General features: G+C 60.3%; 43 protein-coding genes, 1 tRNA gene and 2 rRNA genes (2 of these 46 cut by a window edge). 18 read left to right on the forward strand and 28 right to left on the reverse strand.

The features are described from left to right. On the forward strand, window positions 1-164 hold the 3' portion of the coding sequence (locus tag NMD14_18935) for a gamma carbonic anhydrase family protein (GenBank protein ID XEI32737.1). Its footprint begins 376 nt before the window's first position; only the last 164 of its 540 coding nucleotides appear in the window; its start codon lies off the left edge, out of view; it ends in the stop codon at window positions 162-164. 88 nt (window positions 165-252) lie between these two features. Here NMD14_18935 and polA read toward each other — a convergent pair whose 3' ends face one another. Continuing rightward, window positions 253-3,018, reverse strand: coding sequence for a DNA polymerase I (gene polA, locus NMD14_18940; GenBank protein ID XEI32738.1), 2,766 nt, complete (start codon window positions 3,016-3,018; stop codon window positions 253-255). A 400-nt stretch (window positions 3,019-3,418) separates the two neighbouring features. Here polA and elbB point away from each other — a divergent pair, with 400 nt between their 5' ends. Beyond that, complete coding sequence (gene elbB, locus NMD14_18945; GenBank protein XEI32739.1) at window positions 3,419-4,069, forward strand: isoprenoid biosynthesis glyoxalase ElbB; 651 nt, start codon at window positions 3,419-3,421, stop codon at window positions 4,067-4,069. A 72-nt stretch (window positions 4,070-4,141) separates the two neighbouring features. Here the strand turns inward: elbB and NMD14_18950 are convergent, their stop codons facing one another. The 4 genes from NMD14_18950 to NMD14_18965 form a co-directional block, all read right to left on the reverse strand. After that, window positions 4,142-4,351 (reverse strand): cell division protein ZapB, encoded by a 210-nt coding sequence (locus tag NMD14_18950; protein ID XEI32740.1) that lies wholly within the window; start codon window positions 4,349-4,351, stop codon window positions 4,142-4,144. Between the two features lie 246 nt (window positions 4,352-4,597). Then, a complete protein-coding gene (locus NMD14_18955; GenBank protein XEI32741.1) occupies window positions 4,598-5,878 on the reverse strand; it encodes a hypothetical protein in 1,281 nt (426 codons plus the stop codon). A 20-nt stretch (window positions 5,879-5,898) separates the two neighbouring features. Further along, a complete protein-coding gene (gene cysE, locus NMD14_18960) occupies window positions 5,899-6,678 on the reverse strand; it encodes a serine O-acetyltransferase (protein ID XEI32742.1) in 780 nt (259 codons plus the stop codon). Window positions 6,679-6,686: 8 nt separating this feature from the next. Further along, complete coding sequence (locus NMD14_18965; protein XEI32743.1) at window positions 6,687-7,598, reverse strand: cation diffusion facilitator family transporter; 912 nt, start codon at window positions 7,596-7,598, stop codon at window positions 6,687-6,689. An 86-nt stretch (window positions 7,599-7,684) separates the two neighbouring features. Between NMD14_18965 and NMD14_18970 the strand changes: the two genes are divergently transcribed. From NMD14_18970 to trmL, 3 genes are all read left to right on the forward strand, one after another. Further along, complete coding sequence (locus NMD14_18970; protein XEI32744.1) at window positions 7,685-8,380, forward strand: response regulator; 696 nt, start codon at window positions 7,685-7,687, stop codon at window positions 8,378-8,380. Beyond that, window positions 8,362-9,732: an ATP-binding protein gene (locus NMD14_18975; protein XEI32745.1), complete on the forward strand. Its 1,371-nt coding sequence runs from the start codon at window positions 8,362-8,364 to the stop codon at window positions 9,730-9,732. Before NMD14_18970 ends, NMD14_18975 begins: the two co-directional genes overlap by 19 nt. A 74-nt stretch (window positions 9,733-9,806) precedes the next feature. After that, window positions 9,807-10,271, forward strand: a complete 465-nt coding sequence (gene trmL / locus NMD14_18980) for a tRNA (uridine(34)/cytosine(34)/5-carboxymethylaminomethyluridine(34)-2'-O)-methyltransferase TrmL (protein XEI32746.1) — start codon at window positions 9,807-9,809, stop codon at window positions 10,269-10,271. Between the two features lie 13 nt (window positions 10,272-10,284). Here the strand turns inward: trmL and NMD14_18985 are convergent, their stop codons facing one another. The 4 genes from NMD14_18985 to lexA form a co-directional block, all read right to left on the reverse strand. After that, window positions 10,285-11,574 (reverse strand): MATE family efflux transporter, encoded by a 1,290-nt coding sequence (locus NMD14_18985; GenBank protein ID XEI34801.1) that lies wholly within the window; start codon window positions 11,572-11,574, stop codon window positions 10,285-10,287. A 74-nt stretch (window positions 11,575-11,648) separates the two neighbouring features. Then, window positions 11,649-12,275: an SCO family protein gene (locus NMD14_18990; protein ID XEI34802.1), complete on the reverse strand. Its 627-nt coding sequence runs from the start codon at window positions 12,273-12,275 to the stop codon at window positions 11,649-11,651. A 218-nt stretch (window positions 12,276-12,493) separates the two neighbouring features. Continuing rightward, window positions 12,494-12,709: a hypothetical protein gene (locus tag NMD14_18995; protein ID XEI32747.1), complete on the reverse strand. Its 216-nt coding sequence runs from the start codon at window positions 12,707-12,709 to the stop codon at window positions 12,494-12,496. A 483-nt stretch (window positions 12,710-13,192) separates the two neighbouring features. Then, window positions 13,193-13,816, reverse strand: coding sequence for a transcriptional repressor LexA (gene lexA / locus NMD14_19000; GenBank protein ID XEI32748.1), 624 nt, complete (start codon window positions 13,814-13,816; stop codon window positions 13,193-13,195). 204 nt (window positions 13,817-14,020) lie between these two features. Between lexA and plsB the strand changes: the two genes are divergently transcribed. Further along, window positions 14,021-16,444: a glycerol-3-phosphate 1-O-acyltransferase PlsB gene (plsB, locus tag NMD14_19005; GenBank protein XEI32749.1), complete on the forward strand. Its 2,424-nt coding sequence runs from the start codon at window positions 14,021-14,023 to the stop codon at window positions 16,442-16,444. A gap of 69 nt (window positions 16,445-16,513) precedes the next feature. On the opposite strand, the gene ubiA is transcribed toward plsB, so the two are convergent. Then, window positions 16,514-17,383 (reverse strand): 4-hydroxybenzoate octaprenyltransferase, encoded by an 870-nt coding sequence (gene ubiA / locus NMD14_19010; GenBank protein ID XEI32750.1) that lies wholly within the window; start codon window positions 17,381-17,383, stop codon window positions 16,514-16,516. Next, window positions 17,380-17,916: a chorismate lyase gene (locus NMD14_19015; GenBank protein ID XEI32751.1), complete on the reverse strand. Its 537-nt coding sequence runs from the start codon at window positions 17,914-17,916 to the stop codon at window positions 17,380-17,382. Before NMD14_19015 ends, ubiA begins: the two co-directional genes overlap by 4 nt. A 145-nt stretch (window positions 17,917-18,061) precedes the next feature. On the opposite strand from NMD14_19015, the gene fliL reads away from it, so the two are divergent. Both fliL and NMD14_19025 read left to right on the forward strand, forming a co-directional pair. Continuing rightward, entirely contained in the window at window positions 18,062-18,487 is a 426-nt protein-coding gene (gene fliL, locus NMD14_19020; protein ID XEI32752.1) for a flagellar basal body-associated protein FliL, read from the forward strand. Between the two features lie 112 nt (window positions 18,488-18,599). Next, window positions 18,600-18,764, forward strand: a complete 165-nt coding sequence (locus tag NMD14_19025) for a hypothetical protein (GenBank protein XEI32753.1) — start codon at window positions 18,600-18,602, stop codon at window positions 18,762-18,764. Between the two features lie 35 nt (window positions 18,765-18,799). Here NMD14_19025 and NMD14_19030 read toward each other — a convergent pair whose 3' ends face one another. From NMD14_19030 to waaF, 5 genes are all read right to left on the reverse strand, one after another. Continuing rightward, window positions 18,800-19,138: a hypothetical protein gene (locus NMD14_19030; protein XEI32754.1), complete on the reverse strand. Its 339-nt coding sequence runs from the start codon at window positions 19,136-19,138 to the stop codon at window positions 18,800-18,802. Continuing rightward, window positions 19,135-19,467, reverse strand: coding sequence for a DUF2799 domain-containing protein (locus tag NMD14_19035; GenBank protein XEI32755.1), 333 nt, complete (start codon window positions 19,465-19,467; stop codon window positions 19,135-19,137). Before NMD14_19035 ends, NMD14_19030 begins: the two co-directional genes overlap by 4 nt. A gap of 337 nt (window positions 19,468-19,804) precedes the next feature. Beyond that, entirely contained in the window at window positions 19,805-20,785 is a 981-nt protein-coding gene (locus NMD14_19040; GenBank protein XEI32756.1) for an oxidoreductase, read from the reverse strand. Between the two features lie 93 nt (window positions 20,786-20,878). Beyond that, complete coding sequence (waaA, locus tag NMD14_19045) at window positions 20,879-22,144, reverse strand: lipid IV(A) 3-deoxy-D-manno-octulosonic acid transferase (protein XEI32757.1); 1,266 nt, start codon at window positions 22,142-22,144, stop codon at window positions 20,879-20,881. Window position 22,145: 1 nt separating this feature from the next. Continuing rightward, window positions 22,146-23,180: a lipopolysaccharide heptosyltransferase II gene (waaF, locus tag NMD14_19050; GenBank protein XEI32758.1), complete on the reverse strand. Its 1,035-nt coding sequence runs from the start codon at window positions 23,178-23,180 to the stop codon at window positions 22,146-22,148. 287 nt (window positions 23,181-23,467) lie between these two features. On the opposite strand from waaF, the gene NMD14_19055 reads away from it, so the two are divergent. Then, window positions 23,468-24,244, forward strand: coding sequence for a glycosyltransferase family 2 protein (locus NMD14_19055; protein XEI32759.1), 777 nt, complete (start codon window positions 23,468-23,470; stop codon window positions 24,242-24,244). A 51-nt stretch (window positions 24,245-24,295) separates the two neighbouring features. Here NMD14_19055 and NMD14_19060 read toward each other — a convergent pair whose 3' ends face one another. Then, window positions 24,296-25,333: a glycosyltransferase family 9 protein gene (locus NMD14_19060; protein XEI32760.1), complete on the reverse strand. Its 1,038-nt coding sequence runs from the start codon at window positions 25,331-25,333 to the stop codon at window positions 24,296-24,298. 134 nt (window positions 25,334-25,467) lie between these two features. On the opposite strand from NMD14_19060, the gene coaD reads away from it, so the two are divergent. Next, complete coding sequence (gene coaD / locus NMD14_19065; protein XEI32761.1) at window positions 25,468-25,950, forward strand: pantetheine-phosphate adenylyltransferase; 483 nt, start codon at window positions 25,468-25,470, stop codon at window positions 25,948-25,950. A 93-nt stretch (window positions 25,951-26,043) separates the two neighbouring features. Here the strand turns inward: coaD and mutM are convergent, their stop codons facing one another. From mutM to radC, 5 genes are all read right to left on the reverse strand, one after another. Next, window positions 26,044-26,856 (reverse strand): bifunctional DNA-formamidopyrimidine glycosylase/DNA-(apurinic or apyrimidinic site) lyase, encoded by an 813-nt coding sequence (mutM, locus tag NMD14_19070; protein XEI32762.1) that lies wholly within the window; start codon window positions 26,854-26,856, stop codon window positions 26,044-26,046. Between the two features lie 24 nt (window positions 26,857-26,880). Further along, window positions 26,881-27,336 (reverse strand): hypothetical protein, encoded by a 456-nt coding sequence (locus NMD14_19075; GenBank protein XEI32763.1) that lies wholly within the window; start codon window positions 27,334-27,336, stop codon window positions 26,881-26,883. 93 nt (window positions 27,337-27,429) lie between these two features. Next, entirely contained in the window at window positions 27,430-27,597 is a 168-nt protein-coding gene (rpmG, locus tag NMD14_19080) for a 50S ribosomal protein L33 (GenBank protein ID XEI32764.1), read from the reverse strand. Window positions 27,598-27,608: 11 nt separating this feature from the next. Next, window positions 27,609-27,845, reverse strand: a complete 237-nt coding sequence (gene rpmB, locus NMD14_19085) for a 50S ribosomal protein L28 (GenBank protein ID XEI32765.1) — start codon at window positions 27,843-27,845, stop codon at window positions 27,609-27,611. Between the two features lie 136 nt (window positions 27,846-27,981). Further along, window positions 27,982-28,656: a DNA repair protein RadC gene (gene radC / locus NMD14_19090; protein ID XEI32766.1), complete on the reverse strand. Its 675-nt coding sequence runs from the start codon at window positions 28,654-28,656 to the stop codon at window positions 27,982-27,984. 147 nt (window positions 28,657-28,803) lie between these two features. Between radC and coaBC the strand changes: the two genes are divergently transcribed. From coaBC to pgi, 5 genes are all read left to right on the forward strand, one after another. Next, the gene (gene coaBC, locus NMD14_19095) at window positions 28,804-30,006 is read left to right on the forward strand and encodes a bifunctional phosphopantothenoylcysteine decarboxylase/phosphopantothenate--cysteine ligase CoaBC (GenBank protein XEI32767.1); all 1,203 of its coding nucleotides are present in this window, start codon (window positions 28,804-28,806) and stop codon (window positions 30,004-30,006) included. A gap of 80 nt (window positions 30,007-30,086) precedes the next feature. After that, on the forward strand, window positions 30,087-30,545 hold the full coding sequence (dut, locus tag NMD14_19100; GenBank protein XEI32768.1) for a dUTP diphosphatase: 459 nt from the start codon (window positions 30,087-30,089) through the stop codon (window positions 30,543-30,545). A gap of 68 nt (window positions 30,546-30,613) precedes the next feature. After that, on the forward strand, window positions 30,614-31,210 hold the full coding sequence (gene slmA, locus NMD14_19105; protein ID XEI32769.1) for a nucleoid occlusion factor SlmA: 597 nt from the start codon (window positions 30,614-30,616) through the stop codon (window positions 31,208-31,210). 165 nt (window positions 31,211-31,375) lie between these two features. Beyond that, window positions 31,376-32,212: a mechanosensitive ion channel gene (locus NMD14_19110; protein ID XEI32770.1), complete on the forward strand. Its 837-nt coding sequence runs from the start codon at window positions 31,376-31,378 to the stop codon at window positions 32,210-32,212. A gap of 348 nt (window positions 32,213-32,560) precedes the next feature. Beyond that, window positions 32,561-34,210 (forward strand): glucose-6-phosphate isomerase, encoded by a 1,650-nt coding sequence (gene pgi / locus NMD14_19115; GenBank protein ID XEI32771.1) that lies wholly within the window; start codon window positions 32,561-32,563, stop codon window positions 34,208-34,210. A gap of 52 nt (window positions 34,211-34,262) precedes the next feature. Here pgi and NMD14_19120 read toward each other — a convergent pair whose 3' ends face one another. Further along, entirely contained in the window at window positions 34,263-35,600 is a 1,338-nt protein-coding gene (locus NMD14_19120) for an IS4 family transposase (GenBank protein ID XEI32772.1), read from the reverse strand. Between the two features lie 153 nt (window positions 35,601-35,753). After that, window positions 35,754-37,235, reverse strand: a complete 1,482-nt coding sequence (gene ilvC, locus NMD14_19125; protein ID XEI32773.1) for a ketol-acid reductoisomerase — start codon at window positions 37,233-37,235, stop codon at window positions 35,754-35,756. Window positions 37,236-37,488: 253 nt separating this feature from the next. Here ilvC and ilvY point away from each other — a divergent pair, with 253 nt between their 5' ends. Continuing rightward, window positions 37,489-38,382: an HTH-type transcriptional activator IlvY gene (gene ilvY, locus NMD14_19130; GenBank protein XEI32774.1), complete on the forward strand. Its 894-nt coding sequence runs from the start codon at window positions 37,489-37,491 to the stop codon at window positions 38,380-38,382. Here the strand turns inward: ilvY and NMD14_19135 are convergent. After that, window positions 38,371-39,237 carry a hypothetical protein gene (locus NMD14_19135; protein XEI32775.1) on the reverse strand — a complete coding sequence of 289 codons (867 nt, stop codon included), beginning with the start codon at window positions 39,235-39,237 and terminating at the stop codon, window positions 38,371-38,373. The genes ilvY and NMD14_19135 overlap by 12 nt on opposite strands. A gap of 154 nt (window positions 39,238-39,391) precedes the next feature. Here NMD14_19135 and NMD14_19140 point away from each other — a divergent pair, with 154 nt between their 5' ends. Both NMD14_19140 and NMD14_19145 read left to right on the forward strand, forming a co-directional pair. After that, window positions 39,392-39,619: a hypothetical protein gene (locus NMD14_19140; GenBank protein ID XEI34803.1), complete on the forward strand. Its 228-nt coding sequence runs from the start codon at window positions 39,392-39,394 to the stop codon at window positions 39,617-39,619. Window positions 39,620-39,692: 73 nt separating this feature from the next. Further along, window positions 39,693-42,275: a bifunctional acetate--CoA ligase family protein/GNAT family N-acetyltransferase gene (locus tag NMD14_19145; GenBank protein XEI32776.1), complete on the forward strand. Its 2,583-nt coding sequence runs from the start codon at window positions 39,693-39,695 to the stop codon at window positions 42,273-42,275. Between the two features lie 254 nt (window positions 42,276-42,529). On the opposite strand, the gene NMD14_19150 is transcribed toward NMD14_19145, so the two are convergent. The 3 genes from NMD14_19150 to NMD14_19160 form a co-directional block, all read right to left on the reverse strand. Then, a tRNA-Asp gene (locus NMD14_19150) sits at window positions 42,530-42,606 on the reverse strand. 98 nt (window positions 42,607-42,704) lie between these two features. Further along, window positions 42,705-42,819 (reverse strand): 5S ribosomal RNA (gene rrf, locus NMD14_19155). A 79-nt stretch (window positions 42,820-42,898) separates the two neighbouring features. Then, a 23S ribosomal RNA gene (locus tag NMD14_19160) occupies window positions 42,899-45,000 on the reverse strand; it runs 787 nt beyond the window's last position.

The raw sequence follows: 45,000 nt of genomic DNA on the forward strand, positions 1-45,000 counted from the left end.
CAGGTTCGCTGGTGCCGCCGGGCAAGCGACTCGAGTCAGGCTTTCTATATATAGGTAATCCCGTCAAACAAGCTCGCCCGCTCAAACCCGCCGAGATCGCCTTCCTCAAGACCTCGGCCGACAACTATGTCCTGCTCAAGGATGAGTATCTGCAAGAGACCTGATAGGGCTGGCAGAAACAGGAAGCCCGGCATAATGCCGGGCTTCGCGTCTTATATAGCTATATAGCCGTGCAGAACGGCTGACCGGACATCAGTGGGCCTGATCCCAGTTGTCGCCGGTGCCCGCCTCCACCACCAGCGGCACATGCAGTTCGGCAGCGGCCGACATCTTCTCCTGGATGATGGCGGTGTACTCTTCCAGCTTCTCTGCGCGGATCTCGAACACCAGTTCATCGTGTACCTGCATCAGCATGCGGATCGACTCATCCTCGATACCGCGGATCCAGCTGTCCACGTTGATCATGGCGCGCTTGATGATATCGGCGGCCGTGCCCTGCATCGGGGCGTTGATGGCGGCCCGCTCGGCTGCCTTGCGCAGACCGGCGTTGCGGGACTTGATATCCGGCAGATAGAGGCGACGACCAAACAGGGTCTCGACATACCCCTGGGCTTCCGCCTGCTGGCGGGTGCGCTCCATATACTCCAGCACGCCCGGGTAGCGTTCGAAGTAGAGATCCATGTACTTCTGCGCTTCGGCGCGGCCGATCCCCAGCTGCTTGGCCAGACCGAAGGCGCTCATGCCGTAGATAAGGCCGAAGTTGATCGCCTTGGCGCTGCGACGCATGTCGGTGGTGACCGCATCGAGCGCCACGCCGAATACCTCGGCAGCGGTCGCCTTGTGGATGTCCTTGCCCTCGGCAAAGGCAGTCAGCAAGCCCTTGTCGCCGGAGAGGTGCGCCATGATACGCAGCTCGATCTGGGAGTAGTCCGCCGCCACCAGCTTGTAACCAGCGCTCGGAATGAAGGCCTGCCGGATCCGGCGCCCCTGCTCGTTGCGCACCGGGATGTTCTGCAAGTTGGGATCAGACGATGACAAACGGCCCGTAGCCGCCACCGCCTGATGATAGGAGGTGTGTACCCGCCCGGTCTGTGGCTTGATCATCAGCGGCAGCTTGTCGGTGTAAGTGGACTTGAGCTTGGCCAGACCGCGATGCTCCATCAGCAGTTGCGGCAGCTCGTAGGTCTCCGCCAGCTCGGCCAGCACCTCTTCTGCGGTGGACGGCGCCCCCTTCGGAGTCTTTTTGATGATCGGCAGGCCCAGCTTGCTGAAGAGGATCTCCCCCAGCTGCTTGGGCGAGGAGAGGTTGAACTCCTGTCCGGCCAGCTCATGGGCCTGCTTCTCCAGCTCCGCCAAGCGCAGCTCGATCTCCTGACTCTGCTGGTGCAGCAACTTGGGATCGATGGTGGTGCCGAGCAACTCCATCCGCGCCAATACCGGCAGCAGCGGCAGCTCGATCTCGCTGAATACCTTGGCGAGACCCGGCACGGCCTCCAGCTGACCCCACAGGGTCTGGTGCAGACGCAGGGTGATATCGGCATCTTCCGCCGCATAGGGAGCGGCCTGCTCCAGCTCGATCTGGTTGAAGGTGAGCTGTTTCACCCCTTTGCCCGCTATATCTTCAAAGGAGGTGGTCTCGACCCCGAGGTAACGCTTGGCCAGCGAATCCATGTCGTGACGACTGGCGGTGGAGTTGAGCACATAGGATTCGAGCATGGTGTCGTAGGCGATACCCTGCAGGTCGATGTCATGGTTGAGCAGCACATTGCGATCGTACTTGAGATTCTGCCCCACCTTGAGACGGGTCGGATCTTCCAGCAGCGGCTTGAGCTTGCCCAACACCACGGCCTCGCTCAGCTGTACTGGTGCCCCGAGATAGTCGTGGCCAAACGGCACATAAGCAGCCTTGCCCGGTTCAACCGCGAAGGAGACGCCGACGATCCGCGCCTCCATATAGTCGAGACTGGTGGTTTCGGTATCGAAGGCAAACAGCGGGGCCGCTTTCAACTGTTCCAGCCAGCCGTCAAACTCGGCTTCGTCCAGAATGCAGCGGTAGTCGGTTTCGATGGCGGCAACCGGAGCGGCGCTCTCATCGCCAGCGTCGTCCGGTCCGGCGCTCTCGCTGCCCTCTTCACCACCGGATTCCAGCTCCTTGATCAGGTTGCGCAGCTCGTATTCGCGATAGACCGCCAGCAGGGACTCCTTGTCGACCGGCTTGAGCTGCAGTTGCTCCAGACTCTGTTCCAGTTCGACATCGGTCTTGATGGTCGCCAGTCGATAGGAGAGACGAACTTGCTCTTCCTGCTCGCGGAACTTGTCGGCGAACGCCTTGGAGCCACGAAAGCCAAGCGCGGCCACCTTGTCGAGGTTGGCGGCAATCTCGTCGATGCTGCCAATCCCCTGCAGCAGGGCCAGTGCGGTCTTCTCGCCGACACCGGTCATGCCGGGAATGTTATCGACCTTGTCACCCATCAGGGCCAGATAGTCGATGATGAGATCGGGCGGCACGCCAAACTTCTCGATCACCCCTTCCCGATCGGTCTTCACATCTTTCATGGTGTCGATCAGGGTGACATGGTCGGAGACCAGCTGCGCCATATCCTTGTCACCGGTGCTGATCAGCACCGGCAGCTGCTTCTCGGTGGCCTGGCGAGCCAAGGTGCCGATCACATCATCCGCCTCGACGCCTTCGACCATCAAAAAGGGGAAGCCCATCGCCTTGATCATCTGATGGATGGGGGCGACCTGGCTGCGCAGATCGTCCGGCATGCTGGCACGGGTCGCCTTGTACTCGGGATAGATGTCATCGCGGAAGGTCTTGCCCTTGGCATCAAACACCACGGCCACATGACAGTCAGGATATTGCTTGCGCAGGCTGCGCATCATGTTGGCCATGACACGGACGGCGCCGCTCGGCAAACCGGTCGAGGTGCGCAGATCAGCCTGCTGGGAGGCGAAGAAGGCGCGGTAAAGATAAGAGGAGCCGTCGACCAGAATAAGGGGGTTGCTAGGGGCCATGAAATCGTCCTGCCAGAGATAAACAGCCGCTAGGATGCCACAGGGCCCCCCTCACACCAAGGGGCGCAGCAACAGCGCACATAGCCTTATAAAGAGACTAAAACTGTGGATAACTCTGTGTTCAAAAATGGGGCGCATCAAGACGCACAGTGGCAAAGCTGTGCACAAGAATATAAAAAACCATTAAAAACAATATCTTGAGATCGAAGAAAACGATCGCGAGACAGTTAGAATGATCTCGATCAATGTGGAAAAAGATTTAAGGGAGTAGGTACGGCAGGATCCAAAACGAAACAATCCTAGCACAGCAAGATGACTTGACCAGCAGATGGCGAGCGATAACCATACAAAAGTACAACAATCCATCTTGGCTCACATTTTCAACAACGAGGAGTTTGCCATGAAAAAAGTGGCCGTGATTTTGAGTGGCTGCGGTGTCTTTGACGGAGCTGAAATCCACGAAGCCGTCATCAGCCTGCTGGCGCTGGCCCGTCAGGGGGCTGCCGTCCAGTGCTTCGCCCCGAACGTGGCGCAGCTCCATGTGATCAACCACCTGACCGGTGAAGTGAGCGAGGGAGAGAGCCGCAATGTGCTGGTCGAAGCGGCCCGCATCTGCCGTGGCCAGATCAAGGATGTGGCCGAGCTGGATGCGGCCGATTACGATGCGCTGCTGGTACCCGGCGGCTTTGGCGCAGCCAAGAACCTGTGCGACTTCGCCATCCGTGGCGCCGAGTGCCAGATCCAGCCCGATGTACTGAAAGCGTGCCAGAGCTTTGCCACTGCCAACAAACCGGCCGCTTATATCTGCATCGCGCCCGCCATGATCCCGCTGATCTATGGCGCCGGGACGCTGGCGACCATCGGCCATGACGAGGGCACCGCCAACGCCATTGAGGCGATGGGCGGCAGCCATCTCAACTGCCCGGTCAACGAGTTCGTGGTGGATCAGGAGCGCAAGGTGATCTCCACCCCCGCCTACATGCTGGCCAACAATATTGTCGAGGCGGCGGGCGGCATCGATAAAACGGTCAAACAGCTGCTGGCACTGTAGTCCCCAGCCCGCCAAAAACAGACGGGCCGCTCATGGAGCGGCCCGTTTTCCATTCTGCCTGAAGGCGATGAATTAGATGGTTTCACCCATCTGATCCATTTTGCCCAACAGGGCACGCAGACGCTCCTGCCATGCAACGTGCTCGTTGCGCAGCTGATGGTTCTCGTCTTGCAGCTTGGTATTCTGCTCTTTCAGCTCGTCCAACTCCATCTTCAGCAGGGAGATGTTGTCGACAGCGGATTGTACTTTGGATTCGAGTTGCTCAAGGACTTCTAGTGACATATGCATACCTGTTTGTTCAATTGCGATGCCCCACAGAGGGCGATTCAAGCGCGTGAAGCCAGCATACCCCGAGCGCATCGGCACAAACAAGCCAGTGCACTGTAAAATGCGCCTTCCATAGCGGTATTGTCTAAATATGCGTCTATTTCTCTCGCATCCTGCGCCCGAGCCACGACAACAGACTGAACCACGCGTAAAAGACCCAGCCAACAGAGCTTCATTGGCGTCCTCCTGACAGCGCCGCCGCTATCCATGCAAGGCGATATAAGCCCCCAGCAACAGACTGGCGACAACATACATCAGCAGGCCGTAGAGCAGATTCCAGCGCAGGATCAGCCCGGCACTGAGGTTGTAGCGGGAGGCCAGCGCCAGATTGGATCCGGAGAGCGGACTGGTGCCGGTGGCAAGCCCCCATCCCAGCAGGAAGCACATGCCGAGCAGGCTGGGATCCGGCGCCAGCGGCCAGAGCAGTGGCGCCAACCCGGAGATACTGATGAGCGGATGCACCCCGACGATGGCCACCAGCAGGATAATCAGCAGAGTGAGGGACGCCTCAAGCCAGCCAAAGTGGTTGAACAGCGGCAGGCCGTGACCGGCACCGAGATCGATGACCGACAATGCACTGTTGATGCCTGCCGCCAGCAAACCGGCCCCCAGAAACAGCACCAGCTGACCGCCGATAGCGGGGAAGCGCTCCACCACCTGCCGCTTGAGGGCCGCCTTGCGCCCGACCCTCGGCATAAAGAGCAGCGCCAGCAGTGGGGCCACCAGCGCGATCACCGCCAGAATACCGAGCTGGGGCCAGATCTGCTTGATGAGGAGTACCAGCAGCGCCAGGGTGACCGGCAACCCCAGCGTCTGCAGCCGCAGCGGATAACCGGCAAAGTCGGCCACCCCGAGCCGCTCCACCTGCCAGGCGGTCAACCCCATCGCCAACAGCGCAGCGAGGACTCCGAACGGCAGAATATGGGAGAGCTGCAGGCCCGGCGCATAGGTCAGTGCCACCGCCATGGCGACAAAGAAGGGTGACCAGAAGGCGGCGGCACAAAAGATCCGGCTCAGCACCATCACCTGACGCCGCTCCAGCGTGCCATTGCGCTCCAGCCGATCTCCGATGATAAACAACACCGAGAGATTGATGACGGAACCCAGCAGATTGAGGCTGGCCATGGTGCTCCACAACCCCTTGCGCCCGGTCCAGGAGGTGGTGCCGGTCAGCAGACCGGAGGTGGCGAGGTTGAGGGTGCTCACCGCTGCAAACATGGTGAGCATATTGATATTGGGCAGCAGCCAGTCACCGGCGCTGAGGGTCGCCCCCCGCCACCAGGAGAAGATCAGCAGCAACAGAGCCGAGCCATAAAGGGCCAGCGCCTGCCGCTTGGCGGCCCCCACCAGCCAGGGCCAGGTGAGCAGTGACGCCCCCCAGGCCGCGATAGCTGCTGGCCAGGGGGAGAGTCCCAGATAGAGATGAAGCAGGTTGAGCAGCCACATCCCCAGGATCAGATAACCCGACCAACGTTTAGCCATCGACGCCTCCGGTCAGGAGATCAGAGACACTGATCCATATCCAGTGAAGGCTTGTCGCACTCCGGACGACCGACGATCTTGGCGGGCACGCCAGCGACCGTGGTATGAGGCGGTACCGGGTTGATCACCACGCTGCCCGCGCCGATTTTGGCACCCACGCCCACTTCGATATTGCCGAGCACCTTGGCGCCCGCCCCTATCATCACCCCTTCGCGGATCTTGGGATGGCGATCGCCGCTCTCCTTGCCGGTACCACCGAGGGTCACGCTCTGCAGGATCGAGACATCATCTTCAATTACCGCCGTCTCGCCCACCACTATGCCGGTGGCGTGGTCAAACATGATCCCCTTGCCGATTCGGGCTGCCGGGTGCACATCCACCCCGAACACCACCGAGATCTGGTTTTGCAGATAGAGGGCCAGCGAGCGGCGGCCCTGACGCCACAACCAGTTGGCGACCCGATAACCCTGCAGGGCATGGAAACCCTTGAGGTAGAGCAGCGGGGTGGAGAAGAGATCGACCGCAGGATCGCGCTCCTGCACGGCGCAGATGTCGGCCGCCACCACCGCCAGCAGCTCGGGCTCACTGCGCAGCGCCAGCTCGATCACCTCGCGCAGGGCGATGGCCGGCATGGTGGCGCTGTCGAGCTTGTTAGCCAGCTGGAAGCTGAGGGCCGATCGCAGATTCTTGTGATTGAGAATGGTGGAGTGGAAGAAGCTGGCCAGCATCGGCTCCTGGGCCGCCATGCACTGTGCTTCTTGCTGAATTTTGTGCCAGGTTTTGGCAACCAGTTCATCCATGTTGCAGCCTACTGTTGTTCTGGGTGAGGGCTCTGTTGTTCTTTTGTCAGCACCGAGATGGGGTCCATGTGGATGATGACATCCATCCGCTCGAATGCCTGGCGTACCGCCAGTTCGGCTTCATCGGCGATCTGATGGGCCTTGACCAGGGGGATCTGATCATCCAGTTCAAGATGCAACTGTACGAATCGGGTCGGCCCGGATTGACGGGTGCGCAGGTCATGTACACCGTGTACACCTTCTACAGCACAGCAGAGCGCCATTATTCTCGCTTGTTCTTCGGCTGGCAACTGACGATCGAGCAGGGCCTGCACCGACTCGTAGCCGATGTGTCCCGCCCCCCACAACAGGAACAACCCGATCAAGATGGCAAACAGGCCATCGGCCCAGTACCACCCCTGTCCCGCCAGCACCAGCGCCAGCAAGACGCCGGCATTGAGCAGCAGATCGGAGCGGTAGTGCAACATGTCGGCCTTGATGGCCACACTGTTGGTCTTGCGAATGACAACGCTCTGGAAGCTGACCAGCAGCAGGGTCAGCACGATGGATCCGCCGCTGACCCAGAGACCCGCTTCCAGCCGCAGGATAGGCGCCTGATTGAGCAGGGATGAGAGACCGTGCATCACCAGCAGCAACGCGGAGCCGGAGATAAAGGCTGACTGAATGAGGCCCGCCAGCGACTCTGCCTTGCCGTGACCGAAACGGTGTTCGTCATCGGCGGGGGCCAGCGCATAGCGAATGGCCAGCAGGTTGATGATGGAGGCACTCACATCCATGAAAGAGTCGGTGAGCGACGCCAGCAGGGTCGATGAGTCGGTCATCAGCCAGGCGATCAGTTTGCCGATGATCAGCAGGGTGGCGGTGGTGACCGCCGCCAGGCTGGCGAAGGTCACCCAACGGGAATATTGTTGATGGCTCAAAACCGGCTTTCCTCTGGCGGTTAAAAATCTATTATACCCTGACCCCAGCGTCAGTTTGGCGCGAAAAATCAGCGGAATGACTTCAGATGCACAAAATACTCCTGGTCGACGATGATCTCGAGCTCACCCAGTTGCTCACCGAAATTCTGACCCTGGAAGGCTTTCAGGTCACCGTCGCCGAAGATGGCGAAGAGGGATTGCAACGGCTGGCCGAACAGCGCTTCAACATGGTGCTGCTGGACGTGATGATGCCCAAGCTCAACGGCTTTGCCATGCTGACCAAGCTGCGCAAGACCCACGATACCCCGGTGCTGATGCTGACCGCCCGCGGTGACAGCCAGGATCGGGTCAACGGTCTGGAGGCGGGTGCCGATGACTATCTGGCCAAGCCGTTCGACGATCGGGAGCTGCTGGCCCGGGTGCGCGCCATCCTGCGCCGAACCCAGAGCGCCCCGCCCCAGCGCGGCAACTCCTCCGACGAAGTGCACTTCATGGATATCGTGCTGCAACCCGGCCTGCAGCAAGCCCGCTGCGGCGAACAGCTGCTGGAGCTGACCGCCACCGAATTCGGCCTGCTGGAGTGCCTGCTGCGCAATCCCGGCCAAATTGTCAGCAAGAGCCACCTCTCCGAGCAGGTGCTGGGCAAGAAACTGGAGCCCTTCGATCGCGCCATCGACATGCACCTGAGCAACCTGCGCAAGAAGTTGCCGGAGCGCATCGATGGCCAACCCCGCTTCAAAACCGTACGGGGGCGCGGTTACCTGTGGCTAGAACAAGAGTAAAACGCGCCGGCTCCCTCAACGGGATCTCGACCCACATCTTCCTCTGGTTCTGGTTCATGCTGCTGGTGATGCTGGCCGCCGTGATCAGTCTGCCCACTCTGGATCCCCGCAACCAGATCCCGCTGCCGACCCACGAAGTGGCGCGGATGCAGAACAACGTGCAGGCCCTGCTTAACGCCGCCGAGCCGGATCAGGATTTCGATCTGGCCAAGGCGATGGACAAGATCGCCATGCTGCCGGTGGACAACGTCTACCTGCGCGACGAGAGGGGCCAGATCCAGTCCACCACCCATCCGCGCAAGTTTGTGGTTCGCTTTATGGTGGACGCCGACGACCCGGCCAAACCCATGCTGGGCAACGAGGATCGCAAGGCGATCGCTGGCCCCTTCCTGATGGAGCACCACGGCCATCGCTACCACGTCTATTTCGGCCTCAATGCCGAGAATCCCTATCTGTTCCTGTTCATTCAGGTGCTGGATCACCCAATCCGCATTCTGGGCATCTCGATGCTGGTCAGCACCCCGCTCTGCCTGCTGCTCGCCTGGCGGCTGACCCGCCCCATCCTGCAGTTGCAGAAGTCGGTCTCCCAGCTGGCGGCCGGCAATCTGGAGGTGCAGATCCCCAACCTGGGACGGGGCGACGAGATCGGCCAGCTGGCGGATAACGTCAGCCGCATGGTGGAGACGCTCAAGAGCATGATCCAGAAGCAGAAACAGCTGCTCTCCGACATCTCTCATGAGCTGCGCAGCCCCCTCACCCGGATGCAGCTGGCGCAGGCGCTGATCCGCCGCAAACAGGGTGACAGCGCCGAGCTGGCGCGGATCGAATCGGAGATCGGGCGGCTGGACAAGCTGATCGGCGACCTGCTGGATCTGTCGCGGGTGCAGCAGCATGTGGAGGCGCCGGTGATGCACCCGCTGGCCGAGCTGTTGGAGCCCATCCTCGAAGATGCCATGTTCGAAGCGAACCAGAGCGGCAAACAGCTCAGACTGCCGCCGCTGCCCGCCGAATCGATCCAGATGTGGCCCGAGCTGCTGGCCCGGGCGGTGGAGAATCCCCTGCGCAACGCTCTCAAGTATGCTCGCGAGTTCATCAAGGTGGACTGGTATCGGGAGGGGCAGGAGTGGGTGATGACCATTCGGGATGACGGCCCCGGGGTGCCTGACGAGCAGCAGGCGCTGCTGTTCCAGCCCTTCTTCCGGGTCGATGACGCCCGCAACGCCAAAACCGGCGGCACCGGGCTGGGGCTGGCCATCGCCTCGGAGGCGATCCAGCGCCACGGCGGCACCATTGCGGCCAGCAACAATCACCCGACCGGGCTGACCATCACCATCCGCTTGCCCATCGCCTGATCCTTTTCATCCGGACGGGCGCTGGGTATGCTGGCGCCCCTTCTTGGCTTTACATCTCTTTGCAGGAGCTCGTCATGCTCGATATCGTCCTCTACCAGCCGGAAATTCCGCCCAACACCGGCAATATCATCCGGCTTTGCGCCAATACCGGTTACCGGCTCCATCTGATTGAGCCGCTGGGATTTGAGTGGGATGACAAGCGGGTAAAGCGGGCGGGACTCGACTATCACGAGTTTGCCGAGGTGAAGCGCTGGCCGAGCTATGAGGCTTTTCTGGCCGCCGTGGCACCCAAGCGGGTGTTCGCCTGTACCACCAAGGGCCGCACCGCGCACTCGGCAGCTCAATATGCTCTTGGCGACGCCCTGCTGTTTGGCCCGGAGAGTCGCGGCCTGCCCAGCGAGATCATCGAGAGCCTGCCGTTCGAGCAGCGGCTGCGCATCCCTATGGTGCCCCAGAGCCGCAGCATGAACCTCTCCAACGCGGTGTCTGTGTTCGTCTACGAGAGCTGGCGCCAGCTCGGCTACAACGGCGCCATGTAAGCGTCATCGCGGTTCAGTGGCGGGCGTCGAGCAGATGCCCGCTGCGCTCCAGCCGCCAGCAAGTGACCCCCAGCGACAGACCGCGCCCCACCATCAGCGCTGCCATCGCCGCCCATAACGCGGCCACGCCCCACGACTGACAGAGCCACCAGATCGGGAAGAAGCCGCCAAACGCGGCCAGCAACATGCTGTTGCGCATCTCCCGCGCCCGAGTCGCCCCGATGAATACGCCATCCAGCAGGAAACACCAGACCGCCAGCAAGGGCATGGCGATCAGCCAGGGAAGCTGACGATGTGCCTCCGCCACCACGGCCGGAATGTCGGTGATATAGCCGATAAGGTGGGCACCAAAGAGGGCAAACACCAGGGTAAAACCACTGGCGATGAGGGCGGCCCAGCCCAGATTGAGCACTATGGCCTCCCGCAGTTTCTGCCGATCCCGCTGACCGATGGCTCGCCCCACCATGGCCTCCACCGCGTAGGCGAAACCATCGAGCCCATAGGAGATGAGCATCAGGAAGTTGAGCAGTACCGCATTGGCGGCCACCGCCACATCCCCCAGCCGCGCCCCTTGCAGAGTCATGAAGGCGAAGCAGAGCTGCAAACAGAGAGAGCGCAGGAAGATATCGCGGTTGAGGCCGAGCAGCCGCACCATGGGTGCAAGTTGCCGCCAGCGCTGCCAGCCATCCTGCCACACCGTCGGCGCCAGTTGCCGCAGCTGACGGCGTACCAGCCAGATACCGACTGCCAGCGCGCAGTAGTCCGCCATGACCGAGGCCGCCGCCACACCCCGCACCTGCCAGCCGAGCCCCAGCACAAACAGGGCATCGAGCGCCATATTGACCAGATTGGTGAGGATCAACATCACCATGGGGCTGCGGGCATCCTGCATCCCCAACAGCCAGCCCATGACCACCAGATTGCAGAGCGCCGCCGGGGCGCTCCAGATCCGCACCGCCACATACTGGCCAGCATAGAGCTGCACCTCGGGCGAGCCGCCACTCAGGGCGATCAACCATGGCAACAGGGGGAAGAGCAACAACAGCAGCGCCAGGCCGAGGGCAATGGCCAGCCCCAACCCGCGCAGCAGGGTATCGAGCTGGGCCCGCCCGTCAGCGGCGCCGTGAGCCTGCGCTGTCAGCCCGGTGGTCGACATCCGCAGGAAGCCGAGCAGCCAGAAGATGAGATTGATGAGGGTCGCCCCGACCGAGACGCCCCCGAGAAACCAGGCCTGCCCGAGATGACCGATCACCCAGGCATCCACCAGCCCCAGCAAGGGGGTGGTGATATTGGAAAAAACCATGGGCAGGGCGAGCGCAAACACAGCGCGGTGGCGAGAGGGATCCCGCCACCAGGGGGCAACAGATGGGGTCACGCTCAGTGGCCTGTCAGCTTCAGAATGCGGGAGAAGTCGGAGAGCATGCTATCCATCTGCACCCGTGGCACCTGACCCGGCGCTACCTGCGGGCGGAACACCGCCTGCAGCTTGCCCTTGGGGTTGATGAGCACGATGGAGGCGGAGTGATCGATCAAGTAATCCTTCTCCCCCTGATTGGCGATGGAGTAGATCAGCCCCAGATTACGCACAAACGGGAACAGCTTGTCGTGAGGGGCTGTGGCCGCCTTGAACTCGGGATTGAAGAAGGCGGTATAGGTCTTGAGACGGGGAATGTCGTCACGCTGGGGATCCGCCGAGATAAACACCACCTGACTGTCGGGCGCCATCTTCTTCAGCTGGTCATAGACGGAGCGCATATCTGCCAGGGTGGTGGGGCAAATATCGGGGCAGAAGGTGTAACCGACGAACAGGAAGGTCCAGTGCCCCTTCAGGTTGGCAGGGGTGAACGGCTGGTTGTCCGCATCGGTAAAGGCAAAATCCTTGATATCCCGCCCCGCCGGATAGTAGACAGCCTGCTGTGGCTGCTCTGGCCGGGTGGCGTAGAACACCAGGAGTAGAGAGGCGGTCAGCAGCACAAAGAGCAGTGCATAGCGGAGCTTCATCATCACAAGAGACCCTTTCAGTTCGAGGCTGATGGCCAGCAGTGGCCGGACAGGAGGGACATTGTACCCCAGCGAGCTGCCAAGGTGGGTCAACCTTGCGCAACACCCTGTCAGGGGTAGACCATTTGGCACAATCAAATCGACATCTGATCGCTAGGTACGGCCATAAAAAACCGGCCCCTCGGGTGCCGGTTATCGGTGTATTCGTTTGCCTCTTATCCTCAGGGGCGAGCGTTGCGCCCTTGCTGCAACATCTTGCCAATGGTATGCACGCCGATGGGAATGACAGGGGCCAACCAGCCCTCTTCCCCCTGGCGATCGCCATGGCCCCGCTTGAACAGCAGCACCAGACGCACCACCTTCTGTTTCGGGCATCCCAGCCAGAGCGTCCAGTGCGATCCCCTGTGGTGCAACCAGAGACCGTAGAACCAGGTCATCCGGCTACCTTTGACAAAACGGGTAATTGACGATTCCGCTGGCGCCGCCGCAGCCTCTGAATCCCATGGCGATCTTGATGCCATACCAATCCTCCTTGACCGACAGGTCATGTTGCTTCGTCGGCCTGAACTGGCAACAGGCCCGTCACAACTCTCTGCAACCACTACGAGTGCTCCCCTCTGCCCGACAAGGCTCGGGATCTCCCCACTCCCCCTTCATATCCCGTGAAGGTGTACTGCCCGATTCTCGTTGTTACCGGCCCTCCGCCACGGCGTATTGCGGTTGCCAGAGGGAGGCGCCAAGCCCCGTCTCGGCGACAGGGCACTGATCTGAGCATATATCTGAAATGGATGATTGGTAGCCGGTCGCGCAGGACAAAAATGCCGCCGCCGACAATCTGTTTGATATGACAGGGAAAGTGCGCCAGAAACAGCACGACCTCCCGCAGGAGGCCGTGTGGCAAACGCAGTTGGCGGGGATAATTACATCCAGTCGGCGTTGCGGATCACCCCGACCGCCAGTCCCTCGATGGTGAGTTGCTGGCAGGAGAGATCCACCTCGATGGGGGCGAGCTCTTCATTCTCCGGCAGCAGCCATACCTGACTGCCCTTGCGCTGGAAGCGCTTGACGGTGACATCCTCATCGAGACGGGCGACCACCACCTGACCGTTGCGCACCTCCTGGGTCTTGTGCACCGCCAGCAGATCGCCATCCAGAATGCCGATGTTCTTCATGCTCATCCCCTGCACCCGCAGCAGAAAATCCGCGCGCGGATGGAACAGGGCGGGATCCACCTGATAGTGGCTCTCGATATGCTCCTGCGCCAGGATGGGTTCACCGGCAGCGACCTTGCCGATGAGCGGCAGACCGCTCTCTTCCAGCACCTCTTCCTCTTCGAGCAACAGGCGAATGCCGCGGGACGTGCCCGGCATTATCTCGATGACCCCTTTTTTGGCCAGGGCCTTCAGATGTTCTTCGGCCGCATTGGCCGACTTGAAACCAAGCTTCTGGGCAATCTCGGCACGAGTCGGCGGCATGCCGGTCTCGCTCATATTCACCTTGATCAGCTCCAGCACTTCGGCCTGGCGGGGGGTAAGGGGTTTCATAGCATTGGCACCTGTCTTTTTATACAGCACACTGGCAGTATATACAGTGCAGTGGCCAAGGCAAGGCGCAGCTGAAATTTGTCGCAACCAACCCCTCATTTACTGCTGTTTTGAACCTGCGCAGCCGACTCATCGTACCTCTCGGCGACAAGGGGCTGCCGATTTGCTATGCTCACGCCGCATTTTTTTGGAGAGCAGACGCACATGTCCCTAGGACAGAAGATTTCCAGAGCCATCTTGCAATGGCCGGTCAGCGGCTTGGTCAATCACAAGAGCCTGCCGGAAAATCCCATCACAGAACTCAATCTGGATCCGGCCAGACCCATCGTCTATGCCCTGAAAACCAGTTCGCTCACCGACCTGATGACCTTGCAGCAGTGCTGCGAGGATCTCGGTCTGCCCGGCCCCTTCACCCCGCTGGAACTTAACGGCCAGCTGCTGCCGCGCTATGTCTGTCTGGATCGCCCCCCTCCCCTGTTTGGCAAACGCAGCAAGCCGCTCCCCTTCCTGCAGGAGTTCCACCAGCTGCTGGATCTGCACAAGCAGGATCCCGAGCTGGATATCCAGGTGGTGCCGGTCACCCTGTTCTGGGGCCGCGCCCCGGGGCGGGAAGGGGAGGAGGCCCCTGGCCTCAACATCATCAGCAGTCTGGCGCCGAACAGGCTGAAGAAGGCGCTCATCGTGATCCTCAAGGGGCGCGAGAATCTGGTGCGCTTCTCGCCGCCGCTCTCACTGCGCTACATGGCCGACAAGCACGGCACTGACGAGGCCATCGCCCACAAGCTGGCGCGGGTGGCGCGTACCCACTTCAGCCGTCAGCAGCTGGCCGCCACCGGTCCGAAACTGCCGAACCGCAACCTGCTGTTCAAGCAACTGCTCGACTCCAGGGTGATCCAGCAGGCGATTGAAGAGGAGGCCCAGCGCGAGGGGATTAGCCTCGAAAAGGCGCAAAAGCGCGCCCATGGCTACATGGACGAGATCGCCTCCAACTTATCCTATCGGCTGATCCGCCTCGGCGAGAGCTTCCTCGGCTGGCTGTGGAACAAGCTCTACCGCGGTTTGTCGGTCAATGGCGCCGAGAAGGTACGCCAGCTGGCGCAGGAGGGGCACGAGATCGTCTACGTCCCCTGCCACCGCAGTCACATGGACTACCTGCTGCTCTCCTACGTCATCTACCACCAGGGGATGGTACCGCCCCATATCGCGGCAGGCATCAACCTCAACTTCTGGCCGGCGGGCCCGATTTTCCGCCACGGTGGCGCCTTCTTCATTCGCCGCACCTTCAAGGGCAACCCGCTCTACAGCACAGTATTTCGCGAATACCTCAACCTGCTGTTTGCCAAGGGTTACTCGGTGGAGTTCTTCACCGAAGGCGGCCGCTCCCGTACCGGCCGTCTGCTGCCACCCAAGACCGGGATGCTGGCGATGACCCTGCAGGCGATGATGCGCGGGCTGGACAGGCCGGTCACTCTGGTGCCGGTCTATCTGGGCTACGAGCACGTGATGGAGGTGAACACCTACCACAACGAGCTCAAGGGGAGCCGCAAGGAGAAAGAGAGCTTCCTGCAGGTGCTCGGCATCCTGCGCAAGCTGCGCAACTACGGCCGTGGTTTCGTCAACTTCGGCGAACCGCTGACCCTCAACAGCTACCTGAGCGAACATATTCCTGACTGGAAAAAGCACATCGGGGAAGAGGAGCGTCCGCAGTGGATGGCGGGCACCGTCAACGATCTGGCCGAGCTGCTGATGACCCGCATCAACGATGCGGCCGCCGTCAACGGCCTGACCCTGAGCGCGCTGGCGCTGCTGGCCGCCGAGCGCCACGCCCTGACCCGCGACGAGCTGCAGGCCCAGCTCAACACCTATCTGGATCTGCTCAAGGCGGTGCCTTACAGCCCGCAGAGCACCATTCCGGATGAGGATGCCAAGACCCTGCTGGATCAGGCGATGGAGCTCAACAAGTTTGAAGTGAGCGAGGACAAACTGGGGCAGATCATCAGTCTCGACCGCTATCAGGCGATCCTGCTGACCTACTACCGCAACAACATCCTCCACCTGTTCGCCATGCCCTCTCTGGTGGCGGCCTTGATCGAACGGTGCGAGGGGATCTCCCGCAGCGAGATCATGGCCCGCTGCATCGACATCTATCCGCTGCTCAAGACCGAGTTGTTCCTGCGCTATGAAGAGGAGGAGTTGCCGGCGCTAGTCGACAGCCTGCTCGATGCCCTGCAGACCCAGCAGCTGATCGAAACCTGCGATGGCGGTTACTGGGTCAATCCGGCTAACCAGATGCGCCTGCTGCTGCTGGCGGAGAGCATTCAGGAGACCCTGCAACGCTACGCCATCGTGCTGACCCGGGTGCTGGCCCAGCCTCATATCGAGGCGGAGCAGCTGGAAGCAGACGGCCTGATGATGGCAGAGCGCCTCGGCACCCTGCACGGCATCAACGCCCCCGAGTTCTTCGACCAGAAGCTGTTCAGTACCCTGATCCACACCTTGCGCAAGGAGGGCTACCTCTCTCCCGAGTGCAAACCGGATCTCGGTCGCTTCCAGGCGCTGGCCGACAACATAGTGCCGCTGCTGAGCAACAAGATCCGCCGCACCATTCAGGCGGGCAACCAGCTCTGATCTGCAATGCAAACAAAGAAGGCCGCATCATGCGGCCTTCTTTTTTATCGGAGTCTGCGCGGGAACATGTCACGCCAGCAGGTAGTCGAGCACCAGACCGGCAAACACCAGTGCCCCCACATAGTTGTTGTTGAGAAACGCCTGGAAGCAGGCTTCCCGCTGTCGCTCGCGAATGAGCCGCTGCTGATAGACAAACAGCACCGCCGCCCCCAGCAAACCCCAGTAATACCAGTCACCCAGCGTCATCAGCTGCCCGACCGCCAGCAACAGCAGCAGTGCCGAGAGTTGCAGTGCGCCGATGATCCGCTTGTCATGACGGCCAAACAGGATGGCGCTGGATTTGAGGCCGAGTTTGAGGTCATCATCCCGATCCACCATGGCGTACTGGGTATCGTAAGCCACGGTCCAGAGCAGGTTGGCGAAGAAGAGCAGCCAGGCAACCAGCGGCAGGGCATCCGCCTGCGCCGCATAGGCCATCGGGATCGACCAGGAGAAGGCCATCCCGAGCACCAGCTGGGGGTTGGAGATAAAGCGCTTCATAAAGGGGTAGCTCACCGCCAGCAGCAGGCCGACAAACGATAGACCGATGGTGAGCGGATTCATGGTCAGCACCAGCGCAAACGAGATAAGCGCCAATACGAAGAAGAGCGCCAGCACCTCCCACGGTTTGACTCTGCCCGTGGGCAAGGGGCGGCCAGCGGTGCGTTTGACGTGGCCATCGAAGTTGCGATCCGCATAGTCGTTGATCACGCACCCTGCCGAGCGCATCAGAAAGACCCCGACCACAAACACGGTCAGCACCCAGATATTGGGCAGGCCACCGGCGGCCAGCCAGAGCGCCCAGAGAGTCGGCCACAGCAGCAGCAGAGTGCCTATGGGTTTATCGACGCGGGCCAACTGCATGTACGCCAGTCCCCGCTCCTTGGTTAACAGATTCACTCCAGCTCCTTGTCACAGACGAGAGAGGGCAGAAACAGCTCGTGCACCAGCAGTGGCCACTGCCCCAGAAACAGACGGGAACGACGCCCCCAGACAGTGGCGGCCGGGCAACGGGGATTGGTGGCAATATCGAAACGAGCCAGTTGCAGATGGTCTCGGCGGGCAGGCTCATGGCCAAAAACCCGCTCACCCAGTGGCTGCTCGCCCAGCTCGGCAATGCCGCTCCCTTGCAGCGCACCATCGGCAAACAGGGTCCAGCCCAGCACGGCGGGCCCACGATCCCCGTGCAGGATCACCTCGCGGCAGGTACCGGCCGGGGAGGCCGAGTCCACCAGCCACTGCTCATCGGCAGTGAGGGCGACCGGGTGATTGCCCAGCCACTCCACCGAGAAGTGGCGATTGTGCTGGCGCAGACGCCGGGTCATGGAACCGGACTCCAGCAGCCAGGGGCGCAAGCTGGCGGGCAACTCGCAACATTCGGGGGCCAACCACCCGCTTAACGGCGTGAGGGGAACAGTCAACTCGGACTTCACAGCTTCACCATCCAGAGATTTCCGTGTTCAGGTTAAAATCCGGTTTATTATCCGTAAATCAATAGCGAAATGTAAGAACATCCGTGCTTGACGGCCCCGATGGCAACATCAAAAATGGGTTATCTCTTGCTGATGAGCCATCTATATGAAGATCTTCAAAATTCTGCTGGTGTTGTTACTGAGCTGTGGCGCCCTGCAGCAGCAAGCGCTGGCTGAAGATAAGCCGCCCGCCGAGGGTGCCGCCAAGCCGGGCTTCTCCTACCACGCGCTCGATCCCGACATCATCACCAACTATCTGAGCAATGGCAAAACCCTCGGCTATATCCGGGTCACGGTGGAGCTGATGGCAGAGAACGAGGCCGATCTCAAGCTGCTGGAGCAACATGACCCGCTGATCCGCGATGCCATCATCCGTCTGATGGGCAGCAAAAATGCCGATCAAGTGAAGTCCCTGACCAACAGAGAAGAGCTGCGCAAGGAGTGTGAGACAACCGTCAACGAACTGCTGGTGAAAGAGACCGGCAAGAAAGCGGTGCGCGAACTCATCTTCACCAAGTTCCTCTACCAGTAATCCCTCCCGAAACGCTCGCTTATTGGCATATCGGCCAATAAGCGAGCGTTTCCGGTTTATTCGAAATGAAAATCGATTACAATACGACCATCGAGTCGTAGAGGTAGTCATTATGGGCAGCAAAACCCTGTGTGAATGGCGCCGTCACGAGATCCCCACCGATCTCAAGGCGTTGCGCAAGATAGTCCGCAAACCCAAGTTTGTCTGCGGCAAGTGCGCCCGCAGCGCCAATGACAAGAGTTACCTCTGCCAGCCGCTGCGCTTGAAAGAGGAATAATTCCCAGCTTCAACAGCCATCCAAAAAGGACCTTGCTAGATTTCATCCTTTACAAGTCTGGCGTAGTACTGCTCAAGCTCGGTGGTCACCTGACGTAATTTCGAGTCTAGGTCTACCTGTCTTGCCCGGACAGCTTCCATCCCACTGGGACTTTGGCGGAGTACTTCGGCCATTTGTGCTTGATTCTGCATCAGTTCGAGATAGTGAGCTCGAAAAGACAACAAAGCATTCAGGCGTCCCATATTATTGGCTCGCTCTGCCTCTTTAGCTGATTTCCGCGCATACCATACCGCCACAACAGCAATGAATCCCGCAACCAGTGAGATCACGTCACTGGTAGAGATTGCGATAATCCCCCCAATCTCAAACATCATTGATCGGTCCAACCCTGACGCCCCTGCTCGAACAATCTGCGCGCCTGGCTATCGTTCGGGCAGACGCCACGATATTCGCTGCCTGAGCGGCCAGCCAGATAGAGATGCTCGGGGCGGCAATACCATGCCAACCCCTTCTGATGCCCCTGCTTCCACAGTTCTGCATCCATCTTTTTGCCACACTGGCCCCGATGGAACTCGACCCGCTCGGTAGTGAAGCCCAGCTTGCCATCCGCCTCCCCCACCTCACTCCACACCTTCTCGCAGGGATCATCGTTGGAGACACAGCCACCCAGCAGGGCAGCCAACAATATGATGGTGAGTCGCATAGTCATCCTTGAGCGTCATTTGGGCAGTTCATTCTACCCAGCGCCCCGCCCCTGACCAAGGACGAACACTCAGCCGTGTGAGCGCGGCAAAAAAATCAGGCGGGCCCAACGCCCGCCTGTTCGTTCAATGCCGTGGTTCACTGGTCATCGAAAGTGTCATCATCCTGCCAGCTTTCATCTTCCCACTGATCCAGCTCTTCTTCCCAGGATTCCGGATCCCACTCGTCATCAAATGAGTCGTAATCCGGCTTGTGTCCACCCATCTTCGCTCTCCTTGGATAGTTCACCCGCACTCCAATTTTATCCGGAATTGTCAGGCTCGCCAGTCAGAGGGCGTTCAAAGTTTAACCAGAGTCCGGCCGGCGATCTGGCCCAGCGTGATGGCCTCGGCGGCCTCCACTACCTGCTCCAGCCCGATCTCGGTGACGGCCTGAGTGAAGAAGCTGGCGGGCAGATCCCGCGCCAGTCGCTGCCACGCCAGTTGACGACGTTCAAATGGGCACATCACCGAATCGACCCCCTGCAGTCGCACATTGCGCAGGATAAAAGGCATCACGCTGGTCGGCAGATCGAAGCCCCCCGCCAGCCCGCAGGCCGCCACGGCGCCGCCATAGTTCATCTGGGCCAGCAACTTGGCCAGCACCTGACTGCCAACGGTGTCGATGGCACCGGCCCACAGCTGCTTCTCTAGCGGCTTGGCCGGCACCAGCAGTTCGCTGCGCGGCACGATACGGCTGGCACCCAGCGCAGTCAGCATGGCGCCCTGTTCTTCGGGACGACCGGTCAGCGCCGCCACCTGATAGCCAAGGGCTGCCAGCAGGGCAACCGAGGTGGAGCCCACACCGCCTGCCGCGCCGGTGACCAGCACCTCGCCACTTGCGGGAGTAATACCCGCCTCTTCCAGCGCCAGTACGCAGAGCATGGCGGTGAGACCGGCGGTACCGATGCACATGGCCTGTCGCTCATCCAGCCCAGCGGGCAAGGGCACCAGCCAGTCCCCCTTGACCCGCGCCTGTTCGGCCATGCCGCCCCAGTGACCTTCGCCCACGCCCCAACCGGTCAGCACCACCTTGTCACCGGGCTGATAGCGGCTGTCGGCAGATTCGAGCACGGTACCGGCGAAGTCGATGCCGGGCACCAGCGGCCACTGGCGCACGATCTTGCCCTTGCCGGTGATGGCCAGCCCATCCTTGTAGTTGATGGAGCTGTAGCTCACCGCCACCCGCACCTCTCCCTCCGGCAACTGGCTCTCGGCCAGCCGGGTCAGAGTCGGAACAGTCTTGCCGTCTTGGTTTTCCAGTAACAGAGCCTTGAACATGGTTGCCTCTTTGATGACGTGTGAAACGGGGATCAGCTGCTTTGGCACTTTTGCAGTTGAAAATCGAGAGCCAGAGCGGTGCCAATAATGGGTTCAGTCGTTCTCCAGCGCGGTGAGGCAGTGAGAGAGGGTGCGGGCCAACGCGCCCTGATTGCGCAGCACCACGGCGCGGGCCTGCTCCCCCATCTCGCGGCGGGCGTTGCCGTCGGCAAACAGCTGGCTCACCTGCTCGCCCAGCTCGGCGGCATCGGCCACGATGGCGGCGCCCCCCTGAGCCACCAACTGGCGGGTGATGTCGCTGAAGTTGAAGTAGGCGGGGCCGGTCAGACAGGGCTTGCCGAGCGCTGCCGGCTCCAGCAGGTTGTGACCGCCGATCTTCACCAGACTGCCGCCAACGAAGGCCACATCGGCCGCCGCCAGCATCAGCGGCAGCTCGCCCATGGTATCGCCGAGATAGGCCTTATCCTCCGCACTCACCGCAGCACCATCAGTGCGCCGCACGCAGCCGTAAGGGGCACACAGCTCGGCCACCCGGTCGAACCGCTCGGGGTGGCGCGGCACCAGAATGAGCAGTGCAGCGGGCTGACGCTTGAGCAGCAGATCGAAGGCGGCCAGCACCAGCTCGTCCTCACCCTGATGGGTGCTGGCGGCGATCCAGACCGGCCGATCCGCCCCCAACTGCTGACGCAGGGCGCGCCCTTTGGCCTGCACCTCGTCACCAAACTGGATATCGAACTTGATGGAGCCGGTCACCGCCAGCCGCTCGCGGCCGATGCCGAGACGGGCGAAGCGGTCGGCATCATCCTGATGCTGGCAGAGCAGATGGGTCAGCGGTCGGCTCAGGGCGTCGAAAGCACCGTGGAAACGAGCATAGCGCTGGCAGGATCGCTCGGAAAGACGGGCATTGATGATGGTCACCGGCAGGTGGCGCGCCTCGCAGGCGGCCAGCCAGTTTGGCCACAGCTCGGTCTCCATCACCCAGAGCGCACGCGGCTTGAAGGTATCGAGAAAGGCCGCAACGGCCCAGGGGTAGTCGAGCGGCGCGTAGCGATGCATCACCAAATCCCCCAGCTTGGCCGCCTGATCGGCGCCGGTGCGGGTGGTGGTGGTGAGCAGGATCGGCAGATCGGGCCGCTCCGCCTTGAGGGCACGAATGAGCGGCGTGATGGCCAGCGTCTCTCCCACGCTCACCGCATGGATCCACAGCGGCGCCTCCTGTCCGGTGGCAGGCAACCGCCCGAGATGCTCGGCCCAGCGCTCGCCAAAGCCGGGCTTGCCCTTTTTCGGCTTGTAGAGCGCCAGCAGCGCCAGCGGCAATCCCAGATGGATCAGCAGGTTGTAGAGCAGACGGTAGGGCATCTTACTGGCTCTGCTCCAGCTTGTTGCAGGCATCGACCACCTGCTCCGGCGGCAAGTCGATCAGGCACTTGAGATGACCGAACTTGCAGGTGCGCTTGAAGCAGGGGCGGCACTCGATATCGGTGTGGACGATCTCGACCCGATCCGCCAGCGGCGGGGTGTAGAGCGGCGAGGTTGAGCCATAGACCCCCACCAGCGGACGATTGAGGGCGGCGGCGATGTGCATCAGACCGGAGTCATTGGAGATGACCCGGCTGGCCAGCGCCATCAGATCGATCGCCTCGTGCAGGCTGGTCTTGCCCGCCAGCACGTGGCAGTTGGGGCGGGTCAGCAGGTTGACCCGATCCCGGATGGTATTGGCCACCGGCACATCCTTGTTGGAGCCGAAGATCCACACCTGCCACCCCTCGTCCAGATGCTGCTGGGCCACCACGGCGTAGTGCCCCTCCGGCCAGCGCTTGGCCGGGCCAAACTCGGCACCGGGGCAGAGCACCAGCACCGGACGGGCGCGATCCAGCCCCAGCCGCTCCAGCGCCTTGCTCTGGTTGATCAGATCGACGTGGAGCGCCGGATGCGGAATGGTCGGGATATCGGCCCGGCTCTTCATCTGCTCCTTGGGATAGGCGAGCGCCAGATAGCCCTCCACCATCAGCGGGAAGGCGGACTTGTTGCTGCGCAGGTCGTTGAGCAGACCGTAGCGGCTCTCGCCCTTCCAGCCGGTACGCACCGGAATGCGGGCAAACCAGGGGATCAGCGCCGACTTCATGGAGTTGGGCTGTACTATGGCCTGATCGTACTGCTCGGCCGCCAGCTGCTTGCCGAGGCGGCGGCGCGCCACCAGCTTGAAGTCACCATGGCCAAGGGGCATGGTGATCGCCTTGTCCACCTCCGGCATCCGCTCCAGCAGGGCGCAGCACCAGGCGGGGGCCATCACGTGCAGCTCACATTCGGGATGGTTGGCCTTGATCGCCTTGTAGAGGCTCTGGGACATCACCATATCGCCGACCCAGGAGGGGCCGATCACCAATATTTTCATCACGCGTCTTCTCTCGGGTCTGGCCCGGCGGTTAATCATCACTGGGCGAGATTATGCCCCAAGAATGACTGGATAAATAACAGAAGATCCTTGGCAATCGCCCGAGCCGCCTCATTTTTCCAGCGATGACTTTCTTTCTACCGGGCGAGATACAACATCAGCAAGTCAGGCAGACTGCTGGCAGAAACGGGTAATGGCGGCTCTCTCTTTGGCCCGTTTTTCCGTTAGAATGGCCCATCAATACGCATTTGACCCGCCAGCCGGGCAATAACCGTGAGCCCACATTCGTGAAAAAACCAACTCTGGCTGCCGTTCTGATCGTCAAGAATGAAGCCGACAACCTGCGCAAGTGCCTCGCCTCCCTCGACGGACTGGTGGACGAGATCGTCATTCTGGACTCCGGCAGTCAGGACGAGACCCCGGCCATTGCCGCCGAATTTGGCGCCCGCTTCTTCGTCAACGCCAAGTGGCCGGGCTTTGGCAAGCAGCGCCGGCTGGCCCAGTCCCATGTGCAGTCCGACTGGGTACTGTGGCTGGATGCCGACGAGCGGCTCACCCCCGAGCTGAAAACCGCCATCGCCAACGTGATGGCCAATCCGGCCAGCGATACCATCTACTCGATCCCGCGCCTCTCCTGGGTCTTTGGCCGCTTTATCCGCCACAGCGGCTGGTATCCGGATCGGGTGCTGCGTCTCTATCCCAAGGCGCTCACCGGCTACAACGAGGCGCTGGTGCACGAAAAGGTAGAAGTACGGGCCAACATGAAGATCGTCAATATTCATGGCGACCTGCTCCACTTCACCTATCGGGACCTGGAGCACTATCTGGTGAAATCCGCCGGTTATGCCCGTGCCTGGGCCGATCAGCGCACCGCCCGCGGCAAGAAGGGCTCCCTCAGTCAGGGGCTGATCCATGCGGTCGGCTGCTTCCTCAAGATGTACTTGCTCAAAGCGGGCTTCCTCGACGGCAAGCAGGGGCTGCTGCTGGCGATCCTCTCCGCCCACTCCACCTTCGTCAAATACGCCGACCTCTGGGTGCGCCAGCAGCCGCAGCAGCCGGAATAACCGTCATACGAAACAGGGCCCCGCGGGGCCCTGTTTGCATTGCTGCACACCTTACTTCTGCCAGAAAGGCGCCGCCCAGCGGGCCATCACCGGCACCATGGTCTTGGGATCGAGCTGGCTCATATCCTCCGGATGGTCGCTATCCTCGGGCGGGCTGAAGGCGAGGTGACGCCCTTCGCTGTTGAGAGGCTTCCAGCGCAGCGGAGTGGCGGAGCGGCGCATCGGGAAGAAACCGATGGTCGGCACATCGAGCGCGCCGGCAATATGGAGCGGGCCGGTACTGCCGGCGATAAACAGGGCTGCGTTGGCCAGCACCTGACAGAACATCGGCAGACCGTCGCTGGAGCGGTAGATCCAGCCGTTGCCGCCGTGGGCCAGCAGCTCGGCCGCCAGCTGTTCGGCCATCTTCTCCTCGCCCGGGCCAGCGGTCAGCACACACTGCAGTTCGGGGCAGGCTTGGTTTAGCTTGATAATGATGCGGGCGTACTGCTCGATGGAGAGGTTGTTGGCCGAACCGCCGCTACCGGCATGCACCATCAGCCAGGGGCGGCTGGCATCGAGCTTGAGCTTGAGTGCCAGCTGCTCGCGCACCTGTCGCAGGGTCTCGTCATCGAACTGCAGGAAGGGGGTCTTGGGCTCCACCACGGCCACCTGCTGATCGGCCAGGAAGCGGCGGATCAGCTCCAGGTTGTACTCGGACTCCGGCTTCTGGGAGCGGGAGCGACGCTGCACCAGCCGCTGGTTGTAGAGCACCTGCGCCAGCTTGGTCGCCGGGGCCAGCCGGTAAGGGATGTGTGCCTTCCACACCAGCATGGCGTTGCGGGAGTTGGAGAAGAGGCAGATGGACGCATCGAACGCTGCCGCCTTGATCCGCGCCAGCAGCGCTCGCTGTTGCTCCTTGTCGGCCCGCACACCCGGATCGATGATCACCTCGTCAATCCAGGGGCAGAGCCGGGCCAGCGGCGCCGTGTAGGCCGGAACCAGGGCAGTCACATGACACTCCATGGAGCCTTTGAGCATGGCGAAGCTAGGCCACGCCAGCATGAAGTCACCAATCTTGTCATTGCGAACGACCAGAATACGTTTCATAAAAAATCCCTTTGCTCCCTGTCACCAATGCAAGGAGGCTTGATGCGCGATGGCGTATTCTTGCCTGATGCACTGCTATTCTCAAGCGACGACCTTATAATGCGACCAAATTTCCAGGTTGCAGGACCACAAAGATGACTACCAGGGTGATTTATCCCGGGACGTTTGATCCCGTTACCAATGGCCACGCCGATCTCATCGGCCGCGCCGCCAAGCTGTTTGACGAGGTGGTGGTCGGGGTCGCCAACAGCCCGAGCAAGCGCCCGCTGTTCGATCTGGCAGAACGTGTCCAGCTTGTCCAGCAAGTGACCAGCCAGCTTCCCAACGTCAAGGTGGTGGGCTTCTCTGGCCTGCTGGTCGATTTCGCCAAAGAGCATCAGGCCAACGTGCTGATCCGCGGCCTGCGCGCCGTCTCCGACTTCGAGTACGAGTTCCAGCTGGCCAACATGAACCGCCGCCTGATGCCGGAGCTGGAAAGCGTCTTCCTCACCCCGGCGGAGGAGAACTCCTTTATCTCCTCCACCCTGGTGAAAGAGGTGGCGCTGCACGGTGGCGATATCCGCCAGTTTGTCGACCCCTTAGTGGCACAGGCCATCGCCGCCAAGCAGAAAGGGTGAGCCCCTTCCACACTCGCCATTCCCGACGGCAACAACGAACAAGGGCTACCCACGGGTAGCCCTTGTTGTTTAATCCCCTTCCCCCCTAATGGCTCAGCGCTGGCAATGGCTGCAAAAAACCGTGGTGCGCTGCCCCATTCTGATTTCGGTCAGCAGGGTGTGACAGTGGAAACAGGGCTGACCGCCCCGGCCATAGACCTGCAACTGCTGCACGAAATAGCCCGGCTTGCCATCGGCACTGGTGAAATCCTTGAGGGTAGTGCCACCCTGGCGAATCGCCTCGGCCAATACTCGCTTGATCTCGGCCACCAGGGTTCCCAGCCGCTCGGCACTGATATTGCCCGCCGCCCGCTTGGGGTGAATACCGGCGGCATAGAGCGCCTCGTTGGCGTAGATGTTGCCCACCCCGACCACCACCTGATTGTCCATCAGGAACTGCTTGATGGCGGTGCTGCGCCCCTTGGCGCGCCCCTGCAGGTAATCGGCATTGAAGGCATCGGTGAGCGGCTCGGGCCCCAGCTTGGCGAGCAGCGCATGGGCTTCGGCCGGTTCACGGGTCCACAGCAGGGCACCGAAGCGGCGCGGGTCGTTGAGCCGCAGCAGCTTGCCATTCTCCAGCTCGATATCCACGTGGTCGTGCTTCTCGGCCGGCGTGCCGATATCCAGCACCCGCAGGCTGCCGGACATCCCAAGATGAAGGATGGCGGTGCCGAAATCGGTCTCCAGCAGCAGGTATTTGGCGCGGCGACGCACCCGATGGATGGTGAGATCCACCAGCTCCTGAATTTCACCGGGGATCGGCCAGCGCAGGCGGCCATCCCGCACCACCACGCGCGTCACCTTGATACCGGTAAGCCAGGGGGAGATGCCCTGACGACTGACTTCAACTTCTGGCAATTCAGGCATGGGCACCTCGCAAGGAAAAGGAACTCAGGGGGCAGGACGCAGCAGATCGCGATACTGCTCGGCAGTGAGGGCGAGCCAGAGACCGGACGACAGCTGGGCGCCATATTGGCCGCTGTTCTGATAGAGGCCGATCTCGACCGGATCGTTCTGGCCGGCAATCCACACCTTGATGGTCACCGGGGTACCGCGCACCACCTCGCCGGGGGGCAACAACCAGCCCTGCCAGCGTGCCAGACGGGCATCCAGCTGCGCCGTGTCGAGCCCCAGATCCGGCCCGCTGCGCCAGCCCTGGCCGATCCGTTCAATCTGCCAGCTCGGTCCCTGCCAGGTGAGCACCACCGCATCCTCCGGCAACAGCGGACGCGCGCGTTTGGCGCTGTTCTCCTGCTGGGCAGTCTCCATACGATGCAACAGGGTGATCACGATCAGCACCACCACGATGATCACGTTATTCCAGCCTTTGCGGCTCAATTTGAACATGACAAGCCTCCCTTTGAACCGGCAGTGTACTGAATTCGGCGCATAAAAAAACCCGGCACAAGGCCGGGTTTTTGGGAACGCAGCATCAAGTAATTACTTGATTTTGCCTTCCTTGTAGATCACATGCTGACGAACAACGGGATCAAACTTTTTGATCTCCATTTTTTCGGGCATGGTGCGCTTGTTTTTGGTAGTGGTATAGAAGTGACCAGTACCGGCGCTGGAGTTCAGGCGAATTTTCTCGCGAATACCTTTAGCCATGATCTAATTCCTTATACCTTAACACCGCTGGCGCGCAGTTCAGCCAGAACCACTTCAACGCCACGCTTGTCGATGATACGCATGCCTTTTGCGGATACGCGCAGGCTTACGAAGCGTTTTTCACTCTCAACCCAGAAACGGTGAGTGTGCAGGTTCGGCAGGAAACGACGCTTGGTAGCGTTGTTAGCGTGCGAACGGTTGTTACCAACTGCCGGGCGCTTGCCGGTTACTTGGCATACTCTAGACATGTCAGTCTCTCCAAATCTTACTTCATTGCTCGAGCAAATATCTGCCCCGCTGGCCTTCGATTGCGGGGCAAACAGAAGGCGGCATTTTATACAGCATCCGTGATCAAAGATCAACTAATACGGTGCCGGAGCACAGTCATAACCAACCGCGCTCGGCAAAAGAAACCGTGATGCCGTCACCGATCACCAAGTGATCCAGCACTCTGATATCGATCAGGGCCAAAGCGGCCGTGATCCGATCCGTGATCTGGCGGTCGGCCCTACTGGGCTCGGCGACGCCGGACGGGTGATTATGCGCCAGAATCACAGCGGCTGCATTATGTTTGAGTGCGATCTGCACGATTTCTCTTGGCCAGACGCTTGCCGAATCGATGGTGCCGAAAAAAAGCTCAACAAATTGAATGACTCTGTGCTGATTGTCGAGCAACAGCAGGGCAAACACTTCCCTCGGCCGATCCCGCAGTTGGGCCTGCAGATAGTCCCGGGTCAGCTGGGGTGAAGTGAGCGCATCGCCCCGTTGCAGTTGCTCGGCCAGATGGCGTCTGGCCATCTCCAGCACCGCCTGCAACTGGGCATATTTGGCCGGGCCAAGGCCATGCGCCTCGCAGAATGCTTGCTGATCCGCCCCCAGCAAGCTGCGCAAAGAGCCGAATTGATTCAACAAGTTGCGTGATAGATCCACCGCACTCAGGCCATTGACGCCAGTGCGCAGAAAGATGGCGAGCAGCTCGGCATCGGAAAGCGCAGCGGGCCCCTGACGCAGCAGCTTCTCTCTGGGTCGTTCATCTTCCGGCCACTCTTTGATGCTCATATGTCTCTCCCTCATCCCTGTAGAGACAAAACATAGCAAAAAATTGCGCGTGCCCGACCACACCCCTTGATGCCAACCCCTGTCGTCATCCACTGCCTGTGGTATCTTAGCCGACCAGTCAGAATGAGCCGGATAGAGAAACAGCAGATGAGATTGGCCGATAAACGCATCCTGTTGGGTGTCAGTGGCGGGATCGCCGCCTACAAGAGTGCCGAGCTGGTACGCCGCCTGAAAGATCAGGGCGCCGACGTTCGAGTGGTGATGACCCGCTCCGCCAAGGAGTTCATCACCCCGCTGACCCTGCAGGCAGTCTCCGGTCATCCGGTGGCCTACAGCCTGCTGGATCCCTCTGCCGAAGCGGGCATGGGCCATATCGAGCTAGCCAAATGGGCCGATCTGGTACTGATCGCCCCCGCCAGCGCCAATCTGATGGCACGGATGGCCGCCGGCATGGCCGACGAGCTGCTGACAACCCTCTGTCTGGCCACCCCGGCGCCCATCGCGCTGGCGCCCGCCATGAACCAGCAGATGTATCTCAACGCTGCGACCCAGGCCAACCTCAAGACCCTGGCCAGTCGCGGCATCCTGCTGTGGGGGCCGGACGCCGGCAGCCAGGCCTGTGGCGACGTGGGCCCGGGTCGGATGCTGGATCCCCTCGAACTGGTGGATCGCTGCTGTCAGCAGCTGGCCGCCGAGCCCTTGCTGGCAGGCGTCAAGCTGCTGCTCACCGCAGGGCCAACCCGCGAGGCGCTCGATCCGGTGCGCTACATCAGCAACCACAGCTCCGGCAAGATGGGCTATGCCATCGCCCGCGCCGCTCGTGAAGCGGGTGCCGAGGTGTCGCTGGTGAGCGGCCCGGTAGCACTGGCCACGCCGGCAGGCGTCACCCGCATCGATGTCGAGAGCGCCGAGCAGATGCATCAGGCGGTGATGAGCCGGGTCGGCGAGTGCGACCTCTTCATCGGTTGCGCCGCGGTGGCCGACTACCGTCCCGAACAGGTCGCCAGTCAGAAGATCAAGAAGACCGGCGACAATGACCAGATGGTGGTGAAGCTGGTGAAAAACCCCGACATTATCGCGGCCGTCGGCGCCCTTTCAGACAAACCCTTCACCGTCGGATTTGCCGCCGAAACCGTGGATGTGGAACAATACGCCCTCGACAAGTTGCAGCGTAAGCGGCTGGACATGATCGCCGCCAACGATGTGTCCCGCGAGGGGCAGGGCTTCAACGCCGATGACAACGCCCTGACCGTGTTCTGGCAAGGGGGCCAGGCCCCGCTGCCGCTGGCCGACAAGCTGACGCTGGCCCGTCACCTGATCGCCCTGATTGCACGCCACTACCGGCACTGAGCGTCCAGAAAGAACAAGACTCACGGCGCCCCGCCTGCCAAGAGGGGTGCCAATACAAGATCCAACTGAAAAAGCGATTCATGACTACACAAATTGAACTGAAGATTCTGGATGCCCGTATCGGTACCGAGTACCCGCTGCCCGCCTACGCCACACCGGGCTCTGCCGGTATGGATCTGCGTGCCCTGCTGGATGCGCCGCTGACTCTGGCTCCGGGTGATACCACTCTGGTGCCGACCGGTCTGGCTATTCACATCCAGGATCCGGGTCTGTGTGCCACCATCCTGCCCCGCTCCGGCCTCGGCCATAAGCACGGCATCGTGCTGGGCAACCTGGTCGGTCTGATCGATTCCGATTACCAGGGTCAGCTGATGGTCTCAGTCTGGAACCGCGGCAAAGATGAGTTCACCATGCAACCCGGCGAGCGCATCGCCCAGCTGGTGATCATGCCGGTAGTTCAGGCCAGCTTCCAACTGGTCGATGAGTTCAATCAGAGCGAACGGGGTGAAGGCGGTTTTGGTTCTTCTGGTCGCCAATAACAGACCACACCAGCCCGATGGGCGGTGCTTAATAATAGAATCAAGCCATTGTTTTTTTAGGGGAATCCATGGCAAGCAGTAATCAGAAACAGAGTCGGCGCGATCAGATCCTGCAAGCGCTCGCCCATATGCTGGAAACCAGTCCGGGTCAGCGTATCACCACGGCCCGTCTGGCGACCGAGGTCGGCGTCTCTGAAGCAGCCCTCTATCGACATTTTCCCAGCAAGGCGCGGATGTTCGAGGGGCTGATCGACTTTATCGAGGATTCCCTGCTGTCACGGGTCAATCTGATCATGGCGGAAGAGAAGGACACCATGGCACGCTGCCACCACATCCTGCAGCTGCTGCTGGTGTTCGCCGAGCGCAATCCCGGCATTACCCGTATCCTCAATGGCGATGCCCTGTTGGGTGAACACGACCGGTTACGGGATCGCATCAGCATCCTGTTCGACAAGCTGGAGACCCAGATCAAGCAGGTGCTGCGCGAGAAGCGGCTGCGCGAGGGTCAGGGCTTCCAGCTCGACGAGACCATGCTGGCCAATCTGCTGCTGGCCTATACCGAGGGGCGCATCAGCCAGTTCGTTCGCTCCGAGTTCAAGCTCAAGCCCACCGCCGGTTTCGAAGATCAGTGGCAATTTATCCGCAGCCAACTGCTGCAGAGTTGATGGTTTTTTCACGTCATTCAGCAAAAAGAAGGGAGGCTTTGGCCTCCCTTCTTTTTTGTGTCAGGTTTTTATGGCAGAAAAGAAGTACCAGATGCGACCCGTACTGTCGCGCTGCGGTGTTAGATTTATCCACCATAAACCTTTTAGAACCTGACAGGACATCCTATGGAACCCGAAATCATTACCGAAGCGCAGACCTGGCTGGTCAATAATCAGGGGCTGCTGATCGAGTATACCGTCAACATCGCTGCCGCCCTGCTGACCCTGCTGGTCGGCTATATTGCCGCCAACCTCATCAGCGGTGGCGTGGTCAAGGTGATGCAGGCCCGCAAGCTCGACACCACCGTCACTCACTTCGTCGGCAGCATCCTCAAGTACGCCATTCTGGTATTCGTGGTGATCGCCGCGCTGGGCCGGGTCGGGGTGCAAACCGCCTCCTTCGTCGCCATTATCGGTGCCGCCGGTCTGGCCATCGGTCTGGCGTTGCAGGGTTCGCTCTCCAACTTCGCCGCCGGCTTCCTGCTGATCATCTTCCGCCCGATCAAGGCGGGCGAGTTTATCGAAGTGGCAGGCACGTCTGGCGTGGTTCAGTCGGTGCAACTCTTCACCACCACCCTCACCTCCGGTGACAACAAGATGGTGGTAGTCCCGAACTCCGCCATCCTCAACGGCACCATCGTCAACTACTCGCGCATGGATACCCGCCGCGTCGACATGACCTTCGGCATCGGTTACGGCTCCGACCTGCGCAAGGCCAAGCAGATCCTCGAGCGTCTGGTGAATGAAGAGCCACGCATCCTGAAAGATCCGGTCGTCACCATCGCCGTCGCCGCGCTGGCCGACTCCTCGGTCAATATCGTGGTGCGCCCGTGGGTGAAAACCGCTGACTACTGGGGTGTCTGGTTCGACTTCCACGAGAAGGTGAAACTCACCTTTGATGCCGAAGGGATCGAAATTCCCTTCCCGCAAATGGTGATGCACATGCAAAAAACGCAGGCGTGATCGCGGTTCTGCAGCAACCCACAATGCCAGCCTTCGAGCTGGCATTGTCATTTCTGGCTCCGGCCCATGACTATTTCGATGCATAACCAAGCCAGCGGAATGAAAACAATTTCAGAGCAGCGGGCCAGCCCCAATCATGAGCGAGCGCAAGATTCCCCTTGCTTTCGTGACTCATAATCCCGATGTTCTGGTTGTATACTCCCGACGGTTGCCCCATTGCGGTAAAAGACAATCGGTAAAACTCTGTTACACGGGCCGCCCGGCCGGCTCGCTATAATGCTCGGATAATAAGGTTTGGCGGGACCTTGCCTGCAAGGTTCAAACACAACTTGGCATTTCAGGAATCCTATGAAAAACATCAATCCAACCCAAACCCAGGCCTGGCAGGCACTGGAAGCCCACTTTGCAGCAAACAAAGAGACCCGACTCAAGGATCTGTTCGCGCAGGACCCGAAGCGCTTTGACAAGTTTTCCCTGACCTTCGGCGGCGACATTCTGGTTGATTACTCGAAGAACCTGATCACCGAAGAAACCCTCAAGTTGCTGGTTGATCTGGCCAAAGAGACCGATCTTCGCAGCGCGATCGATGCCATGTTCAATGGCGACAAGATCAACATGACCGAAGGCCGCTCCGTACTGCACGTGGCCCTGCGCAACCGCTCCGACCGCCCCATCGAGTGCGACGGCAAGGATGTGATGCCGGAAGTGAACGCCGTACTGGCCAAGATGAAAGGCTTCTGCGAGAAGGTAATCGGAGGCGAGTGGAAAGGCTACACCGGCAAGGCGATCCAGCACGTGGTCAACATCGGTATCGGTGGCTCTGATCTCGGCCCGGTGATGATCACCGAGGCACTGCGTCCCTACAAAAACCACCTGCAGATGCACTTCGTCTCCAACGTCGATGGCACCCACATCGCCGAGACCCTGAAGAAGATCGATCCGGAAACCACCCTGTTCCTGGTGGCCTCCAAGACCTTCACCACCCAGGAGACCATGACCAACGCCCTGACCGCTCGCGACTGGTTCATCAACATCGCCGGTGACAAGGCCCACGTTGCCAAGCACTTTGCTGCCCTCTCCACCAACGGCAAGGCCGTGGCCGAGTTCGGCATCGACACCGACAACATGTTCGAGTTCTGGGACTGGGTTGGCGGCCGCTACTCCTCCTGGTCTGCCATCGGCATGCCCATTGCCCTCTCCGTCGGTTTCGAGAACTTCGAAGCCCTGCTGCAAGGTGCCTTCGAGATGGACATGCACTTCGCCACTGCCTCCTATGAGCAGAACGTGCCGGTGCTGCTGGCGCTGATCGGCCTGTGGTACAACAACTTCTACGGTGCCGAGTCCGAAGCCATTCTGCCGTACGACCAGTACATGCACCGCTTCCCTGCCTACTTCCAGCAGGGCAACATGGAATCCAACGGCAAGTACGTGGATCGCAACGGCAAGCCGGTTGACTACCAGACTGGCCCCATCATCTGGGGTGAGCCGGGCACCAACGGCCAGCACGCCTTCTACCAGCTGATCCATCAGGGCACCAAGCTGATCCCCTGTGACTTCCTGGCGCCGGCCATCAGCCACAACCCGATCGGTGACCACCATCCGAAACTGCTGGCCAACTTCTTCGCCCAGACCGAGGCGCTGGCTTTCGGCAAGAGCAAGGAAGAGGTCGAAGCCGAGTTCCTGGCTGCTGGTAAAACGCTGGAGCAGGTCAAGGATCTGGTGCCGTTCAAGGTGTTCGAAGGCAACCGCCCGACCAACTCCATCCTGTTCAAGAGCCTGACCCCGAAAACCCTGGGTGCCCTGATCGCCATGTACGAGCACAAGATCTTCGTACAGGGCGCAATCTGGAACATCTTCTCCTTCGACCAGTGGGGCGTGGAGCTTGGCAAACAGCTGGCCAACAAGATCCTGCCGGAGCTGGGCAACAACGAGGCTGTCACCAGCCACGACTGCTCTACCAACGGTCTGATCAACACCTGGAAAGCGTGGAAAGCCTGATTTATCCGGCCTTTCTGAATGCAAAAGCCCCGCTCGATGAGCGCAATGCTGTTCACTTAAGCGGAGCCGCATTGCGATCTACCGGAAAGCGGGTCTTTGATATCTTCACCGCCCTGGGTCTCGATGGCCTGGGGCGTTTTTCTATGAACATGACGCCTATGCTCCCCCGCAACTCCGCCAACCTCCGTGGGGTATGGGCTGGCGATATCGCGCCCGCCATCACTGCCATCTGGTTCGCGATGAACTGACAGGCAAACTTGAAGCTCACCTCATTGGGCGCTCGCTGATGAGCTACGGCGGCCTGGCTCGCCTCCCGCCTGACCAGATTGTATCCAAGCAGCAAACCCCACTGTTCCTGATAAACCAAGTCCACTTTCTTGCTTCTCAGTGTGATGGCGTTGTGCTGCATCGCACTTTTGATATCCCGGTATCCCAACTCGATTTCCCAGCGCTCGTGGTACAGGGTCGCCACCTGCGCTGCGCTGAATCGGGTTACGGGCAGGGAGGTAAAGACCGTTTTCTCCTTGCCTGCCACCTCGTAGGTCACTGCGCGAACTTGCCAGTGCGTCGGCAACGCCGGGTTTTTCTTGCGTGCCTGAGGCGAGACCGTCATTTGCAACAGACGGTCACCGTCGCCATAGCGCTCCAGTTCCGTGTATACCAGCCCCTTGCGTTCCGGGATGAGCCAGTGACGGTCGGTGTCTTCGGCCTGAATTCGTAGCAACAGGTCGGCACCGAAGAAACCTTTATCCAGCAGGGTCACCGACTTGTCCGGCAATGAGTGAATGAACTCACTGGCCAGGGGGATTTCCCCTTTGCGATACGGGCTGATGGCCGCGTTGGCAATGACATGCGAGCGGACATTCATCAGCGTGACCAGCCGCAGCATTGGATAGGGTGTCTGCCGGTTGGTTGACGTGTTACCCGAACCGAAATGCGCCCTGAGTTCAGGCATATCCTGGGTACGAAACAGGGCTCCATCGATGGCAAAGACCTGTAAACCGTGCCACTGGTCTTCAGGATAACGTTCCCGTCCCCACACATCGGCACACTGCTTGAACAGCCACTCGAGCGGCTGTTTGCCGAGCCGCTGACGGGCTTGAGACAGGGCACTGTCCGCGAGCAAGGCGTCATTGGCCAACCCGTCTGCACAGATATTGAGGCGCCGAGCGACCTCGGAGATGGGCTCATTACGGAAAAAGGCCATCCCCACGACGAGCCACAAGACCATATCAGAAGGTAAGCGGCGTCGGCGGATAGTGGCCTTTTCAGACAAGGCGGCAGCGGCAGTAATCCATTCGTCGGGAATATGGTCGGCAAAAATTGCCAGCCGAGCCAGCATGTCGCCAGATGTCTCAACAACATCGCTCAGGTCGTTTGCAATAGACATAAAAAAATCCGGAACCAGTGATTGGTTCCGGATTGTCCTACAGCAGAAGGATCGGTCAATGGATCCTTAACTGATCAGCATTGCGCTCGATGAGCGGGGCTTTTTATTTTTCACCCTTCTCCCACTGGGAGAAGGGCTGGGGATGAGGGGGGATTAACCGCCAACGGCGATGCGCTTCATGTCCTTCATGTAACCACGCAGTACCTGGCCGATTTTCTCGATCGGGTGGTTGCGGGTCGCTTCGTTGGCCGCCAGCAGCGCCAGGTTATCGACGCTCTGCCCTTCCGCCTTGCTGGCACCCAGATCGCCCGCTTTCAGGGTCGGCATGAAGTGCTCACGCAGCAACGGCACGGCGGCGTTGGCGAACAGGTAGTTACCGTACTCGGCGGTATCGGAGATGACCACGTTCATCTCGTACAGACGCTTGCGAGCAACGGTGTTGGCGATCAGCGGCAGTTCGTGCAGGGATTCGTAGTAGGCAGACTCCTCGTAGATACCGGAAGCCACCATGGTCTCGAACGCCAGCTCGACACCCGCCTTGACCATGGCCACCATCACCACGCCATTGTCGAAGTACTCCTGCTCGGCAATCTTGCCTGCGAACGCCGGGGCGTTTTCGAAGGCAGACTTGCCGGTCTCTTCGCGCCAGGTGAACAGTTTGACGTCATCTTCGGCCCAGTCAGCCATCATGCCGCGGGAGAACTCACCGGCAATGATGTCGTCCATATGCTTCTCGAACAGCGGGCGCATCAGGGTTTTGAGCTGCTCGGAGAGCTCGAAGCCGCGCAGCTTGGCCGGGTTGGAGAGGCGGTCCATCATCAGGCTGATACCACCCTGTTTCAGGGCTTCGGTAATGGTCTCCCAGCCGAACTGGATCAGCTTGCCGGCGTAGGCCGGTTCGGTCCCTTCGGCAACCAGCTTGTCGTAGCAGAGCAGAGAACCGGCCTGCAGCATGCCGCAGAGGATGGTCTGCTCGCCCATCAGATCGGATTTCACTTCCGCCACGAAGGAGGACTCCAGCACCCCGGCACGGTCGCCGCCGGTAGCAGAGGCCCACGCCTTGGCGATGGCCATGCCTTCGCCTTTCGGGTCATTTTCAGGGTGAACGGCGATCAGGGTCGGCACACCAAAGCCACGCTTGTACTCTTCGCGCACTTCGGTGCCCGGGCACTTGGGCGCCACCATCACGACGGTGATATCGGCGCGGATCTGCTGACCCTCTTCCACCACGTTGAAGCCGTGGGAGTAGCCCAAGGCCGCACCCTGCTTCATCAGCGGCATCACGGTTTTGACGACGTCAGAGTGCTGCTTGTCCGGGGTCAGGTTCAGCACCAGATCGGCGGTCGGGATCAGCTCTTCATAGGTGCCAACCGCGAAGCCGTTGTCGGTAGCCTTTTGCCAGGAGGCTCGCTTCTCGGTGATGGCGGCCTTGCGCAGGGCGTAGGAGATATCCAACCCGGAGTCGCGCATGTTCAGACCCTGGTTCAGACCCTGGGCACCACAGCCCACAATCACCACCTTCTTGCCCTTCAGCACGTTGCAGCCGTCCGCGAACTCTTCGCGCTGCATGAAACGACACTTGCCCAGCTGGGCCAACTGCTGACGCAGGTTCAAGGTGTTGAAATAGTTAGCCATGGTGATTGCTCCGTTCGATTGATTCCATGCCGGGTAGCGGCGTTGTCTGAACAACTATAGCGCGGGACACTTATTGCCTGAACTGATATATTCGAAACAGTACGTTGCAATAAATGAAAGATGATTCTTGGCAATTTATCCCTATACGCGCCCCCATTTCGGCAATATTGCCGCTGACTTATCCGGGGACGTGGTTGCCGAAGCCGAACGGTGCGGCATGAATTTATGCCCTGACTGCAGCAGGAAGTGATCAATGGACCTTCGCAATCTCGAGCTGTTTCTCCACCTCGCCGACTCCCTTCATTTCGGCAAGAGCGCCGATGCCATGGCGGTCAGCCCCTCGACCCTGAGCCGTGCCATCCAGCGGCTGGAGCAGGAGACCGGCTGCATCCTGTTCGAGCGAGATAACCGCTCAGTGCGACTCACCCCCGCCGGCGAGAAGCTGCGGGAGTTTGGCGGCGGCCTGTTGCAAGAGTGGCGCCAGCTCAAGCAGGAGCTTAAACGCAGCGATGAACCACTGCAGGGACGGCTGCGCGTGTTCTGCTCGGTCACTGCCAGCTACTTTCTGCTGCCCGAGGTGCTGGAGCGCTTTCGCCGCCGCTACCCCCAGCTGGAGATCAAGCTGGAGACCGGCGACCCGGCGCTGGCGGTGGACAAGATCCTGGCCGACGAGGCCGATCTCGCCATCGCCGCTCGCCCCGATGCCCAGCCCGCCAAGCTGGAATTCGCCAGCCTGCAGCTGGTGCCGCTGGTCTTTATCGCGCCGCGCAATGCCCCGCAGCTGAACCAGTGGTTCCGTCAGGGCGAGCCGGACTGGGAGCAGCTGCCCGTCATCCTCTCCGAGCAGGGCTTGGCCCGCAAACGCAGCGATCAGTGGTTTCGCAACAAGGGGATCGCCCCCAACATCTACGCCGAAGTGGCGGGGAACGAGGGGATTGTCGCCATGGTGGCGCTTGGTTGTGGCGTGGGGCTGGTACCGGCGGCGGTGATCGACCACAGCCCGCTCGGCGACAAGGTACGGATCATCGACCTCAAACCCGCCTTCAAGCCATTTGATGTGGGGATCGGGGTACTCAAGAAGCGGCTGGAGGAGCCATTGATCCGCGCCTTCTGGGATACCGCGCAGAATCAGGGTTCACTGCGCTGACACCGGTTTATAGATGAGTGCCGGATTAGCCATCATGGCGCGACTGGGCCGCGGCAAGTCGGGATTGTGCAGCTCGAGGCGCAACCGCTCATCCAGTTTTAGCCGCCGAATGGTGCTGCCAAATCCCTCTTCAAAGACCCGGTCAAAAGCACCAGACTGCCGTGCCCGCTGCAGGCCGAGCTCGATACGCTGCGCCAGCTCCGGATAGTTGGGCGAGACAAAGAAGAGCAGTGCCAGCGGATAGCGAAACACCAGACGAGGCTCGATGGCGAGATCGGGATGTTGCCTGAGCTCATCCTCGATCTCGATGACCGAGCGCAGGAAGCAGTCAAAGCGCTTCTTGCTCAGCATGTTGAAGAGCGCCTCATAGAGATTGCCCACCGTCACCTTGAGGCCGTTGGCCTTGAGCAGCCGGGTATCGGGCCAGGATCTGTGCTGACCGATGGAGAGTCCGGCGCGATGCCAGTCCGCCAACGACCCGATCGCGGCAAATCGCCCCTCATCCCCCTGCCGAACAAGACACACCCGCCAGCCGAGCAGCCCCTTGGCCAGCGGAATGTGTACTGCCAGCAGATCCCGCTCTCGCTCACCATCCGGGGCAAAGACACCGACCTGAACCAGCTCGCCGCTGCGAAGCTCCTTCACCGCCCGCCCCTGCTCCATTTGCGGACTGGAGACCAGCTGGTAGGGGCCATACTCGAGCACGGTGAGATCGAGAGAGAGCCGCAGCAACTGGACGACGGCAGGGTTGGGGTGATCCAGCAGCAGATTCCAGGCGCGGATCGACTGCACGGCAGCCGACGCATCCGCCGCCCACAGCCACAACACCATGCACCACAATCCGACTCGCTTCATTCCCTGCACCATCCAAGCGCCATGCTTCTGGTCATACTATAACGCCAGCCAAGGGCCTGATACGGCGTTCGCTGCCAGATGTGTGAACCTTCTCCGGTCCCTCTCATGTCAGAAGTGACAATAGGCAAACCGGGTAAGGGATCGCAGACTGAATATTCGCCATCATCGAACCACATCAGGGAGGTGCGCCACGAAACAGCATCTGGTCGAGATCAAGGGTTCAACCCTGTTTGACGAGTATCTGCAAAGCATGGGCGTGCCCAGTACGGCACTGGACCGGGAGCAGGATATCTATCTGCAGGAACGTCACCTGGGCGCCATTCGCCGGGGGCAAGACGAGTTGCGCTTTTATCTGCGTGCCAATGCCCTGAACAAACGGTGATCAGGATCCGGTCACAGAACCCGCAACAAAGGCGTATTAGACTGGTATCTTCCCCCTTCTGTCGGGAGTGCCCATGAAAGCAAGCGGTCTGGATCGGCTGTTCAAACCCCACTCAATCGCTGTGATCGGCGCCTCGACCGACCCGCTCAAGGCGGGTCATGTGATCGTGCGCCACCTGCTGGCAGGCCAGTTCAAAGGGCCCATCCTCCCCGTCACCCCGCGCAACAAGGCCATCGCCGGCGTGCTGGCCTATCCCGATATCGCCAGCCTGCCGCTGACTCCGGATCTCGCCATCATCTGCACCAGGCGGGAGCGGGTCTTGCCGTTGCTGGAAACGCTCGGCCAGAAGGGCGCGGGGGCGGCCATCATACTGGCCGCCGACTTTTCCCCCGAGGAGCGGCTGGAGCTGAAACGGGTCTGCCAGCAATATGGCATTCGCCTGCTCGGCCCCAACAGCATGGGGATGTTGCTGCCCGGCCAGGGGATTAACGCCAGCTTTTCCCCCATTGCCGCCAAGCCGGGACAGGTCGCCTTTCTCTCGCAATCTGCCGCCGTCAGTACCACCATTCTGGATTGGGCCAAGCAGCATGAGTTGGGCTTCTCCGCCTTCATCTCCCTTGGCGATCACTGCGATATCGACTTCGGCCAGCTGCTGGATCAGCTCTCCCGCGACAGCGTCACCCGCGCCATCTTGATCTACATGGACAAGTTGCACGACGCACGCCACTTTCTCTCGGCGGCGCGGGCTGCCTCGCGCAACAAGCCGATCCTGGTGCTGAAAAGCGGGCGCCATGATCCGGCCCACGGCCTCGACAATGTCTATGATGCCGCCATCCGCCGCGCCGGTATGCTACGGGTACGGGATACCCACGAACTGTTTGCCGCGGTCGAAACCCTCAACCACTCCATGACCCTCAAGGGAGAGCGACTCGCCATCATCTCCAACGGCCGCGGGCTGGCCAATATGGCGGTGGATGTGCTGCTGGAGCGGGGCGGCAAGCTGGCTCGCCCGCCGCTCGACATCGGTAGCGATGCCACCATCACCACCTATCAGGAGGCGCTGGACAGCGTGTTGCAGGAGGATGGCATCGACGCCATCCTGATCATCCACGCCCCCTCGCTCACGGCACCGAGCGCGCCACTGGCCAGCCATCTTATCGCCCATCTGAAACAGCATCCCAGAGCGCGCCGTTTCAATATCCTCACCAACTGGGCGGGCGAATACTCGGCGCAAGAGGGTCGCAAACTCTTCACCGAGGCGGGCTTCCCGACCTACCGCACGCCAGAAAGCGCCATGGCCGCCTTCATGCACATGGTGGAGTACCGCCGCAACCAGAAGCAGTTGATGGAAACCCCGGCGTCACTGCATGGCAACCAGCTCAATGTCGAGCTGTGCCAGCAGCTGATCCGTCAGGCGCAGGATCGCAAACAGCTGAGGCTGGATACCCATCTGGTGCACCCGATTTTACAAGCCGCAGGTCTCTCGACTCTGCCAACCTGGATCGTCACCGACGCCATCGAGGCAACCCTGACCGCCGAGCAGATCGGCTATCCGGTGGCAGTGAAACTGCGCTCGCCCGATATCCTGCACAAATCTGCCGTTCACGGCGTGGTTCTCAACCTACGCACCTCGGCCGAAGTGGCGCAAGCCGCCGATGCCATTCTGGATCGGGTCAGACAACACGATCCGGGCGCCCGCATCGAAGGCTTGCTGGTGCAGCGGATGGCCCGCCGCAGCGGCGGCCTCGAGCTGCGGGTGCGGATCCAGCAAGACGCCATCTTTGGCCCCGTCATCCTGCTGGGCGAGTCAGGCGCCGAACCGCAGGAGATGGTGGCAGCCTTGCCACCGCTCAATCAGGCGCTGGCTCGTTACCAGATCATCGGTGCCCTCAAGAGCCGCAAGATCCGCGAACAGGCGACGCCGGAGCGACTGGATATCGATGCCCTCGGTCAGGTGCTCTGCCAACTCTCCGAGCTATTGCTCGCCTTTCCGGAGATTCAGGAGCTGGATCTGCATCCACTGCAAGCGTGCGGTGCCGAAATGGTGGTGCTGGATGCCAGCCTCACGCTGGCTGACCCCGCCATCCCGACCAGCAACCGACTGGCGATCCGCCCCTACCCGACCGAGCTGGAGGAGGGTGCCTGGCTTAAAGATCAGCGCCATATCCTGCTGCGCCCGATCCGGCCGGAAGATGAACCGGCTCACAAACAGTTCGTACTGCAGGTCTCTGATGAAGACAGGTACAAACGCTTCTTCGCCGATGTGGGTGAGCTGGGCCATGAAGAGCTGGCTCGCATGACCCAGATCGATTACGACCGGGAGATGGCCTTCGTGGCTGTGGGGCAAGATGGCGAACTGCAGGATCAGATCCTCGGCGTAGTGCGCGCTATCTCGACCCCGGATCTGAGCGATGCCGAGTTTGCCATTCTGGTGCGATCGGACTTGAAAGGGGTGGGGCTCGGCAAATTGATGATGGAGAAGATCATCCGTTACGCCAAAGAGCAGGGGATTGGCCAACTATCCGGTATGACCATGCCCAGCAATCGCGGCATGGTCAACCTCGCCAAACGGCTGGGATTCAAGATCGACGTCCAGATGGAAGACGGGGTGGTCAATATGGCACTGCCCTGTAGCCAGCAGGCGGCAGAAGCCTGATTTCGCCGCCTGTAGACTCGTTCGCACAGCCGCGAATGAAGCCTCCATGGCTCAACAATGGTGGAAATAGCAGGCTATCTGGCACTCTCTTGGTAGGTAAAAACCAAACACTGGCTGTTTAATACGCTAAAAACACCAAAGCCCGGTCTCTCGACCGGGCTTTGGTGTTGGTTCTGGTGTGCAAATCTGGGGTAAGTGGGAAAAACCGCCCATAGCAAAAAGGCCTTCCCATCTGGGAAGGCCTTTCAAATTAGTGGCGGAGCGGACGGGACTCGAACCCGCGACCCCCGGCGTGACAGGCCGGTATTCTAACCGACTGAACTACCGCTCCGCTGTCTGGTTAGCTTTTTGCTAAATTGTCTGCCGCTTCAATGAGGTGTCATCCTCTCGGCCAGTGACATGATTCTTCACATCGCTGTTTAATTGGGTGCCTGGCAGTGTCCTACTCTCGCATGGCGAATGCCACACTACCATCGGCGCTACCGCGTTTCACTTCTGAGTTCGGCATGGGATCAGGTGGTTCCACGGCGCTATGGCCGCCAGGCAAATTCTTCAATCTGTGAAAGCTGATGTAAGTAATTCGTTCATTCGCTACAAGGCCCAGAACACTTCTTGGGTGTTGTATGGTTAAGCCTCACGGGTAATTAGTATGGGTTAGCTCAACACGTCACCGCGCTTACACACCCCACCTATCAACGTTGTGGTCTCCAACGGCCCTTTAGGACCCTCAAGGGGTCAGGGATGACTCATCTCAGGGCTCGCTTCCCGCTTAGATGCTTTCAGCGGTTATCGATTCCGAACTTAGCTACCGGGCAGTGCCACTGGCGTGACAACCCGAACACCAGAGGTTCGTTCACTCCGGTCCTCTCGTACTAGGAGCAACTCCCTTCAATCATCCAACGCCCACGGCAGATAGGGACCGAACTGTCTCACGACGTTCTGAACCCAGCTCGCGTACCACTTTAAATGGCGAACAGCCATACCCTTGGGACCGACTTCAGCCCCAGGATGTGATGAGCCGACATCGAGGTGCCAAACACCGCCGTCGATATGAACTCTTGGGCGGTATCAGCCTGTTATCCCCGGAGTACCTTTTATCCGTTGAGCGATGGCCCTTCCATTCAGAACCACCGGATCACTATGACCTACTTTCGTACCTGCTCGACCTGTCCGTCTCGCAGTTAAGCTGGCTTATGCCATTGCACTAACCTCCTGATGTCCGACCAGGATTAGCCAACCTTCGTGCTCCTCCGTTACTCTTTGGGAGGAGACCGCCCCAGTCAAACTACCCACCAGGCACTGTCCGCGACCCAGATTATGGGCCTGCGTTAGAACATCAAACATACAAGGGTGGTATTTCAAGGTCGGCTCCAGCGCAACTGGCGTCACGCCTTCAAAGCCTCCCACCTATCCTACACATGTAGGTTCAATGTTCAGTGCCAAGCTGTAGTAAAGGTTCACGGGGTCTTTCCGTCTAGCCGCGGGTACACCGCATCTTCACGGCGAATTCGATTTCACTGAGTCTCGGGTGGAGACAGCATGGCCATGGTTACACCATTCGTGCAGGTCGGAACTTACCCGACAAGGAATTTCGCTACCTTAGGACCGTTATAGTTACGGCCGCCGTTTACCGGGGCTTCGATCAAGAGCTTCGCTTGCGCTAACCCCATCAATTAACCTTCCGGCACCGGGCAGGTGTCACACCCTATACGTCCACTTTCGTGTTTGCAGAGTGCTGTGTTTTTGATAAACAGTCCCAGCCATCTGGTCACTGCGACTCCCAACTGCTCCATCCGCAAGGGACTTCACTGTCAAGAGCGAACCTTCTCCCGAAGTTACGGTTCTATTTTGCCTAGTTCCTTCACCCGAGTTCTCTCAAGCGCCTTGGTATTCTCTACCCGACCACCTGTGTCGGTTTGGGGTACGATGACTTGTAATCTGAAGCTTAGAGGCTTTTCCTGGAAGCAGGGCATCAATGGCTTCCACACCGTAGTGTGTTCGTCTCGTGTCTCAGTGTTGTGTCTCCGGATTTGCCTAGAAACACCACCTACGCACTTTCACCAGGACAACCGTCGCCTGGCCCACCTAGCCTTCTCCGTCCCCCCATCGCAATTACAAGTCGTGCAGGAATATTAACCTGCTTCCCATCGACTACGCCTTTCGGCCTCGCCTTAGGGGTCGACTCACCCTGCCCCGATTAACGTTGGACAGGAACCCTTGGTCTTCCGGCGAGGAGGCTTTTCACCCCCTTTATCGTTACTTACGTCAGCATTCGCACTTCTGATATCTCCAGCATACCTCTCGATACACCTTCGCAGACTTACAGAACGCTCCCCTACCACTCACACATAAGTGTGAATCCGCGGCTTCGGTGCCTGGTTTGAGCCCCGTTACATCTTCCGCGCAGGCCGACTCGACTAGTGAGCTATTACGCTTTCTTTAAATGATGGCTGCTTCTAAGCCAACATCCTAGCTGTCTGAGCCTTCCCACATCGTTTCCCACTTAACCAGAACTTTGGGACCTTAGCCGGCGGTCTGGGTTGTTTCCCTCTTCACGACGGACGTTAGCACCCGCCGTGTGTCTCCCGGATAGTACTTACTGGTATTCGGAGTTTGCATGGGGTTGGTAAGTCGGGATGACCCCCTAGCCCAAACAGTGCTCTACCCCCAGTAGTATTCGTCCGAGGCGCTACCTAAATAGCTTTCGGGGAGAACCAGCTATCTC

It is taken from the genome of Aeromonas veronii, assembly GCA_041319085.1.
GTDB classification, from domain to species: Bacteria; Pseudomonadota; Gammaproteobacteria; order Enterobacterales; family Aeromonadaceae; genus Aeromonas; species Aeromonas veronii_F.

Excerpts from the sequence above, each read along its gene's own strand:
- NMD14_19135 (XEI32775.1), bottom strand. The coding sequence starts at position 39,237 with ATGAAGCGAGTCGGATTGTGGTGCATGGTGTTGTGGCTGTGGGCGGCG.
- rpmB (XEI32765.1), bottom strand. The coding sequence starts at position 27,845 with ATGTCTAGAGTATGCCAAGTAACCGGCAAGCGCCCGGCAGTTGGTAAC.
- waaF (XEI32758.1), bottom strand. The coding sequence starts at position 23,180 with ATGAAAATATTGGTGATCGGCCCCTCCTGGGTCGGCGATATGGTGATG.
- radC (XEI32766.1), bottom strand. The coding sequence starts at position 28,656 with ATGAGCATCAAAGAGTGGCCGGAAGATGAACGACCCAGAGAGAAGCTG.
- NMD14_19030 (XEI32754.1), bottom strand. The coding sequence starts at position 19,138 with ATGATGTTTGAGATTGGGGGGATTATCGCAATCTCTACCAGTGACGTG.
- NMD14_19110 (XEI32770.1), top strand. The coding sequence starts at position 31,376 with ATGGAACCCGAAATCATTACCGAAGCGCAGACCTGGCTGGTCAATAAT.
- pgi (XEI32771.1), top strand. The coding sequence starts at position 32,561 with ATGAAAAACATCAATCCAACCCAAACCCAGGCCTGGCAGGCACTGGAA.
- ilvY (XEI32774.1), top strand. The coding sequence starts at position 37,489 with ATGGACCTTCGCAATCTCGAGCTGTTTCTCCACCTCGCCGACTCCCTT.
- NMD14_18950 (XEI32740.1), bottom strand. The coding sequence starts at position 4,351 with ATGTCACTAGAAGTCCTTGAGCAACTCGAATCCAAAGTACAATCCGCT.
- plsB (XEI32749.1), top strand. The coding sequence starts at position 14,021 with ATGTCCCTAGGACAGAAGATTTCCAGAGCCATCTTGCAATGGCCGGTC.
- lexA (XEI32748.1), bottom strand. The coding sequence starts at position 13,816 with ATGAAACCCCTTACCCCCCGCCAGGCCGAAGTGCTGGAGCTGATCAAG.
- cysE (XEI32742.1), bottom strand. The coding sequence starts at position 6,678 with ATGGATGAACTGGTTGCCAAAACCTGGCACAAAATTCAGCAAGAAGCA.
- slmA (XEI32769.1), top strand. The coding sequence starts at position 30,614 with ATGGCAAGCAGTAATCAGAAACAGAGTCGGCGCGATCAGATCCTGCAA.
- fliL (XEI32752.1), top strand. The coding sequence starts at position 18,062 with ATGAAGATCTTCAAAATTCTGCTGGTGTTGTTACTGAGCTGTGGCGCC.
- NMD14_19025 (XEI32753.1), top strand. The coding sequence starts at position 18,600 with ATGGGCAGCAAAACCCTGTGTGAATGGCGCCGTCACGAGATCCCCACC.
- ilvC (XEI32773.1), bottom strand. The coding sequence starts at position 37,235 with ATGGCTAACTATTTCAACACCTTGAACCTGCGTCAGCAGTTGGCCCAG.
- NMD14_18990 (XEI34802.1), bottom strand. The coding sequence starts at position 12,275 with ATGATGAAGCTCCGCTATGCACTGCTCTTTGTGCTGCTGACCGCCTCT.
- NMD14_19060 (XEI32760.1), bottom strand. The coding sequence starts at position 25,333 with ATGAAACGTATTCTGGTCGTTCGCAATGACAAGATTGGTGACTTCATG.
- trmL (XEI32746.1), top strand. The coding sequence starts at position 9,807 with ATGCTCGATATCGTCCTCTACCAGCCGGAAATTCCGCCCAACACCGGC.
- NMD14_18995 (XEI32747.1), bottom strand. The coding sequence starts at position 12,709 with ATGACCTGGTTCTACGGTCTCTGGTTGCACCACAGGGGATCGCACTGG.
- rpmG (XEI32764.1), bottom strand. The coding sequence starts at position 27,597 with ATGGCTAAAGGTATTCGCGAGAAAATTCGCCTGAACTCCAGCGCCGGT.
- coaBC (XEI32767.1), top strand. The coding sequence starts at position 28,804 with ATGAGATTGGCCGATAAACGCATCCTGTTGGGTGTCAGTGGCGGGATC.
- dut (XEI32768.1), top strand. The coding sequence starts at position 30,087 with ATGACTACACAAATTGAACTGAAGATTCTGGATGCCCGTATCGGTACC.
- NMD14_19035 (XEI32755.1), bottom strand. The coding sequence starts at position 19,467 with ATGCGACTCACCATCATATTGTTGGCTGCCCTGCTGGGTGGCTGTGTC.
- NMD14_19075 (XEI32763.1), bottom strand. The coding sequence starts at position 27,336 with ATGTTCAAATTGAGCCGCAAAGGCTGGAATAACGTGATCATCGTGGTG.
- elbB (XEI32739.1), top strand. The coding sequence starts at position 3,419 with ATGAAAAAAGTGGCCGTGATTTTGAGTGGCTGCGGTGTCTTTGACGGA.
- NMD14_19040 (XEI32756.1), bottom strand. The coding sequence starts at position 20,785 with ATGTTCAAGGCTCTGTTACTGGAAAACCAAGACGGCAAGACTGTTCCG.
- NMD14_18985 (XEI34801.1), bottom strand. The coding sequence starts at position 11,574 with ATGGTTTTTTCCAATATCACCACCCCCTTGCTGGGGCTGGTGGATGCC.
- NMD14_18970 (XEI32744.1), top strand. The coding sequence starts at position 7,685 with ATGCACAAAATACTCCTGGTCGACGATGATCTCGAGCTCACCCAGTTG.
- polA (XEI32738.1), bottom strand. The coding sequence starts at position 3,018 with ATGGCCCCTAGCAACCCCCTTATTCTGGTCGACGGCTCCTCTTATCTT.
- NMD14_19120 (XEI32772.1), bottom strand. The coding sequence starts at position 35,600 with ATGTCTATTGCAAACGACCTGAGCGATGTTGTTGAGACATCTGGCGAC.
- mutM (XEI32762.1), bottom strand. The coding sequence starts at position 26,856 with ATGCCTGAATTGCCAGAAGTTGAAGTCAGTCGTCAGGGCATCTCCCCC.
- NMD14_19145 (XEI32776.1), top strand. The coding sequence starts at position 39,693 with ATGAAAGCAAGCGGTCTGGATCGGCTGTTCAAACCCCACTCAATCGCT.
- NMD14_18955 (XEI32741.1), bottom strand. The coding sequence starts at position 5,878 with ATGGCTAAACGTTGGTCGGGTTATCTGATCCTGGGGATGTGGCTGCTC.
- waaA (XEI32757.1), bottom strand. The coding sequence starts at position 22,144 with ATGCCCTACCGTCTGCTCTACAACCTGCTGATCCATCTGGGATTGCCG.
- coaD (XEI32761.1), top strand. The coding sequence starts at position 25,468 with ATGACTACCAGGGTGATTTATCCCGGGACGTTTGATCCCGTTACCAAT.